This window comes from Curtobacterium sp. PhB136, from assembly GCF_004346855.1.
GTDB lineage: Bacteria > Actinomycetota > Actinomycetes > Actinomycetales > Microbacteriaceae > Curtobacterium.
This window is the reverse complement of the sequence record NZ_SMGH01000004.1, coordinates 168,947-226,267: the sequence shown is the minus strand read 5'-3', so window position 1 is coordinate 226,267 and position 57,321 is coordinate 168,947. Positions and strand designations below refer to the sequence as shown.

Annotated in this window: 51 protein-coding genes and 1 tRNA gene (2 of these 52 only partly in view); 30 read left to right on the top strand and 22 right to left on the bottom strand. The window is 70.7% G+C overall.

The annotated features are described in order from the left end of the window. The 3 genes from EDF27_RS01065 to EDF27_RS01055 form a co-directional block, all read right to left on the bottom strand. Positions 1–339, bottom strand: partial view of a glycerate kinase gene (locus EDF27_RS01065; RefSeq protein ID WP_132046823.1) — the beginning only. Its footprint begins 735 nt before the window's first position; the window shows 339 of its 1,074 coding nt (coding positions 1–339); its start codon is at positions 337–339; the stop codon falls past the left edge of the window. A gap of 20 nt (positions 340–359) precedes the next feature. Then, the gene (locus tag EDF27_RS01060) at positions 360–1,460 is read right to left on the bottom strand and encodes an FAD-dependent oxidoreductase (protein WP_132046821.1); all 1,101 of its coding nucleotides are present in this window, start codon (positions 1,458–1,460) and stop codon (positions 360–362) included. Between the two features lie 37 nt (positions 1,461–1,497). Continuing rightward, positions 1,498–1,568: transfer RNA gene (locus EDF27_RS01055), tRNA-Gly, on the bottom strand. Between the two features lie 197 nt (positions 1,569–1,765). On the opposite strand from EDF27_RS01055, the gene EDF27_RS01050 reads away from it, so the two are divergent. The 3 genes from EDF27_RS01050 to EDF27_RS01040 all read left to right on the top strand — a co-directional run bounded on the left by EDF27_RS01050 (position 1,766) and on the right by EDF27_RS01040 (position 6,583). After that, positions 1,766–2,857, top strand: coding sequence for a DUF6177 family protein (locus EDF27_RS01050; protein WP_123654621.1), 1,092 nt, complete (start codon positions 1,766–1,768; stop codon positions 2,855–2,857). Beyond that, positions 2,847–3,194, top strand: coding sequence for a hypothetical protein (locus EDF27_RS01045; protein WP_123654620.1), 348 nt, complete (start codon positions 2,847–2,849; stop codon positions 3,192–3,194). Before EDF27_RS01050 ends, EDF27_RS01045 begins: the two co-directional genes overlap by 11 nt. Positions 3,195–3,388: 194 nt before the next feature. Beyond that, entirely contained in the window at positions 3,389–6,583 is a 3,195-nt protein-coding gene (locus tag EDF27_RS01040) for an Ig-like domain repeat protein (RefSeq protein WP_132046819.1), read from the top strand. Between the two features lie 69 nt (positions 6,584–6,652). On the opposite strand, the gene EDF27_RS01035 is transcribed toward EDF27_RS01040, so the two are convergent. Together EDF27_RS01035 and EDF27_RS01030 are read right to left on the bottom strand one after the other, a co-directional pair. Beyond that, entirely contained in the window at positions 6,653–8,713 is a 2,061-nt protein-coding gene (locus EDF27_RS01035; protein ID WP_123701283.1) for a cytochrome c oxidase assembly protein, read from the bottom strand. Positions 8,714–8,781: 68 nt separating this feature from the next. Beyond that, a complete protein-coding gene (locus tag EDF27_RS01030) occupies positions 8,782–9,858 on the bottom strand; it encodes a GNAT family N-acetyltransferase (RefSeq protein WP_132046817.1) in 1,077 nt (358 codons plus the stop codon). A 92-nt stretch (positions 9,859–9,950) separates the two neighbouring features. Here EDF27_RS01030 and dcd point away from each other — a divergent pair, with 92 nt between their 5' ends. The 3 genes from dcd to EDF27_RS01015 all read left to right on the top strand — a co-directional run bounded on the left by dcd (position 9,951) and on the right by EDF27_RS01015 (position 11,460). Then, entirely contained in the window at positions 9,951–10,538 is a 588-nt protein-coding gene (gene dcd, locus EDF27_RS01025) for a dCTP deaminase (protein WP_123654616.1), read from the top strand. Positions 10,539–10,618: 80 nt separating this feature from the next. Continuing rightward, the gene (locus tag EDF27_RS01020) at positions 10,619–11,134 is read left to right on the top strand and encodes an XRE family transcriptional regulator (protein WP_123654615.1); all 516 of its coding nucleotides are present in this window, start codon (positions 10,619–10,621) and stop codon (positions 11,132–11,134) included. Beyond that, the gene (locus EDF27_RS01015; RefSeq protein ID WP_123654614.1) at positions 11,131–11,460 is read left to right on the top strand and encodes a HepT-like ribonuclease domain-containing protein; all 330 of its coding nucleotides are present in this window, start codon (positions 11,131–11,133) and stop codon (positions 11,458–11,460) included. Before EDF27_RS01020 ends, EDF27_RS01015 begins: the two co-directional genes overlap by 4 nt. A 154-nt stretch (positions 11,461–11,614) precedes the next feature. Here the strand turns inward: EDF27_RS01015 and EDF27_RS01010 are convergent, their stop codons facing one another. The 5 genes from EDF27_RS01010 to EDF27_RS00990 all read right to left on the bottom strand — a co-directional run bounded on the left by EDF27_RS01010 (position 11,615) and on the right by EDF27_RS00990 (position 18,501). Next, a complete protein-coding gene (locus EDF27_RS01010) occupies positions 11,615–12,721 on the bottom strand; it encodes a sugar-binding protein (protein WP_123654613.1) in 1,107 nt (368 codons plus the stop codon). Positions 12,722–12,782: 61 nt separating this feature from the next. Next, the gene (gene mmsB, locus EDF27_RS01005; protein WP_123654612.1) at positions 12,783–14,075 is read right to left on the bottom strand and encodes a multiple monosaccharide ABC transporter permease; all 1,293 of its coding nucleotides are present in this window, start codon (positions 14,073–14,075) and stop codon (positions 12,783–12,785) included. Then, entirely contained in the window at positions 14,072–15,595 is a 1,524-nt protein-coding gene (gene mmsA, locus EDF27_RS01000) for a multiple monosaccharide ABC transporter ATP-binding protein (protein WP_123654747.1), read from the bottom strand. Before mmsA ends, mmsB begins: the two co-directional genes overlap by 4 nt. Positions 15,596–16,330: 735 nt before the next feature. Then, positions 16,331–17,353 carry a LacI family DNA-binding transcriptional regulator gene (locus tag EDF27_RS00995; RefSeq protein ID WP_123654611.1) on the bottom strand — a complete coding sequence of 341 codons (1,023 nt, stop codon included), beginning with the start codon at positions 17,351–17,353 and terminating at the stop codon, positions 16,331–16,333. 116 nt (positions 17,354–17,469) lie between these two features. Next, positions 17,470–18,501: a magnesium and cobalt transport protein CorA gene (locus tag EDF27_RS00990; RefSeq protein WP_123654610.1), complete on the bottom strand. Its 1,032-nt coding sequence runs from the start codon at positions 18,499–18,501 to the stop codon at positions 17,470–17,472. Positions 18,502–18,827: 326 nt separating this feature from the next. Here EDF27_RS00990 and EDF27_RS00985 point away from each other — a divergent pair, with 326 nt between their 5' ends. Beyond that, positions 18,828–19,280 carry a hypothetical protein gene (locus EDF27_RS00985; protein ID WP_132046815.1) on the top strand — a complete coding sequence of 151 codons (453 nt, stop codon included), beginning with the start codon at positions 18,828–18,830 and terminating at the stop codon, positions 19,278–19,280. An 82-nt stretch (positions 19,281–19,362) separates the two neighbouring features. Here EDF27_RS00985 and idi read toward each other — a convergent pair whose 3' ends face one another. After that, positions 19,363–19,896 (bottom strand): isopentenyl-diphosphate Delta-isomerase, encoded by a 534-nt coding sequence (idi, locus tag EDF27_RS00980; protein ID WP_123654608.1) that lies wholly within the window; start codon positions 19,894–19,896, stop codon positions 19,363–19,365. Between the two features lie 21 nt (positions 19,897–19,917). Here idi and EDF27_RS00975 point away from each other — a divergent pair, with 21 nt between their 5' ends. From EDF27_RS00975 to EDF27_RS00945, 7 genes are all read left to right on the top strand, one after another. Beyond that, positions 19,918–20,976, top strand: a complete 1,059-nt coding sequence (locus tag EDF27_RS00975; protein ID WP_123654607.1) for a polyprenyl synthetase family protein — start codon at positions 19,918–19,920, stop codon at positions 20,974–20,976. Beyond that, on the top strand, positions 20,973–21,908 hold the full coding sequence (locus EDF27_RS00970) for a phytoene/squalene synthase family protein (RefSeq protein WP_132046814.1): 936 nt from the start codon (positions 20,973–20,975) through the stop codon (positions 21,906–21,908). Before EDF27_RS00975 ends, EDF27_RS00970 begins: the two co-directional genes overlap by 4 nt. Further along, on the top strand, positions 21,905–23,581 hold the full coding sequence (gene crtI / locus EDF27_RS00965; RefSeq protein WP_207909545.1) for a phytoene desaturase family protein: 1,677 nt from the start codon (positions 21,905–21,907) through the stop codon (positions 23,579–23,581). The genes EDF27_RS00970 and crtI overlap by 4 nt, the downstream gene beginning before the upstream one ends. After that, complete coding sequence (locus EDF27_RS00960; RefSeq protein ID WP_123701290.1) at positions 23,581–23,925, top strand: lycopene cyclase domain-containing protein; 345 nt, start codon at positions 23,581–23,583, stop codon at positions 23,923–23,925. The genes crtI and EDF27_RS00960 overlap by 1 nt, the downstream gene beginning before the upstream one ends. After that, positions 23,922–24,347: a lycopene cyclase domain-containing protein gene (locus EDF27_RS00955; protein ID WP_243698164.1), complete on the top strand. Its 426-nt coding sequence runs from the start codon at positions 23,922–23,924 to the stop codon at positions 24,345–24,347. Before EDF27_RS00960 ends, EDF27_RS00955 begins: the two co-directional genes overlap by 4 nt. Then, a complete protein-coding gene (locus tag EDF27_RS00950; RefSeq protein WP_123654604.1) occupies positions 24,344–25,255 on the top strand; it encodes a prenyltransferase in 912 nt (303 codons plus the stop codon). Before EDF27_RS00955 ends, EDF27_RS00950 begins: the two co-directional genes overlap by 4 nt. 88 nt (positions 25,256–25,343) lie before the next feature. Next, entirely contained in the window at positions 25,344–26,387 is a 1,044-nt protein-coding gene (locus EDF27_RS00945; protein ID WP_123654603.1) for a Gfo/Idh/MocA family oxidoreductase, read from the top strand. A 171-nt stretch (positions 26,388–26,558) separates the two neighbouring features. On the opposite strand, the gene EDF27_RS00940 is transcribed toward EDF27_RS00945, so the two are convergent. After that, entirely contained in the window at positions 26,559–27,299 is a 741-nt protein-coding gene (locus tag EDF27_RS00940; protein ID WP_123654602.1) for an MBL fold metallo-hydrolase, read from the bottom strand. A gap of 75 nt (positions 27,300–27,374) precedes the next feature. Here EDF27_RS00940 and EDF27_RS00935 point away from each other — a divergent pair, with 75 nt between their 5' ends. From EDF27_RS00935 to EDF27_RS00920, 4 genes are read left to right on the top strand one after another with little or no spacing between them, the layout of a single operon-like run. Continuing rightward, positions 27,375–27,839: a hypothetical protein gene (locus EDF27_RS00935; RefSeq protein ID WP_123654601.1), complete on the top strand. Its 465-nt coding sequence runs from the start codon at positions 27,375–27,377 to the stop codon at positions 27,837–27,839. 2 nt (positions 27,840–27,841) lie between these two features. Next, positions 27,842–28,873 carry a YihY/virulence factor BrkB family protein gene (locus EDF27_RS00930; RefSeq protein WP_123654600.1) on the top strand — a complete coding sequence of 344 codons (1,032 nt, stop codon included), beginning with the start codon at positions 27,842–27,844 and terminating at the stop codon, positions 28,871–28,873. A 39-nt stretch (positions 28,874–28,912) separates the two neighbouring features. After that, complete coding sequence (locus EDF27_RS00925; protein ID WP_132046812.1) at positions 28,913–29,404, top strand: VTT domain-containing protein; 492 nt, start codon at positions 28,913–28,915, stop codon at positions 29,402–29,404. Positions 29,405–29,414: 10 nt separating this feature from the next. Then, entirely contained in the window at positions 29,415–30,110 is a 696-nt protein-coding gene (locus EDF27_RS00920) for an SDR family oxidoreductase (RefSeq protein ID WP_207909544.1), read from the top strand. Here the strand turns inward: EDF27_RS00920 and EDF27_RS00915 are convergent. Continuing rightward, positions 30,107–31,675, bottom strand: coding sequence for an ABC-F family ATP-binding cassette domain-containing protein (locus tag EDF27_RS00915; protein WP_132046810.1), 1,569 nt, complete (start codon positions 31,673–31,675; stop codon positions 30,107–30,109). The two genes, EDF27_RS00920 and EDF27_RS00915, sit on opposite strands and share 4 nt — an antisense overlap. 287 nt (positions 31,676–31,962) lie before the next feature. On the opposite strand from EDF27_RS00915, the gene EDF27_RS00910 reads away from it, so the two are divergent. Then, positions 31,963–32,382, top strand: coding sequence for a DUF3151 domain-containing protein (locus EDF27_RS00910; protein ID WP_123654593.1), 420 nt, complete (start codon positions 31,963–31,965; stop codon positions 32,380–32,382). A 157-nt stretch (positions 32,383–32,539) separates the two neighbouring features. Here the strand turns inward: EDF27_RS00910 and EDF27_RS00905 are convergent, their stop codons facing one another. The 4 genes from EDF27_RS00905 to EDF27_RS00890 are packed head-to-tail and all read right to left on the bottom strand — an operon-like array spanning position 32,540 to position 38,941. Then, positions 32,540–35,575, bottom strand: a complete 3,036-nt coding sequence (locus EDF27_RS00905; protein ID WP_243698163.1) for a glycoside hydrolase family 2 TIM barrel-domain containing protein — start codon at positions 35,573–35,575, stop codon at positions 32,540–32,542. Continuing rightward, complete coding sequence (locus EDF27_RS00900; protein WP_123654592.1) at positions 35,572–36,507, bottom strand: carbohydrate ABC transporter permease; 936 nt, start codon at positions 36,505–36,507, stop codon at positions 35,572–35,574. The genes EDF27_RS00905 and EDF27_RS00900 overlap by 4 nt, the downstream gene beginning before the upstream one ends. Beyond that, the gene (locus EDF27_RS00895; RefSeq protein ID WP_123654591.1) at positions 36,504–37,580 is read right to left on the bottom strand and encodes a sugar ABC transporter permease; all 1,077 of its coding nucleotides are present in this window, start codon (positions 37,578–37,580) and stop codon (positions 36,504–36,506) included. Before EDF27_RS00895 ends, EDF27_RS00900 begins: the two co-directional genes overlap by 4 nt. Beyond that, positions 37,577–38,941 carry a sugar ABC transporter substrate-binding protein gene (locus tag EDF27_RS00890; protein WP_132046808.1) on the bottom strand — a complete coding sequence of 455 codons (1,365 nt, stop codon included), beginning with the start codon at positions 38,939–38,941 and terminating at the stop codon, positions 37,577–37,579. Before EDF27_RS00890 ends, EDF27_RS00895 begins: the two co-directional genes overlap by 4 nt. 197 nt (positions 38,942–39,138) lie before the next feature. Here EDF27_RS00890 and EDF27_RS00885 point away from each other — a divergent pair, with 197 nt between their 5' ends. Beyond that, positions 39,139–40,287 carry a Vms1/Ankzf1 family peptidyl-tRNA hydrolase gene (locus tag EDF27_RS00885; RefSeq protein WP_132046806.1) on the top strand — a complete coding sequence of 383 codons (1,149 nt, stop codon included), beginning with the start codon at positions 39,139–39,141 and terminating at the stop codon, positions 40,285–40,287. Between the two features lie 62 nt (positions 40,288–40,349). On the opposite strand, the gene EDF27_RS00880 is transcribed toward EDF27_RS00885, so the two are convergent. Beyond that, a complete protein-coding gene (locus EDF27_RS00880; protein ID WP_123654588.1) occupies positions 40,350–41,396 on the bottom strand; it encodes an acyltransferase family protein in 1,047 nt (348 codons plus the stop codon). Positions 41,397–41,810: 414 nt separating this feature from the next. On the opposite strand from EDF27_RS00880, the gene EDF27_RS00875 reads away from it, so the two are divergent. Beyond that, entirely contained in the window at positions 41,811–43,136 is a 1,326-nt protein-coding gene (locus EDF27_RS00875) for a hypothetical protein (RefSeq protein WP_132046804.1), read from the top strand. Between the two features lie 75 nt (positions 43,137–43,211). Here the strand turns inward: EDF27_RS00875 and EDF27_RS00870 are convergent, their stop codons facing one another. Continuing rightward, on the bottom strand, positions 43,212–44,357 hold the full coding sequence (locus tag EDF27_RS00870; RefSeq protein WP_132047755.1) for an MFS transporter: 1,146 nt from the start codon (positions 44,355–44,357) through the stop codon (positions 43,212–43,214). 136 nt (positions 44,358–44,493) lie between these two features. Here EDF27_RS00870 and EDF27_RS00865 point away from each other — a divergent pair, with 136 nt between their 5' ends. Next, the gene (locus EDF27_RS00865) at positions 44,494–45,198 is read left to right on the top strand and encodes a GntR family transcriptional regulator (protein ID WP_243698162.1); all 705 of its coding nucleotides are present in this window, start codon (positions 44,494–44,496) and stop codon (positions 45,196–45,198) included. Between the two features lie 142 nt (positions 45,199–45,340). On the opposite strand, the gene EDF27_RS19490 is transcribed toward EDF27_RS00865, so the two are convergent. Next, positions 45,341–45,478: a hypothetical protein gene (locus EDF27_RS19490; protein WP_165931293.1), complete on the bottom strand. Its 138-nt coding sequence runs from the start codon at positions 45,476–45,478 to the stop codon at positions 45,341–45,343. 235 nt (positions 45,479–45,713) lie between these two features. Here EDF27_RS19490 and EDF27_RS00860 point away from each other — a divergent pair, with 235 nt between their 5' ends. The 7 genes from EDF27_RS00860 to EDF27_RS00830 all read left to right on the top strand — a co-directional run bounded on the left by EDF27_RS00860 (position 45,714) and on the right by EDF27_RS00830 (position 54,772). Next, positions 45,714–46,814, top strand: a complete 1,101-nt coding sequence (locus tag EDF27_RS00860; RefSeq protein ID WP_132046802.1) for a LacI family DNA-binding transcriptional regulator — start codon at positions 45,714–45,716, stop codon at positions 46,812–46,814. Between the two features lie 503 nt (positions 46,815–47,317). Continuing rightward, on the top strand, positions 47,318–49,042 hold the full coding sequence (locus EDF27_RS00855) for an ABC transporter substrate-binding protein (RefSeq protein WP_243698161.1): 1,725 nt from the start codon (positions 47,318–47,320) through the stop codon (positions 49,040–49,042). Next, positions 49,039–50,019: an ABC transporter permease gene (locus EDF27_RS00850; protein ID WP_123654584.1), complete on the top strand. Its 981-nt coding sequence runs from the start codon at positions 49,039–49,041 to the stop codon at positions 50,017–50,019. Before EDF27_RS00855 ends, EDF27_RS00850 begins: the two co-directional genes overlap by 4 nt. Continuing rightward, positions 50,016–50,951: an ABC transporter permease gene (locus EDF27_RS00845; RefSeq protein ID WP_123654583.1), complete on the top strand. Its 936-nt coding sequence runs from the start codon at positions 50,016–50,018 to the stop codon at positions 50,949–50,951. Before EDF27_RS00850 ends, EDF27_RS00845 begins: the two co-directional genes overlap by 4 nt. Next, the gene (locus tag EDF27_RS00840) at positions 50,944–52,698 is read left to right on the top strand and encodes an ABC transporter ATP-binding protein (RefSeq protein ID WP_123654582.1); all 1,755 of its coding nucleotides are present in this window, start codon (positions 50,944–50,946) and stop codon (positions 52,696–52,698) included. The genes EDF27_RS00845 and EDF27_RS00840 overlap by 8 nt, the downstream gene beginning before the upstream one ends. Then, complete coding sequence (locus EDF27_RS00835; protein ID WP_123654581.1) at positions 52,695–53,567, top strand: alpha/beta hydrolase; 873 nt, start codon at positions 52,695–52,697, stop codon at positions 53,565–53,567. The genes EDF27_RS00840 and EDF27_RS00835 overlap by 4 nt, the downstream gene beginning before the upstream one ends. Positions 53,568–53,575: 8 nt before the next feature. Next, positions 53,576–54,772 carry a family 1 glycosylhydrolase gene (locus tag EDF27_RS00830; RefSeq protein WP_207909566.1) on the top strand — a complete coding sequence of 399 codons (1,197 nt, stop codon included), beginning with the start codon at positions 53,576–53,578 and terminating at the stop codon, positions 54,770–54,772. Here the strand turns inward: EDF27_RS00830 and EDF27_RS00825 are convergent. Beyond that, a complete protein-coding gene (locus EDF27_RS00825) occupies positions 54,769–55,941 on the bottom strand; it encodes an ankyrin repeat domain-containing protein (protein WP_123654580.1) in 1,173 nt (390 codons plus the stop codon). The two genes, EDF27_RS00830 and EDF27_RS00825, sit on opposite strands and share 4 nt — an antisense overlap. A 20-nt stretch (positions 55,942–55,961) precedes the next feature. Continuing rightward, a complete protein-coding gene (locus EDF27_RS00820) occupies positions 55,962–56,387 on the bottom strand; it encodes a DUF3060 domain-containing protein (protein WP_123654579.1) in 426 nt (141 codons plus the stop codon). A gap of 172 nt (positions 56,388–56,559) precedes the next feature. Between EDF27_RS00820 and EDF27_RS00815 the strand changes: the two genes are divergently transcribed. Next, a protein-coding gene (locus EDF27_RS00815) for a nucleotide sugar dehydrogenase (protein WP_132046800.1) crosses the window boundary here: on the top strand, positions 56,560–57,321 show its 5' portion. Its footprint extends 507 nt past the window's final position; 762 of the gene's 1,269 nt are visible here — the first part of the coding sequence; it begins with the start codon at positions 56,560–56,562; its stop codon lies off the right edge, out of view.

Genomic DNA, 57,321 nt, shown 5'->3' with positions numbered 1-57,321 from the left:
GCCGAACCCGGTCGTCTGCGCGCGGTCCGGCTCCGGTGTCGTGAGGAGCGGGAGTCCGCTCGTCGCCGCGAGCTCGACGACCGCGCGACCGTCCGGCAGCGACAGCCACACGGTGTCCACGGGCGTGCCGGCGGGGCCGGTGACCGTGACCGGGACGCGACGGGCGTCGGGGAACGCGGTGGCGAACGCGTCGAGCGTGCCCTCGCCGCCGTCGGCCATCGGCATCAGCGTCACGGTGTCGTCCGGCCGTTCGGACTGCCAGCCCTCGCGGATCGCCGTGGCGACCTCGGCGGCGGTGGCGGTCCCCTTGAAGGAGTCGGGCGCGATCACGACGTGCACGCGACAACCGTAGTGCGGGCTCAGTCGGGGAGCGCGAACCTCGGGTGCGGTGTCCCGCCCGTGGCGAGGTCGGCGAGCATCTCGCCGAGGAGCGGCGCGAACTTGAAGCCGTGCCCGGAGAAGCCGGTCGCGACGGTGACGGGGCCGCGACGGTCCATCACGAAGTCGTCGTCGGGGGAGTTGTCGTACAGGCAGCTGATCGGCTCGGGGTCCCTCGCGTCGACGCCCGGCACGAAGCGCGCGACGTACGCCTGCAGTCGCTCGAGTTCCTCGGGCACGGCGATGAAGTCCCGGTGGTCCGGGTCGACGACGGGCCCGGTCCCGTGGAACCCGACCTTGACGCCCTCGCCCGGCGTGAGGAGCCCGTAGACGTCGGGTCCGTCGAGCTGCCAGTGCACGAAGCTCGGCCACGCCCCGTCCGGCAGGTGGCTGGGGAAGTGGGCGGGCTGCTCCTGGGTGACGCGGATGGCCGGGAGGCTCGCCCCGCGTCCACGGAGCACGTCGCCGACGAGCGTGGGGGCCCACGAGCCCGCGGCCGCGACCACGCCGGATGCGGTGACCGACGTGGCGCCGTCCGGGCCGTCGAGGGTCAGCGTGACCGAGTCGCCGTGGTCCTCGACGCCGGTGACCCGGGTGCCGAAACGGAGTTCCGCGCCGTCCGACGCGGCCAGGTCGAGGAGCGCCTCGACGGTGTCGGCGGAACGGATCCGCCCGGCGGACGCGTGCGTGAGGACGTGGCCCTCGAACGCCAGCCCCGGCCACCGCTCGGCGGCTTCGTCGGGCGTGAGCAGCTCGTGGTCGATGCCTGCGTCGGTGAGTGCGGCGTGGATGGCCGCGATCTGGTCCGGCCGGCCGTGGTCGACCGCCCCCGTGAGGTCGAGGAGCGTCCGCCCGCTGGCCCGTTCGAGTGCGCGCCAGGCGTCGAGTGCCCGGATGCAGAGCGCGACGTACTCGGCGTCCGCGTAGCCCATGCGGAAGATCCGGCTGGCGCCGTGCGAGGACCCCTTGTCGTGCCCGCGCTGGTGCTGCTCCACGAGCAGGACCCGTTCCCCTCGCGCGGCGAGAGCCCGGGCAGCAGCGGCTCCGACGACACCGCCCCCGACGACGACCTGGTCGACCACGGACCTGGGGGAACGGCCGGATGGCCTGACGATCACGAGCGAGTGACGGGAATCGAACCCGCGCTACCAGCTTGGGAAGCTGGAGTTCTACCATTGAACTACACTCGCGCGCCCGCTCAGCGGGACTCGACAACCATATCGGATTCTCGCCGGGAAGCCAGCCGACCGCGCGCCGCACGCCGACCGGCGGAGTCGCCCCGAACCTCCCGTGTCTCTTCTGTGAGCCGTGCCACCTGACGGACAGGTGTCGGGCGTGTGTGTACCGTCCAGGGAGTTCCAGCGACCCCGACCCGAGGAGGACCCGGATGGTCAGACATCCCCTCATCGACGACGTGAGCGGCCCCGCCATCGTGGTCGACTCCGGCTCGCAGGTGGTGTGGCTGACCGACGCGCTCGGCTCGCTGCTGCGGCGTGCTTCCGCCTCCGACCGCATGGTCGTCCTCCGGACCGGACCGGACGCCGCGATCACCCCCGCGCTCCGGCACGCGCTCGGCGCCCACGGCGCCGCATGGGCCGTGACCGACGCGGACGGCACCCTGCGCGACGGCCGCACCGGTGTCGTCGCCGACGGGATCGACGACTTCGTGCAGCACGGTCCCGAGCTCCTCGGGGAACCGGCACCCGGCGTCCCCACCGCCACCGGCTCGGTCCGCCAGATCAGCATCGACCTGACCCTCAGACACCACGCCGAGCGTGCGGTCGACATCGGCTCCGCGATCGAGGCGCTGTGCCACACCGTCGGCACCTGCCCGAACCGCTGGGGGACCGCCGAGCCCTTGTCGCTCCCGTGGGACCGCTGGGTCGTGACGCAGTACGCGAAGCACGAGTCCCCGGGCATCAGCACCTCCTACGCCGTCGGTGACGGCTTCTCCGCGACGATGACCGCGCACCTCGACGACGGCGTGGTCGTCGAGACGATGTCCGCCGTCCTCACCGTCCCCGACGAGGGCACCGACCCGCAGCTCGCCGAGCGGATGCTCGAGGCCGTGCACCGCGTCGCCGAGGACGTCGTCCCCGTGTTCGGCGTCGTGATGCAGCGCCGCGGCGACGCGGACCACCTCGTCCGGGCGGTGGCCCACGCGGAACCGTCGCCGCTGGCCGTCGTGGTCGGACCGGAAGCGGTGTCGTTCCTCGACCGTGGTGACGTCTGGCCTCCGCCGCACACCTCGACCTCCACCTTCGGCGGTCGCGGGCTCGCCCCGGGCGACTCCGACGACCAGGGGCTGATCGTCCGTCTCGAAGACGGATGGACCGCGCTCGAGTCGTTCCTCGACCGCATCGACGAGGACCGCTTCCTGCAGCTCGTCGGTGGCGCCCCCCTCGACCCCGCGCACGACGAAGGCACCCTCGACGGACACGTCGCGGCCGGGCTCCACGGTGGCCACGGTGCCGCGTGACGTCACCCTGCTCTGCCGGGACGAGGTAGAGGTCCGGGAGATCGCCGAGGCGCTGCTCCTGCACGACGACACCTGGGGGGTCCGCGCACTCGACGACGGCCCGATGATGCAGGTCTGCCGCGACGCGACGCACCCGGTGATCACCGTGCTCGGCGTCCGACGGGTGGACACCCTCGACGAGGTCCAGCGGATCCTGCCCGAGGCCCCCGCGCTCTCGACTCCGCTGTGGTGGGTCGACACGGTCACCCCGGCGGGCGCCGACGGGGAGTCCGGGATCGCCGCCGCGCTCGAGGCCGCGATCGACCTCGACGCGGTCTGCATCGTCCACGGGGACTGAGTCCGCGCCACCCTTCGAGCTTCCTGTGCGGGGCCCTTGTCCGCCCTGCGCCGGGCGTGTCCCCAGTTGTGGTGCAACTCGTCCACACGACACCTGTCGAGCCGATACCGAGAAGTACTGTGTGAGCACCCGAGCCGTGTGAGCAGGGCGCATGCGCCCCTCCACGGCAACACCCCTCACTGAACAGGGCTCCAGTGCGAACACCACTCATCGGGCGCGTTCCCGCGCGCTCTCGCTTCCTCCTGTCCGGCCTCGTCGCCGTGGGCATCGTCGGCATGGCGCTGGCGGGCACCGGTGCGACGGCCGCCGTCGCCGACGCTCCGGCGCAGACGACCTTCGTGCAGGAGGGCTTCACCGGCACCACCGCCGGGACGAGCTACATCCTGCCGTCGACGCAGTCCGGCGACGCGAACTACGCGTGCCTCACCGCGAAGGGCGCGGCGAACACCGGGTCGATCCCCACGTGCGCGGACGCGTCCGATGCTCCTGGCAGCGGTGCGCTCCGGCTCACACCCGCCGAGAAGGACTCCGCCGGAGGCGTCGGAGCGGTGCAGTCCGTGCCGATCACCAAGGGGATCGACGCGGTCTTCAACAGCTACCAGTACAACGGCGATGCCGCTGACGGCATCGTCTTCTACCTCGCGGCGACCGACCCGTACAACCCTTCGGTTCCGGCGAAGATCGGGTACCTCGGTGGCTCGCTCGGCTACAGCGCGAGCACGACGAACAATGCGCAGGGCCTCTCCCACGCCTACCTCGGCATCGGCCTCGACCGCTACGGCAACTTCGCGAACAGGCAGTTCGGCGGGTCCGGCTGCGACACCGACCAGGGGACCAACGGCACCCTCGTCAAGAACGCCGTGACGGTGCGTGGGCCCGGGAACGGCTCGGTCGGGTACTGCGTGCAGTCCACGACGACCGTGAACGGAACGCTCAGCACGACCGGAGTCACCGACCGCGCGGCCGCGAACGTGCCCGTCGAGATCGTGATCAACCCGACCGCCTCGGCACTCCCCGCGCAGCAGAACCCAGCGGTGTCGGTCGCTGCGGGTCACTACGCGGTGATCTTCACCTCGATCGGCGGGAAGCAGCAGGTCGTGGACGGCACGTTGCCGAAGTTGGCGTCGAACAACGCAGCATCGATCGACCCGTCCTGGATCGACCCTGCGACCCAGTACCCCTACAAACTCACCTACGGGTGGGTCGCGGGGACCGGCGGGCAGAAGGACGTGCACGAGGTCAACTACCTCAAGACGACGACGGCCGCCGGTCCGGTCCCGGCGCTGTCGGCGGTGACGGGAGGCTCGTCCAGCGTCGCGCACGCCGGCAACGGCACCTACACGGTCACCCCGACCGTGTCGGCCGACGGCGGCTCGGAGTCGCAGCCGATCCGCACCACGACCACGTTCCCCGCGAACGTGACGCCGCAGGTGCCCGGTGGGACGAACGTCGGCACGAACTGGTCCTGCACCGTCGCCGGGCAGGTCGCGACCTGTGACTACACCCCGACGTCCACGATCGCCGCGGGGACGGTGCTGCCGACCCTGACGATCCCGTACTCGGTGTCCGGTGCCGCCCGCACCGCGACGGTCTCCACCGTCGTCGCCTCCACCGACGCCGAGGCCGTGACGGTCACCGGTGCGGTCGTGGTCGACAAGCAGAAGACCGCGATCGCCACCTCGGACGTCACCGCCACCGTCGGGACGACCGCGAAGCTCACCGCCACGGTCTCCTCGACCGAGAAGACCGGCTCCACCGTCCCGGGCGGCACCGTGGAGTTCCGGAGCGCCGACGCATCGAACACCCTCCTCTGCTCGGTGACGCTCGTGAACGGCGCCGCGTCCTGCAGCGTGCCCGCCAGCGCGGTCGGCACCAGCGGGTTCGTCGTCTCCTACGCCGGCGACACTGACCACGCCGCCGCCGCGAACGCCACCGCAGCCCTGGTCGTGACGAAGATCGCCACGGCGGTCTCGCTCTCGGCGTCGCCGTCGCCGTCCACGTACGGTTCGCCCGCCACGCTCACCGCGTCGGGGCTGCCGTCCGGCGCGACCGGCACCGTCGAGTTCCGTGAGGGCGACACCGTCCTCTGCACTGCGACGCTCCCCGCCACGAGCTGCGACGCGCCGGCCGGACTCGCAGCAGGCACGCACACCCTGAGCGCGGTGTACTCGGGTGACACGACACACGACGGCGCCACGGCCGCCGACGTCTCCCTGACGGTGCAGAAGGCCACGGCCTCGATCGGTGCCGGTGGCGGCACCGGCAGCGGCACGGGCTCGGGCGGTGACGGTTCCGGCTCCGGCGGCTCCGGTTCCGGCGGCTCCGGTTCGGACGAGGGCGGCGCCGGTGGTTCCGACCCCGACACCACCGTCACCGTGACCCACGGCCAGAGCACCACGCTCGACACCCCGAACGTCCCCGAGGACGCCACCGGCACCATCGAGTACCGCACCGGTGACGGCACCGTCCTCTGCACGGCCACGCTGCCCGCGACCACCTGCGTGATCCCGGACGACCTGGCCGGCGGGAAGTACACCGTCCAGGCGTACTACCTCGGTGACGACAACTACGAGCCGTCGCAGGGCGACCCGTTCGACCTCGTCGTCGCGGCGCAGCCGACCGAGCTCGTCGCCGACACGGAGACGACCACCGCGACCGTCGGCTCGAAGGTGCGGCTGAAGGCCTCCGGGATCCCGGAGGGCGCCACCGGCACGATCACCTTCACGAACGCGGACGGTGACACCCTCTGCACGGCCACGCTGCCGGAGACGAGCTGCGAGACGGACGCGCTGCCGGTCGGCTCGAACGAGATCACGGTGACCTACGACGGTGACGACTCGTTCGCCACGTCGAGCACGACGCTCAGCGTCGACGTCACGAAGCGTCCGACGGAGCTCGCCGCCCCGACCGCCCCGACCAGCGCGGTCGTGGGCTCGAAGGTCCGCCTGACGGCGACCGGGCTGCCCGAGGGTGCCACCGGCACGGTGACGTTCACCGACGCCGACGGCAAGGTCCTCTGCACGGCCACGCTGCCGGAGACGAGCTGCGAGACCGACGCGCTGCCGGTCGGTTCGAACACGGTGACCGTGTCCTACAGCGGTGATGCCACGTTCGCGGCGTCGAGCACCACGCTCGAGGTCGTCATCACCGCGGCCCCGGCTGCCGAGGAGGACCCGACGCCCGCTCCGACCGTCGACCCCACGACGGCCCCGACGGCGACGGCGACGGCCACGCCTGCCGCGACCGCGGGCACCGAGCTCGCCTTCACGGGTGCGCCGATCGTGATGAGCACCGGGATCGCCCTCGCCCTGGCGCTGCTCGTCGGTGGCCTGGTGCTGCTGGTGGCGCGTCGCCGCGCGGCCCGCGACACGGAGTCCACCGAGGAGTAGCCCCCACGACGAGAACCGCCCCGCACCACGGCCTTCCGTGGTGCGGGGCGGTTCTCGTCGTACCGTGGGTCAGTCCTGCTCGCGCATGGCGGCCAGGCGCTCGTTGTACGCCTTGAGCTCCGCGTCCCCGTCGCGCTCGGCCTGACGATCGAGGCGCTTCGCGTCGCGGGTGTCCGACTTCACCCAGTTGCGCACCACGAGCAGCGCGACGAACACCATGGGGAGCTCGGATGCTCCCCAGGCGATGCCGCCACCGGTGTGCTGGTCGTCGAGGAGCGCCGCGTCGTTCGTCTGCCCGAGCGCGTGGAACCAGTCGATCGCGTACACGGACTCGGAGGTCATCACCGCGACGCCGAAGAACGCGTGGAACGCCAGGGTCGCGAGCAGGGCGATGATCAGGATCGGGTACTGCGGCCGCTTCGGCCCCGGGTCGATGCCGACGAAGACCCAGAAGAACAGGTAGCCGCTCAGCACGAAGTGGACGACCATCACGACGTGCCACTCGTGGGACTGCATCGCGAACTGGAACGCCGGCGTGAAGTAGAACACCACGAGGGACCCGGCGAAGATCACCCCGGCGACGGCGGGCTTCGCCATGAACTGCATGTAGCGGGAGTGCACGAAGAGCATCAGCCACTCGCGGGCGCCGCGCGAGCCGTCGTTGCGCACCGGCAGGGTCCGCAGCGCGAGGAGCACCGGGCCGCCGAGGACGAGCGGCAGCGGCACGAACATCATCAGCAGCATGTGCTGGATCATGTGCGACGAGAAGTGGATCATGCCGTAGACCGACGGCCCGGCCGAGGTGGTCCAGATGAACACCGCGCAGCCGAGGACCCACGAGATCGTCCGGCCGACGGGCCACTTGTCGCCGCGCTTCCGGAGCTTCCGGACGGCGAACAGGTACCACCCGGCGCCGACCACCGCGAGCGCGAGCCAGACCCAGTCGATGTGCCACTGCGTCAGGAAGGTGTGCAGCGTCTGCGCCGGCGGGTACGGGTAGCCGATCAGACCGGACCGGGTGTCCTCACCGGTCTCGGGGGTCTGCGGGATCGGCGGCTGGCTGCGGGACACGGCGACGGAGACGCCGATCGCCACGGCCATGAAGACCACCTCGGCGAGGGCGAACCGCGTGAACGAGCGGCGGTCGAGCGGGGAGCGGAGCAGCGCCGGCACGAGCTTGCGGCGCTGCACGATCCCGGCGATGCCGAGCAGGATGAGGATCGACGCCTTGACGGTGATGAGCCACCCGTAGGTCGTCGTGAACAGGTCGAGCGGGCCGGTCAGCCGGAGCGAGGCGTTCACGACGCCGGAGAACGCCACCGCGGCGAACGACCAGCCGGCGAGCGTCGAGTACCGGGCGACGACGCGTCCTGTGGCGCCCTTCGTCCGGGTGCGGAGGAGGAGCACGGCGACGAGCCCGCCGGCCCAGACGCACACCCCGAGCAGGTGGATCGCGAGGGAGTTCACCGCGTTGGCGTGTTCGAGCGAGCCGGCGGCGTGGCCGGAGAGCGCGAGGGGCAGCAGGGCGAAGAGCCCGAAGACCGTGGCGACGGCGAGCGTCGTGACCCGGGTCGCGAACGCGGCGAGCACGGTGGCGATGAGGATCGCGGCGGCGGAGACCACGAGGGACTGGCCGATCTCGACCTGGAACGCGAAGAGCAGGAAGTTCCGCGCGAACAGCGGCGACGTGATCGACGAGCCGAGGGTGTTCGCCCCGGTGAACACGATCCCCACGACGGCCGCGAGGAACCAGATCGCGCCGGTCGTCGCGGCCCACCGGACGGCCCGGTGCTGCACGCTCGACATCGCGCCGTGGTCCTTCTTCTGCGCGGGGAGCGCGAACGCGGCGACGATGAGGAGCCCGACGGTCAGCGCGGCCATCCCGTCGTGCACCGCCCGCGCGACCGGCAGGCCGTACTGCACGAGGTCGCCCGCGGAGACGAGCTGCTGGTCCGAGGAGAACGCGCCGGTCACCGTCATCCCGATGATCGAGCACGCCACCGCGAGGGGCAGGGCGACGGCGAGCACGGTCGCGACGGTGGACGTGCGCGCGGTGCGGGGCGCGGACTCCGGCGCCGGGCCTCCAGGCTGGGCCTGCGCTGAATCTGGCTGGGGGGACGTGACGGTCATCAACCTTGTTCCAGGGACGCTTCCGCCCGCGAGCCCGCGGACCCTCCATCGTAGGCGCGCCCGTCTGGTCACACCCTGCGTTCCCAGATGCCCTCACTGCCGACGGCGAGGAAGCCGACCGCCTCGTTGACGTCGAGCATCGGGCGGTTCTCCTCCGCGTTGAAGGTGATGATCGACGGGTGCCCTGGGTGGTCCCGTGCGATCGTGTCGATCCCGACGACCTTGAGGAGCCACCCGAGTCGGTGCCCGCGGTGTTCCCGGAGGACCAGGGTGTCGCCCTGCATCACCGGTTGGGTGACCTCGTTCGGTACCGCCAGCTGCGTGAAACCGGCCAGAGTGGTGCTCGGGATGTGTTCGACGGCCACCGTCACCATCGTGCGCGGGGACTCCGCCAGGTGTGCCTCGTGCTCGGCCAGGCGCTCGAGCGTCCACACGTCCTCCGGCTCCTCCATGTCGCCCTCGGGCGCATCAGTGCTCATCCGCGTCTCGAGCAGGGCGATGCCGGCCTGCCACTGACGTGGGGTGGGGCCGGCCCAGGTGTGCACGCGGTAGTCCGCCCCGGCCGCGGTCGATGCACGCTCGTACAGGGTCTGCACGACGGAGTGGTCGGCGGGCAGGAGCAGTCGGCTGATCCGGTTCACCTGGCCGAAGCGCCACCCGCGGCCGGTCAGGAACCGGACGGCCGCCTCGTCCTCGGGGACGCCCCCGAACCCGGTCGGGGCGTGCAGGCACCCGTGCCCGACGGCCGGGCCGACCTGGCGGGAGACCGCGTACGTCTTCCACTGCGTCCGGCCGTCGGCACGCGCGATGCCCTCGAGGTGGTCGGCGAGGAGGGTCCCGAGGCCGCGCCGCTGGTGGTCCGGGCGGACGGCGATCGAGATCCAGCAGTTCGGGGTGCCCGGGGCCTGCTTGGTGTCGTAGGAGCCGACGGCGACGGTCGCGCCGTCCGGCGAGCGGAGCGCGAAGAGCCGGCTCGGTGCCTCGGTGTCGAGGAGGTAGGGGAGCTGCTCCTCGGGCGTCCAGAGGAGCTCGGGCAGACCGGTGACGGCCACCTCGGCCGCGTTCTGCACCGCGACCCACTCCCGGAACGCCTCGACCACCGCCGGCTCGCCCGCCATCGTCGCGGGCACGTCGAGTTCGATCACGCGGTACACGGTGTTCCCTCCGCGGCCGAGCACGGTGCAGGGCAGCCGAGCAGCATATCGGGACCCCACTCCCTGCCGCTAGGATTCCGGACGTGCTGCTCTCCGACCGCGACATCACCGCCCAGCTCGCCGCAGGCCGGATCGGCCTCGATCCCCACGACGCCTCGCTCGTCCAGCCCTCGAGCATCGACGTGCGCCTCGACAAGTACTTCCGGTTGTTCGACAACCACAAGTACCCGCACATCGACCCCGCCACCGACCAGCCCGACCTGACCCGTCTGGTCGAGACCGACCCGGACGAGGCCTTCGTGCTGCACCCGGGGGAGTTCGTCCTCGGGTCCACGTACGAGGTCGTCACGCTCCCCGACGACATCGCCGCACGGCTCGAGGGCAAGAGCTCGCTCGGCCGGCTCGGGCTCCTCACGCACTCGACCGCCGGCTTCATCGACCCCGGCTTCTCCGGACACGTGACCCTCGAGCTCTCGAACGTCGCGACGCTGCCGATCAAGCTCTGGCCGGGCATGAAGATCGGACAGCTCTGCTTCTTCCAGCTCTCGAGCCCCGCGGAGAAGCCCTACGGTTCGGCCGAGTACCAGTCGCGCTACCAGGGACAGCGCGGACCGACGCCGTCGCGTTCGGCGCAGAACTTCCACCGGGCGGACGTCTCCCAGCGCCCCTGACCGGGGCGGTGCCTCCGCGGCAGTAGAACGCTCGGTGCGCCGGATGCTACGAAATTTCTCATGTTGTGTATCGTGGCGGCATGTCCGGAGTCTCGTCACGGCCTGCGCCGCACCTCTCAGCAGCCGAGCTCATCCGTGACGCCCGCCTCCGAGCCGAGCTGACCCAGGTCCAGCTCGCGCACCGGGCCGGGGTCACGCAGAGCGTCATCAGCACGTACGAGAACGGTCGTCGTGAGCCGTCGCTCGCGGCGCTCCAGCGACTCCTGCTCGCCGCGGGGTTCCTGACCGTGATCGACCTCGAACCGGTCGCCGACCCGCCGCCGCTCCGCGACCGGGTGACGGCGAACCGCGCCGAGCTGCTCGAGGTGATCTCCCGGCTCGGGGGCCGGAACCCGCGGCTGTTCGGCAGCGTCGCGCGCGGTGAGGACGGGCCGGACAGCGACGTCGACCTGATGGTGGACCTGCTCCCGGGCCTCGGGATCTTCGCGCTGATGCGGATCCAGGACGCGGCCGAGCAGGTCCTCGGCGTCCGGGTCGACGTCGTCGCGGCGGACGGGATGAGCCGCGAGGTCGTCCGCGGATCGGTCGCGCTGTGAACCGCAACGTGGGGGAGCGCCTCGACGACGTCATCCGCGCGTGCGGGGTGATCGACCGGTACGTCTCACAGCCGTCGCTGCCCGAGGACCTGGTCTACGACGCGGTCCGGATGCGCCTGGTCGAGATCGGCGAGGCCGTGCGGATGCTGCCCGTCGCGGTGACGGCGGGGGAGCCGGGGATCCCGTGGTCGCGCGTCTCACTGCTCGGGGAGCGGCTCACGCGGCGCTACTTCGACACGACGCCGGCGATCGTGCTCGGGACGGCGCGGGTGGACGTCCCGCACCTCTGCGACGCGGCGCGGCGGCTGCGCGCCCGCATCGCGTGACGGCCCCGGCGCCCGGCTGGCCCACACCGGCCTGGAGGCTCGGTGCGGACCCGACCCGTGCCTCCCGTCCGGCGCCCGTCGCGACCACCGCCCACCAACGGGAGAGGGCCCCGTCCGCAGTGCGGACGGGGCCCTCCAGAGGGTGACGCGAGGGTCAGCTGCCGGCCTTGGCGAGCTTCTCCAGGGTGTCGTTGCCCTTGTAGGCCTCGACCGCGTTGTCCTTCGTGACGAGCACCGGGGTGAGCTCGATCGCGGGGACCGTCTTCACGCCGTTGTAGTTGTTCGTCTTGTCGATCTTCGTGTCGGGCTTGTTGCCCTTCGAGAGGTCGGTCACCAGGTCGACGGCGGCCTGGGCCTCTTCGGTGGTGTTCTTGTAGATCGTCGAGTACTGCGTGCCGGCCATGATCAGCGGGATCGAGGCGGTCTCGGAGTCCTGACCGGTGACGACGGGGTTCTCCTTGCCGGCGGCCTTGGTCGCGGTGAGGATCGCACGGGCGAGGGTGTCGTTCGGCGACAGGACGCCGTCGAGCTTGGTGTCACCCGAGTAGTACTGCGAGATCAGGTCGGTCATGCGCGACTGGGCGTTCTGCGCGAGCCAGCCCTTGGTCTGCACCTTCTGGAAGGTGGTCTGACCCGAGACGACCTTGATGGTGCCGTCGTCGATCTTCGGCTGCAGGACGTTCATCGCACCGTTGAAGAACACGGTGGCGTTCGCGTCGTCAGCCGAACCGGCGAAGAGCTCGACGTTGTACGGTCCGTTGCCCTTCTTCTCCTTGAGGCCCTTGAGGAGCGCCTGGGCCTGGAGCTGGCCGACCTTGTAGTTGTTGAACGCGACGTAGTAGTCGACGTTCTTGGTGTTCAGGATGTTGCGGTCCCAGGCGATGACGACGGCGCCCGAGGACTTCGCCGACTTGACCTGCGAGGTGAGCTGCGAACCGTCGGCGGCACCGATGATGACGGCCTTGGCACCCTTGGTGATCATGCCGGAGATCTGCGACTGCTGGTCCGGGACGGGGCTGCCGGCGTTGGCGTACTGGATGTCGGCCTTGAAGCCGGCGTCCTCGATCGACTTCTTGAACGCGGCACCCGCGAGGACCCAGTTCTGCGAGGTCTTCGCCGGCAGGGCGACACCGATGAGGTCGCCCTTCTTGATGGTCGCGTCCGAACCGCTGCCCGAGTCGGAGCCACGGGACGAGCAGCCGCTGAGGGCGAGGCCCGCGATGAGCGCCAGGCTGAGGCCGGCGACGATCTTCTTGCGCATGTGATTGCTTTCTCTTCGTTGAGGAGGGTTGGGGCCGGAGCCCCGCTGTGGGAGGTGGGGACTAAGGGAGGGTGATCTTCTCGGGCTGGTCCTCGATGGACCGCGGCTGCTGGGCGGCCACCGTGTTCTGCTCGGTGTCCTTCCGCTGGAACTGCCGCATCATGCCGCCGATCAGGGACGGGCGTCCCTGCGACTTCGAGTAGACGTCGAAGGCGACCGCGATGAGCAGCACCAGACCACGGATGATCTGCACCTTGTTGGACTCGAGGCCCATCAGCTGCAGGCCGTTCGAGAGCAGGGCCATCACGAGACCACCGATGATCGACCCGGAGATCGTGCCGACACCACCGGCGACCGCTGCACCACCGACGAACACGGCGGCGATCGCGTCGAGCTCCCAGCCGGTGCCGTCGGCCGGGCCGGAGGCACCGGAGTAGGCGACGAACACCATGCCGGCGATCGCGGCGAGGACGGACATGTTCATCATGACGAAGAAGTTGACCTTCTTCGCGCTGACACCGGAGAGCACCGCGGCGCTGGAGTTGCCACCGACCGCGTAGACCTGGCGGCCGAAGATCGTGTTCTTCGTGACGAAGCCGTAGATGATCGTCAGGACGCCGAGGATGATCGCGACGATCGGGACCGAGGTGCCGACCGGGCCGGCACCGAACAGGTACGTCGCGACGAGCGTCACGGCGACCAGGATGCCGGTGCGGACGATCGAGACCCACAGCGGCGGGACCTCGGCCTGCATCTTGCGACGACGGGCACGGCCGCGGGCCTCGATGATGATGAGCGCGGCGATCGTGACCAGACCGATCAGCAGCGTGCCGTTGCTGTAGCCGAAGTCCGGGCCGAAGTCACCGAGGAAGCCGGCGCCGATCGTCGTGTAGCCGTTCGGCACGGGGACCGAGGTCGAGTTGCCGATGATCTGGTTCACACCGCGGAAGATGAGCTGACCGGCCAGCGTCACGATGAACGCCGGGACGCGGACGAACGCCACCCAGAAGCCCTGCCAGGCACCGATGAGGGCACCGACGGCGAGGCCGAGGATGATCGCGGTCCACACCGGGAAGTGCCAGACCGCCATGGACTGCGCCACGATGATGCCGACGACCGCGGCGACCGAACCGACCGAGAGGTCGATGTGGCCGGCGATGATCACCATGACCATGCCGAGCGCCAGGATCAGGATGTAGGAGTACTGCAGGAACAGGTTGATCACGTTCGTGGGCTGCAGGATGAGCCCGTTCGTGGTGAACGCGAAGAACGCCAGCAGCACGATGAGTGCGATGACCATGCCGTACTGGCCGATGCTGTTGCCCTTGCCGAACAGCAGTTTCAGGTTGTTCATGAGACGGTGGCGCCCTTCCGCGCGGAGGTCATGCTGCGCATGAGCGATTCGGGATCGGCCTGGTCGGCCGGCAGGTCAGCGGTGATCTGACCCTCGAAGATGGTGTAGATCCGGTCGGAGAGACCGAGGAGCTCGGGCAGCTCGGAGGAGATCAGGATGATGCCCTTCCCCTCTGCCGCGAGCTGCTGGATGATGCCGTAGATCTCGAACTTGGCGCCGACGTCGATACCGCGGGTCGGCTCGTCCAGGATGAGGAGGTCGGGGTCGGTGAACATCCACTTCGACAGGACGACCTTCTGCTGGTTCCCGCCGGAGAGCTTCCCGACGTTCTCCTCGACGCTCGGCACCTTGGTGCGGAGCAGCTTCCGGTACTTCTCGGCGACCGAGTACTCCTCGAGCGAGTCGACGACGCCGCCCTTGGAGATCTTCTTGAGGTCGGCCGACACGGTCGAGCGCTTCACGGTGTCGAGCAGGTTCAGCCCGAGCGCCTTGCGGTCCTCGGAGACGTACCCGATGCCGGCGTCGATCGCCTGCTGGACGTTGTTGACCTTGATCTCGTGGCCGTCCTTGAAGACCTGACCGCCGAGGAACGTGCCGTAGGAGTGGCCGAAGAGGCTCATCGCGAGCTCGGTGCGACCGGCGCCCATGAGGCCGGCGAAACCGACGATCTCCCCGCGCTTCACGGTGAAGTTCGAGCCCTTGCAGACCAGGCGGCTCGCGTCGAGCGGGTGCTGCACCGTCCAGTCGCGGACCTCGAAGAAGGTCTCGCCGATCTTCGGGGTGCGGTCCGGGAAGCGCGACTCGAGCGAACGGCCGACCATCCCGCGGATGATCCGGTCCTCGTTGACGCCGTCCGCCTTGACGTTGAGCGTCTCGATGGTCTTGCCGTCACGGATGATCGTGATGCTGTCCGCGATCTGCTCGATCTCGTTGAGCTTGTGGCTGATGATGATGCTGGAGATCCCGCGGGCCTTCAGGCCGACGATCAGGTCGAGCAGGTGCTGCGAGTCGTTTTCGTTGAGGGCCGCGGTGGGCTCGTCGAGGATGAGCAGCTTGACGTCCTTGTGCAGCGCCTTCGCGATCTCCACGAGCTGCTGCTTGCCGACGCCGATGTTCTTGATCTGCGTGTCCGGGTCGTCGCCGAGACCGACGCGGGCGAGCAGGTCCTGGGCGCGCAGCTGGGCCGTGGTCCAGTCGATCGCGCCGAACCGGCTGGGCTCGTTGCCGAGGAACAGGTTCTCGGTGATCGAGAGCTCCGGGATCAGCGCGAGCTCCTGGTGGATGATCACGATGCCGGCCTGCTCGGACTGCTTGATGTTCGCGAAGCGAACCTCTTCGCCCTCGTAGACGATCTCGCCGGTGTAGGTGCCGTACGGGTAGACGCCGGAGAGGACCTTCATCAGGGTCGACTTGCCGGCACCGTTCTCGCCGCAGATCGCGTGGATCTCGCCGGCACGGACGTTGAGCGACACCTCGGACAGTGCCTTGACACCAGGGAACTCCTTGGTGATCGACCGCATCTCGAGGATGGTCTCGGGTGCGGTGATCGACCGGGTCTCGAGTCCGGTGTCGATCGGGGTTGACGCCACGGTGCATCTCCTTCTGCCGCTGCGATGCGGCAGTCCTTCGGGTGGTTCTGCTGCGACAACGAAGGGCACAGGAGGCTGTGCGGACTTCGCTGTCGGTCCGGTGTCCCCGCCGGTGTGACGGTGATGTGAACGGTCACATCGGCTGGAACGGAGGTAATACTACGCACGGCGTCGGCACGGGTGTCAATTCCGTATGGTCGCGTTTCGGTAACGGACCGCATCTCCGCACGGAAGGGGGCGTCCGGTGGCCCCCGGGCTGGGGTCGCGCCGCCCGCGTGTCGGCTGCTGCGGTCGCCGCCGGACCCGCGTGGAACGGGCCGGACCAGAGGCTCGTGGCGGCCCCGGCCAGAGCCTCCCGTCGGCCCTGTGCCCGCGTCCGCGCCGCCGCCCGCCGGTTCGTGTCATGGCGCGCTCGCGAGCTCCGGCTCACCGTGCGCTGCGCGCTGCGCATCGTGCGCGCTCTGCGCTCCGCGCATCGTGCGCGCTCGCGCTCGCGCTCCCCACGCGCGTTCCTTCCCATCGCGCCCGCACCGGGAAGGGGAATCGCGCGTCGGGGGTCGGAAGGAACGACCACCAACGCGCGATTCGACCCCCTTCGCGCGAAACTCCTGGTCAGCCGCGTGGGGCAGCTGTGAGCGGGGCGGGGCGGCGCCAGCCGACGCCGGGTCAGCCGCGGGTGCGCGGAGCGCCCGTGGAGGCGCGGACCACGAGCTGCGGGACGATCTCCACGGGGCGCAGCAGGTCGTCCTCGCGAGGGAGCAGCAGGTCCACACAGCGTCGGCCGAGCTCGGCGAAGTCGACCTGCACGGTGGTGAGCGGCGGCCAGAAGTGCTTCGCCTCCGGGATGTCGTCGTAGCCCACCACGGAGAGGTCCCCGGGGACGTCGAGCCCGTACGACCGGGCAGCGTGCATCACCCCGAGCGCCATCGCGTCGTTCGAGCAGAACACCGCGGTGCAGTCCCGCCACCGCAGCAGCTCACGCCCCGCGTGGTAGCCGAAGTCTGCGGTCCAGTCCCCGAGGATCGGCGGCTGCACCGGCATGTCGCGGTCGGACATCTCGCGGAGGAAGCCCTGCATCCTGGCGTCCGCCTCGATCCAGTCCTGGGGTCCCGCGATGTGCCGGATGTACTCGTGGCCGAGGTCGAGGAGGTGTGCGGTCGCCAGGCGGGCGCCCTCCATCTGGTCGACCCAGAGCGCGGTCGGGTCCTCGTTGATGCTCGAGCGCAGCGTGACGTACGGGGTGCGCACGCCGAGCTCCTCGATGAGGTCGAACACCCGCTGCTGCGGGGCGAGCACGATGATGCCCTCGACGTCCTGGTCGAGCAGGTGGCCGAGGCCGTCGCGCACCGCGGTGTCCGTCGGTTCCGCGATGTTCGCGGTCGTGACGGAGTACCCGCGACCGACGGCGGCGTCCTCGATCGACTGCAGCGTGACCGCCGGGCCGTAGTGGGACCGGCGCGCCGTCAGGACACCGATCGTCCGCGTCCGGCTGGTCACCAGTGCGCGCGCGGCCCGGTTCGGCCGGTACTGCAGCTGCTCCATCGCGGCGACCACGCGGTCGCGCGTCTCGGCGCGGATCGCGTCCGAGTTGTTGAGCACCCGTGACACGGTCTGGTGCGACACACCGGCGACCCGCGCGACATCGCGGATGCTGGGCGATCGCGGTTGCTGTGCCCGCGTCGACGCCATTGCTGCTCTCTCCTGCCCGGGACCGTGGCACGCCCATGTGCACGTTCACATTCCGAGCCAGATCATTATGCACGTCCGCGGCCCCGACGCCAGCTGAGAGCGCCGGAGCCCGGGTCCTACAGCCAGTCGCGCTTCCGGAAGACGACCCAGAGGATCCCCGCGAGCGCGAACATGCCGGCGATCGCGGCCGGGTAGCCGTACCGCCAGTGCAGCTCGGGCATGTGGTCGAAGTTCATCCCGTAGACGCCGGCGATCAGCCCCGGCGCGAAGAGGATCGCCGCCCACGAGGAGATCTTCTTCACCTCCTCGCCCTGCCGGTGCGCGGCGCGGGCGAGTTGCCGGCTCTCCTCGCCCTGGGCCAGGCTCGCGCTGGTCATCCGGCGCATCGCCTCGTTCTGCTCCTGGGAGACCAGGGTCGAGTGCAGCGTGAGTGCGTTCTCGAGCAGCGCGCGGAACGAGTCGACCCGCTCGGTGACCCGCAGCGCGTGGTCGAGGACGTTGCGGAGCCGGTGCTGGACCTCGTCGTCGACGCCGTACTTGTCGGCCCCGCGGAGCAGCCCCTTCACCATCGCCGGCACCGGCTTCGTGGCGCGCTGGAACGCCAGGACCTCGCTGAGCAGCTGGTAGATCCGCTTCGAGACGTCCGCGGCGACGTGACCGGCGAAGAGCTGGTCCTCGATCTCGTCGATCTCGTCCTGCAGCACCTCGACGACGGGCGCGTAGCCGTCCACGACCTCGTCGAGGACCGCGGCGGTGACGGCTTCGGAGCCCTTCGCGAGGAACTCCGGGTCCTGCTCGACGCGGGCGCGCAGGGCGGCGAGGTCGGGCCGGTCGGCGTGCCGGACGCTCACCACGAACCGGTCGCCCACGAACAGGTGCACCTCGCCGAACGCGACGGTTCCCTCGTCGGCGCAGAACCAGGCCGGGCGCAGCACGACGAACAGCGTGTCGCCGTAGCGCTCGAGCTTCGCGCGCTGGTGCCCCTTCATCGCGTCCTCGACCGCGTTCTCGTGCAGGTCGAACTCGGTCGCGACGGCGTCGAGCTCACGCGGGTCCGGGCGCAGCAGTCCGATCCACGCGAGGTCGTGGTCCGATGACGACTCGACGCGGCGTCCGTCGACGTAGACGGCGTTGTCGATCATTGCCATGCTGTGCTCCTCCGATGGGGAGCAGGCAGGCGCGAGTCCGCGCGGCGGTGCCGTTGCGGGGGCGGTTCAGGACACGGGCGCGGCGACGACGTTCAGGGGCAGCCGGCCCGCACGAGGATGGTCACCCGACATCGCGCCTCACCTGCCCTTCTGGTTCGTCCTGCGGCGCGGATCGCGCCGTCGTCCGGCGCTGCACGCGCCCGGCGGCGCCCGTTGCGCAGCCGACCGCCGAGCGTACGCCTGTCACCCGCGATCCCCAAACAGCGGCATCGGGACCAGGATGCTGCCATGTGACATTGCGGTCACTGTTCATCGAAGGAGATGTCATGGCAAGCACACGATTCCGACTGTCCATCGCGGCCACCGCACTCGCGACCGTCCTGCTCGGCGGGCTGGCGGCGGCGCCGGCCTCGGCGACGAGCGGGGCCGACCCGTCGCCGACGACGACGGGGAGCTTCGAGTTCAACTGCAACGGGACCCCGGGCGGCGGCGCGCGGGTGTCGTGGGAGCGCGTCGGCACGAAGTACACGGCGACGATCGACGAGTACCGCCTCTCGCCGGCGCACGGCGACACCAACCAGAACGGCGAGGTCCACCTCGCGCTCACCGGCGGCGGGTCGCTCTCGAAGAAGGGCCTGACCGCGGACGGAGGCTGGCACGCACTGGGCGCCACCGCGACGACCACCGCCGCGAGCGACGCGGCGATCGAGCACGCGTTCACGTTCGTGTACGCGGGGTTCCCGACCTACCCGCGGTGCTCCGCGTCCAGGTGGCTCTGACGGGGCGACCGGGCGCCGGCTGCTGCAGGAGAGCGACAGTGCTCGTGGGCCAGGCCCGCGAGCACTGTCGCTTCGGAGCAGGTCAGTCCAGCGCGCGGACCGGGAGCTCCGTGAGCTGCCACCCCAGCCAGGGGCTGAAGGCGAACGGTGCCGCCGAGACCGCGGCGCGCAGCTTCTCCTCGGAGAGCCACACCCACTCGGAGACCTCGTCGGCGGCGGGTTCCGGGTCGTGGTCGGCCACGGCGCGGAACACCGGGCAGACCTCGTTCTCGACGATGCCGGACGCGTCGACGGCGCGGTACCGGAAGTCGGGCAGGACCTCTTCGATGCTGTGCACGGTGAGGCCGAGCTCGCGTGCGGCACGGCGGGCGATGGCGTCCGCGAACGACTCGTCCGGGCCGGGGTGGCCGCAGAACGAGTTCGTCCAGACACCGGGCCAGGTCTTCTTCGCGAGCGCCCGACGGGTCACGAGGATCTCGCCGGCGGCGTTCGTCACGTGGCAGCTGAACGCCAGGTGCAGGGGCGTGTGGTCTGTGTGCACCGTGAACTTGTCCGCTGTACCGATCGGGGTACGGTCATCGGCCAGAAGCACCACGGTTTCCGGGAATTGGCTCATCTGTCTCGATAGATTAGGCCAATGACGGACGAAGCGGCCACCGTGGCGCACATCGACCTCGCCCTGGTCGACGAGTGCCTCGAGCGGTTCTTCGCCGTGTCCTCGGCCCGGGCGCAGGCGTTCGGACGCCCCTCGGAAGAACTCTGGCGTGTGCTCCGCAAGGCGAGCATGGGCGGCAAGCGGTTCCGTCCGCGCATGGTCATCACGGCGTACGCCGGGCTCGGCGGCACCGACGTCCACGCCGCCGCCAACGTCGCGGCCGCGTACGAACTGCTGCACACCGCACTCGTCGTGCACGACGACGTCATCGACCGCGACTGGTCGCGCCGCGGGATGCCGAACGTGGCCGGGTCGTTCCGCGACACCGGCACGACCGGTGGGCTGCCGCTGCCGACCGCCGAGCACCGGGGGATGAGCGCCGCGGTGATCGCGGGGGACCTCGCGCTGTCCGGGGCACCGCGGTTCATCGAGTCGAGCGGGGTCGACGGCGACCGCCGCACCCGCTTGCTGGACCTGTTCGACGACGCGGTGTTCGCCAGCGCCGCCGGTGAGATGGCGGACGTCGACCTGACCCACGGCGTGATGCCGACCGTGGACGAAGTGCTCGCGATGGAGCGTGCGAAGACCAGCGTCTACTCGTTCGAAGCACCGCTGCAGTCCGGTGCCGTGCTCGCGGGGGCGCCCGAAACCGTGGTCGCGGCACTCGGCGCCTTCGGCCGCGAGATCGGGATCGCCTACCAGGTGGTGGACGACCTGCTCGGGGTGTTCGGGGACGAAGCCGCGACGGGCAAGACCGCGATCGGCGACCTGCGCGAGGGCAAGCGCACCATGCTCATCGCCTACGCGGCGACCACGGCGTGCTGGCCCGAGCTGGCGCCGTACCTCGGCGACCCGCACCTGACCGAGGAGCGCGCCGCGGAGATGCGTCGCCTGCTCGTCGAGTGCGGCGCCCACGATGCGGCACTCGCCCGTGTCCGGGAACACACCGCTCTCGCCCGCGCCGAACTCGCCGCGCTGCCGTACGAACTCGCGGACCGGCTGGAGACGCTCGTGTCCGAGCTGGTGGAGCGCGTCCGGTGAGCTCCAGCAACTCGGGGAGCACGCACACCGCGCGGCTCCCGCTCTACGACGCCACCGCGGAAGCCGCGTCCTCGGTCGTCATCGACCGGTACTCGACGTCGTTCGGGATGGCGAGCCGCCTGCTCACCAAGGACACCCGAGAGCACATCCGGAACGTCTACGCCCTGGTGCGCGTCGCCGACGAGGTCGTGGACGGCCCGGCGACCGAAGCCGGCCTCGACCCCGCGCTCGCACGCACGGTGCTCGACGAGCTCGAGCAGGACACCGAGCGGGCGATGGCGCACGGCTTCTCGGTGAACCCGGTCGTGCACGCCTTCGCCCGGACCGCGCGGACGACGGGCTTCGGGGCCGAACTGACGCGGCCGTTCTTCGCGTCGATGCGGATGGACCTCGAGCAGACCGAGCACGACGACGCCTCGTTCGACACGTACGTCTACGGCTCCGCGGAGGTCGTCGGTCTGATGTGCCTCCGCGCGTTCGTGTACCGCGCGGGCCGCCCGACCTTCGACGACTCCGTGCTGGTCGACGGTGCCCGGGCGCTCGGTGCCGCGTTCCAGAAGGTGAACTTCCTCCGCGACCTGCACGCGGACTTCGAGGTCCTCGGTCGCTCGTACTTCCCGGGCGTCGACGTCCGGAGCTTCGACGAGGCGACGAAGGACCGCCTGGTCGCCGACGTCCAGGCGGACCTCGACACCGCAGCCCGGACGGTCCCGCTGCTGCCGAAGGACGCCCGCCACGCGGTCGGCCTCGCGCACGCGCTCTTCCAGGAACTCAACGACCGCATCGCGGCCACCCCCGCCAGCCGGCTCATCACCACGCGCGTCCGCGTGCCGAACCCGGTGAAGGCGAAGCTGGCCGCACAGGTGCTCGCCGGCCGCGCGCCGCTGCGATCCCGCACCGTCCCCACCAGACAGACAGGAGGCCCGTCATGAGCCCGACCCGTGCCTCCGGTCCGACGACCCAGCCGTCCACTGCCCGCAAGGTGCCCGTCCGTCGCGCCGTCGTGATCGGCGGTGGCATCAGCGGGCTCGCGTCCGCCGCGCTCCTCGCACGGGACGGCTTCGCCGTCACGGTGCTCGAGCAGCGGAACCAGCTCGGCGGCCGCGCCGGTTCGTGGGAGCGGGACGGCTTCCGGTTCGACACCGGCCCGTCGTGGTACCTGATGCCCGAGGTGTTCGACCACTTCTTCCGGCTGCTCGGCACCAGCGCCGACGAGCAGCTCGACCTCGTCAAGCTCGACCCCGGGTACCGCGTCTACAGCGAGGGCTACGACGAGCCGATCGACCTCCGGGCATCGCGGGAGGACAACCTCGCCCTGTTCGAGTCGATCGAGCCGGGCGCCGGCAAGCGGATGGCGAAGTACCTGGACTCCGCGGCGGAGACCTACGACATGGCCGTCCGCCGGTTCCTGTACGGCACGTTCCAGGACTTCCGGAAGCTCGCCGCACCGGACGTGCTGCTCCGGATGGGCAAGCTCGCACGGCTCCTGATCGAGCCGCTGTCGACCTTCGCGGAGAGTGCCGTGCGGGACCGCCGGCTCTGGCAGGTCCTCGGCTACCCCGCCGTCTTCCTCGGCACGAGCCCGTATGCCGCTCCGAGCATGTACCACCTGATGAGCCACCTCGACCTCGCCGACGGCGTGCTCTACCCGAAGGGCGGCATCACCGAGGTGATCAACGCCGTCGAGCGGGTCGCCCGGGCCGAGGGGGCCCAGATCATCGCCGGAGCGAAGGTCGAGCGGATCGTCGTCGAGGGCGACCACGTCACGGGCGTCGTGCACCGGGACCGCCGGGGCGTCCAGCACGTCGCGCCGGCCGACGTCGTCGTCAGCGCGGCCGACCTCCGGCACACCGAGATGCAGCTCCTCGACCGGGAGCACCGGACGCACGGTGAGTCGCACTGGAAGAAGCGCGACCCGGGCCCCTCCGCCGTGCTCGTCTACCTCGGGATCGACGGCCCGGTGCCCGGGCTCCTCCACCACACCCTCGTCTTCACCGCGGACTGGAAGGCGAACTTCGGCGCGGTCTTCGGCGACGACCGGCACGTGCCCGACCCGGCGTCGATCTACGTCTGCGCCCCTTCCGAGACGGACCCGACGGTCGCCCCGCCCGGCTCGAGCAACGTGTTCATCCTCGTGCCGTTGCCCGCCGACGTCGGCATCGGCAAGGGCGGCGTCGACGGCGCCGGTGACTGGGAGGTCGAGCGCATCGCCGACCGGGCGATCGACGTCGTGGCCGAGCGTGCCGGCGTCCCCGACCTCCGCGACCGCATCCGGGTCCGGCGCACGGTCGGTCCCCGGGACTTCGCGGACGACTTCAACGCCTGGAGCGGGTCCATGCTCGGGCCGGCGCACACGCTGAAGCAGAGCGCCTTCTTCCGTGAGGGCAACGCATCCGAGAAGGTCGACGGGCTCTACTACGCCGGGTCCTCGACGATCCCGGGCATCGGTCTGCCGATGTGCCTGATCTCCGCGGAGGTGCTGCTGAAGCGCATCCACGGCGACACGTCGACCGAGCCGCTCCCGACGCCGCTCGAACGCGCCGCGGACGCACCGCCGCGGCCGACGAAGCGTGCGCCACGGCGGATGACCGCGGCCGCAGGCTGATGCCGGGGCTGTACCTGCTCGGGCTGCTCGTCGCCCTGACCGGCATGGTGGTCCTGGACCGCCGGTTCACGCTGTTCTTCTGGCGAGCACCGTGGCGGGCGTGCGCCGTGACGGTGATCGGCGTCGCGTTCTTCCTCGTCTGGGACGCCGTCGGCGTGGGGCTCGGCATCTTCTTCATCGGCGAGACGCACCTGCTCACGGGGGTGCTGCTCGCGCCGGACGTCCCGCTCGAGGAGCTCTTCTTCCTGCTGCTGCTCTGCTACACGACGATGAACCTGTTCGGGTTCGTCCGTCCTCGGGTCGCCCGGTCGGCCGACGCCGCCGCGGAACGAGCCGACCGGTGACGGGCTCAGGCGCGTACGCGCTCCTCGCCCTGCCGTTCTTCGCGATCGTGGCCGTCGTCGGTGTCGTCGCCGCGGTGGTCGGCGCGCGCCGGGCCCGGCGCACCGGCCGCTCGGTGCACCGCACCCGCCGGATCGGGCTCGTCACGGGCCTCGTCACCGGGATCGCGCTCCTGGCGATGACGATCGTGTTCGACAACGTGATCGTCTCGCTGCGGATCGTGGCCTACGACCCGTCGTTGATCAGCGGCGCGAAGATCGGCGCGATCCCGGTCGAGGACCTCGCGTACTCGATCGCCGCGGTCGTCCTGCTCCCCGCGCTCTGGGTCCTGCTCAGCCGCGACCACGCGCGGTCGGGACCCGACCGCGCGACCAGCCCCGTGCCCGAGAACCGGCCACGACCCCGACCGGAGGATCCGCGATGACGGCGACCCCTGCCTCCCGGCAGTCGACACTGGGCGCGCTCTTCGTGTCGTCCCGACCCATCAGCTGGGTGAACACCGCCTACCCGTTCGGCGCCGCGTACCTGCTCGGCAGCGGCGTCGGCGTCGACGGCGGTGGCGGGTTCTCGATCGCCGCGTTCCTCATCGGCGTCGTGTACTTCCTGGTGCCCTACAACCTGGCGATGTACGGCATCAACGACGTCTTCGACTACGAGTCGGACCTGGTGAACCCGCGGAAGGGCGGGGTAGAGGGCGCGCTGCTCGACAAGAGCGTGCACCGCACGACGCTCTGGGCGGTCGTCGTCACGAACGTGCCCTTCCTGATCGCGCTGGTGCTCCTCGGCGGACCGTGGTCGTGGCTCGTCCTCGCGATCAGCGTGTTCGCGGTCATCGCGTACTCGGCACCCGGGCTCCGCTTCAAGGAGAAGCCCTTCCTCGACTCGCTCACCTCGAGCACCCACTTCGTGTCGCCCGCGGTCTACGGCCTCGCGCTCTCCGGGCCGCACTGGACGGGCCAGCTCGTCGCGGTGTGCATCGCGTTCTTCCTCTGGGGCGTCGCATCGCACGCGTTCGGCGCCGTGCAGGACGTCCTCGCCGACCGGGCCGGCGGCATCGGCTCCGTCGCCACCGTCATCGGCGCACGTGCCACGGTCCGGCTGGCCTTCGTCGCGTACGTCGTCGCCGGCGTCGCGCTGCTGTTCTCCGCGTTCCCCGGGCCGATCGCCGCCGTCGTGGTGATCCCGTACGCGCTCAACGTGCTGCCGTGGTGGAACGTGACCGACGCAGGCGCGGAGTCGGCGAACGCCGGGTGGAAGCGCTTCCTCTGGATCAACTACCTGGCGGGCTTCATCGTCACGATGGCGCTGATCGCGTACGCCTTCACACACTGACCCCGCACGTGCCCACGGCGTCACCGGTCCCTGACAGGATGGACGGGACGTCGTCGTCGGCGTCGCTCGAACACGAAGGAGTGCACGCATGACGGTCCGCATCATCCACGTCGGTCTCGGAGGGTGGGGCGGCAGCTGGGCACGCGTCGCGCTCCCCGCGGTGTCGGAGGTCGAGGTGGTCGGCATCGCCGACCCGAGTGCCACGACGCTCGAGGCCGTCCGGACGGACCTCGGGCTCCCCACCAGCGCTGCGTTCCCCTCGCTGACCGATGCGCTCGCCGGCGTCGAGGCCGATGCCGTCGTCATCACCGCACCCGCGGTCACCCACGTGCCACTCGCGCTCGAGGCGCTGGACGCCGGCAAGCACGTCCTCGTCGAGAAGCCGTTCGCGAACTCCGCGGTCGAAGCCGCTGAGGCCGTGCACCGTGCCGAGGAACTCGGTCTCGTGCTGCAGGTCAGCCAGAACTACCGCTTCTACCCGGCGCCCCGGGTGGTGCAGGACCTCCTCGCCGCGGACGCCGTGGGGGAGCTCTCGGCGATCAACATCGACTTCCGCCAGTGGGACAACGACCGTGCGTTCGAGGACCACCCGCACTACCGGTTCCCGCACGCGATGATCAACGACATGGCGATCCACCACTTCGACCTGCTCCGGATGGTCACCGGCAAGGAAGCCGTCCGGGTCTTCGCGAAGGCCACCTACCCGTCCTTCAGCAAGTACCAGGACGAGGCGGTCGCGTCGATGCTGATCGAGATGGAGGACGGCCTGGTCGTCAGCTACCGCGGCAGCTGGCTGAGCCGTGGGGAGCACACGCCGTGGGCCGGGGAGTGGAGCATCCAGGGGGAGGACGGTGAGCTCCAGTTCACCAGCCGCGGCGGCGAGCCCGGGGACGTCAGCTGGGACCTCGTCACGGTCCGCCGTCCGGGCGACACGAGTGCGGCGCCCGTCGAGCTGCCGACCGCGGAGCACCACGACCGGCAGGGCGGGCTGCAGGCCTTCGCCCGGGCGGTGGCGGGCGGTCCGGCACCGGAGACGAGCGGGCGCGACAACCTGCGGAGCCTCGCCCTGATGGAGGCGGCGACCCGCTCCGCGGCGTCCGGCTTCCCCGAGGACGTCGTCGTGCCGTCCTGACGGTCGGCGCGCGGCTGTCGCGTGCCGAGTGGTCACCAACGGTCGCCTCGCGCGCGAGCAGGCGTCCGTTCGTGCGCGCTCGGCGCCCGGGAGGCCCGTGGCGGACCGGCACCGTGCCTCCCGTCCGGCCGTGGTCGCGACCAGGGCCCGGGCCGGACCCGCAGGAGCGCGTCAGGCCGCGCCGGCCGTCCGCCGCGCCTGCGCGACCGCGGCCCGCACGCCCGTGGACCACTGCGGGCCGTGCCCCGGCAGGACGTGGCGCGCCTCGGTGTCCTCCAGCCGGGACAGCGACGCGACCGCGGTGTCCATGTCGGCCGTCGCCGCCGGAGCCACCACCCGCGGCCCGATCCCGCCGGTGTACGGGTCGAAGGTGACCAGCGCGTCCCCGACGATCACCGCGTCCCGGTCCGCGAAGTGCAGCGCGACGTGCCCGTCGGTGTGCCCCGGGGTCTCGATGATCCACGGCGAGCCCGGGACGTCGGCGCGGGACTCGAGCGGCTCGGTGTCCTCGATCCCGTCGACGTTCGCCGCCCCGGCGAGGAGCATCTGCCCGAGCGGCAGCAACCCTCCGGGGTGGCCGAGCACGAACCCGAGCCGGTTCGTCTGCGGCCGGTACGAGTACGGGTGTGCGGCCAGCGCCGTGTCCCCGGGGTGCACGAACACCGGCGTGCCCCACTCCCGGTGTGCCCGCGCCGCGGTGCCGACGTGGTCGAAGTGCCCGTGCGTGAGCAGGATCCCCTCGACCCGGGACGGCGTGTACCCGAGGTCGTGCACGGCCAGCAGCAGGTGCGGCCACGCGGCGGGGAGCCCTGCGTCGACGACGAGCAACCGGTCCCCGGTCTCGACGAGGTACTGGTTCGTGTGTGCGATCTCGAGGCGGTGGATCCCCTCGGCGACGTCTCGGTACAGCATGCGCGGGACGCTAGCCGTCCGTCTCTGGGCGTCCTTCCGGGTGTGTGTCGGGCCGCGAGCGTGTACGAACGATGTATGGCGAACGACAGTCTCCCCGAGCTCGAGCTCGCGAACGTCCGCACCCGCGAGCGCATCACCGACACCGTCGAGCGGATCCGGCAGAAGGTCGACGTGCCCGCGCGCACCCGTCTCGCCGTCGCGAAGACGAAGCAGCGCTGGCACCGCGACCCGACCCCGCTCGTCGCGCTGGCGGCCACCGCTGCCGCCGGCATCGCGGCGATCGTCGTGGGCGTCCGCATCCGGCACTCGCCGGGGGCGCGTCTGGACGCGCTCCGCACCCCGGCACCGGTCCCCGTGTTCAAGCCGGTGAAGGTGGGCAAGGACGGCAAGTCGAAGGGCGTCCCGGCGTTCTCGCGCAAGGACGACAAGCACAACCCCGTGCTGCAGGACCAGCAGGCCGCTGCGAAGCGCCGCAAGAAGGTCCAGAAGCAGGCGAAGAAGGCCGGCAAGCAGGCCGCCAAGCGCGCGAGGAGGATCTGAGCATGGCACGCGACCAGCAGAAGCCCGCGCCGGACGACCCCAGGAAGCCGGACAGCCCGACGGACCTCACGAAGCCGTCGCTGATGTACACGCTCAAGAAGACCCTCCGCGAGTTCTCGAGCGACCAGTGCACCGACCTCGCCGCCAGCCTGACCTACTACTCGGTCCTGGCACTGTTCCCCGGGCTGCTGGCCGTGGTGTCGATCCTCGGCCTCGTCGGCCAGGCGGACACGACGATCAAGACGCTCCTCGACATCGTCGGGAACATCGGCTCGCCGCAGGTCGTCGAGCTGATCCGCGGCCCGATCGAGAACCTCGTCCGGTCGCCTGCCGCCCCGGTCACGTTCATCGTCGGTATCGTCGGCGCGATCTGGTCCGCCTCCGGGTACGTCGGGGCGTTCGGTCGGGCGATGAACCGCGTCTACAACGTGCGTGAGGGCCGTCCGATCTGGAAGCTCCGTCCGACCATGCTCGGCGTCACGCTCTTCACCGTGATCCTGCTGGTGCTCGGTCTCCTGGTCCTCGTGAGCGGCCCGCTGGCCCGCAGCTTCGGCGACGTCATCGGCCTCGGTGACGTCGCGGTGACCGTGCTGTCGATCGTCCAGTGGCCGATCCTGCTGGTCATCGCGATCGTCGTCGTCGCGGTGCTCTACTACTGGTCGCCGAACATCAAGCAGCCGAAGTTCACCTGGGTGAGCGGTGGCTCGATCCTCGCGCTCCTCATCTGGATCATCGCGAGCGTCGGCTTCGGGTTCTACGTCGGGAACTTCTCGAACTACAACGCGACGTACGGGTCCCTCGGTGGTGTGATCGTCTTCCTGCTGTGGATCTGGATCACGAACAACGCGCTGCTGTTCGGTGCGGAGTTCGACGCCGAGCTCGAGCGGAGCCGGCAGCTGCAGGCGGGCATCCGCGCTGAAGAGGACATCCAGCTGCCCGAACGCGACACCCGGCAGATCGCGAAGCAGGACGAGAAGCACGCGCAGGACGTCCTCGAGGGCATCAAGATCCGCGACAGCGCCGGCCGCGAGTAGCCGCCGACGGCTCCCGGGCACGTCCGCTACGGTTCGGACGTGCCCGACTTCCTCGAGGGGCTCCCGTTCTGGTGGCTCGTCCTCGCGCTCTTCGTGATCGTGTTCTGCCGTGCGCAGGCCACGTACTGGATCGCGCGCGGTGCCGTCGCCGGAGCATCGCGTTCGCGGTGGGGGCGCTGGCTCGACTCGGCTGCGGTCCGTCGGGGTTCGGCTCTGCTCGACCGGTTCGGCCTGCCGGTGCTCACGGTGAGCTTCGTGACGGTGGGGCTGCAGACGGTGATGAACGCCGCCGCCGGCCTCGCCCGGGTGCCGTGGTGGCGGTACCTCGTCGCGATGGTCCCGGGCTGCGTCGCGTGGGCGTTCCTCTACGCCACCGTCGGCCTCGCCGTGTTCTGGGCCGTCGTCGCCGCACTCGCCGGCTCGCCGTGGGGGATGGCCGCGGTCGTGGCCCTGGTGGTCCTGCTGGTGGGGACGGTGGCAGTTGTCCACAACCGCCGCAACCGGCCTGGAGGCTCGGCTCGGCTTCCGTAGGCTGGCTCGCGTGACGACTTCCCTCCCTGCAGATCGTCCGGTCGCCCTGGTGACCGGAGCCACCCGCGGCATCGGCCGCGCGATCGCGGCCGACCTCGGCTGCACCCACCACGTGCTCGTCGGCGGCCGCTCGGCCGACGCGGTCGCGGTCGTCGTGGCCGACCTGCCGAGTGCCGGACCCTTCGTGGGCGACCTCGGCGCGGGGGACGTCCCCGACATGCCGGATCGCCTCGACGTGCTCGTGCACTCCGCGGGCGTGGAGCAGGGCAACCGGATCGCGGACACCCCGCGTGCCACGTGGGAAGCCGTGTTCGCGACGAACGTGTTCGCGGTCGCCGAGCTCACCCGCCTGGCGCTGCCGGCGCTCCGGGCGTCGCACGGTCTGGTCGTGACGATCAACTCCGGCTCGGGCTTCCTCTCCGGCCCCGGCGGCGGCGTGTACGGCGCGTCCAAGTTCGCGCTCCGTGCGTTCACCGATGCCCTGCGGGAAGAAGAACGGGGCAACGGCGTCCGGGTGTCGAGCGTGCACCCGGGCCGCACGGACTCCGACATGCAGCGGGCCCTGACCGAGAAGCTCGGGGAGTCCTACGACACGGCGTACTTCCTCGCCCCGCAGGACGTCGCCGACGCCGTCCGCACCGTCGTCGACCTGCCGGAGCGCGGAACGATCGAGACGCTCTCGATCCGTCCCACCCGGAAGCGCTAACCCGCGGTCAGGTCCAAGCGCACGTCCAGCCCCAGACGATCCAGGAACGTCTCGTCGTGACTGACCACGACGACCGCGCCGCGGTAGGCCTGCAGGGCATCGACGAGCTGGTCGACGCTCGTGATGTCGAGGTCGTTCGTCGGCTCGTCCAGCACCAGGAGCTGCGGCGCCGGATCCGCCAGCACCAAGCTCGCGAGCGCGACCCGGAACCGCTCCCCGCCGGAGAGCGATCCCGCGGGCCGGTCCACCGTGCTCCCGCGGACCAGGAACCGGGCGAGCCGGTTGCGGAGTTCCGCCTCCGGCACGTGTGGTGCCCCGCGGCGGACGTTCTCGAGCACCGTGGCGTCGTCGTCGAGTCCGTCCTTCCGCTGCGGCAGGTACGCGATGTGCTCCACGTGCGGGACGGCACCCGTGTCCGGCAGGGGGTGCTCGCGCGCGCCGGGGACCCGGACCAGGTGCTCGAGCAGGGTCGTCTTGCCGACGCCGTTGTCCCCGCCGACGGCGACGCGCTCCGGCCCCTGCACTACCGTCTCGCGCCCCCTGACGGTGATCGTGGCGATGCGCCGGGATGCGGGCACGCGCGGGTCAGGGAGCTCGACGTGGATGGACTCGTCGTCCCGGAGTCGCAACTCGGCCTCGCGCGCGGTCGCGAGCGCGGCCTCCTCCGCGGACCCGTGCGCGACGCGGAGCCGCCCGGCGGTCTCCTGCGCCTTCTTGCGCTGCTCGTTCGCCAGGATCTTCGGTATCGACCGGCCGGCCTTCTCGCCCGCCTTCGCCCGCCGCGCGATCTTCGTCTCCGCCTCGATGCGCTGCCGCTTCTCGGTGCGGTGCCGTTGTTCCGCGACGCGGACCTCACGCTCCACCGCGGCCTGCTGCACGCCGAGGTACTCCTCGTACGCCGAGAACGTGCCACCGAAGACGGTCATCGCACCGGCACGGAGTTCGGCCACCTCGTCCACGTGTTCGAGGAGTTCCCGGTCGTGGCTGACGACCACCAGGGTCCCGCGCCAGGTGTCCACCATGTCGAGGAGCATCGCGCGGGCACGGCGGTCCAGGTTGTTCGTCGGCTCGTCCAGGAACGCGATCGGCAGTCCGCGCAAGCGGATCCCGGCGACCGCGGCGAGGACGGCCTGACCACCCGACAGCGTGCCGACGGGACGGTCGAGCTCGAGTCCGAGGGGGTCGACGGCAGCGGTGGCGCGCTCCTCGACGTCCCAGTCGTCTCCGAGGACGTCGAAGTGCGCCGGGGACGGGTCACCACCAAGGATCGCGCGCAGGGCCGTCAGCGCGTCGCCGACACCGAGCAGGTCGGCGACCGTGTCGTCGGCCCCGGTCTGCAGCCGTTGCGGCAGGTGGTCGACGGGCCCCGACGTCGTGATCGTGCCCGACGTGGGGGAGAGCCGGCCGGTGACCAGCCGGACCAGCGTGGACTTGCCGGCCCCGTTCCTCCCGACCAGGCCGGTCCGGCCGGACCCGAAGGCGGCGGTCAGGTGGTCGAGCGCGACGGTGCCGTCGGGCCAGGTGAAGGTGAGGTCGTGCAGGACGACCGAGGGGTTCGCGGGCATGGTGGTGCCTTCCGGTGTGATCGTGCGGGCGCACGACACCGGACCGCCGCGGGAGCGGCAGGTGCCCACTCGACGGCGGGCGTGATCACGGTGTCAGCGCAGGGGCAGCTGCTGCGAGGACGCAGTACCGGTGATCACGCGCAAGGCGGCTTCTTCCGTCGGTTCACCCCCGTGTCCGTGACCCGAGCCGGCGGTCGGTCTCCCGCCCCGCTGCTCCGCGGTCACGACGGAGTGGGACCACGGTATGCCCGTCGCCACGACGCCGCAAGGGATGACAGGGTGGGGGCATGCCCGAGAACCTGCTGCCGACCCCGTCCGCGAACCCCGAGACCCTGCTCCCCGCCGACCCGGAGGTGGACGCGGCGCTCGCCGCTGACGCTCCCGTCGCGAGTGTCGTCGTCGCCCATCCGGCCTCGAGCCTGGCGTGGGCTCTCCTCGCCGACGAAGCCTGGGACCGCGGCGCGACGCTGGAGTCCTACGCGTACGCCCGTGTCGGGTACCACCGCGGGCTCGACTCGCTCCGGAAGGCCGGCTGGCGGGGTGCTGGGCCGGTGCCGTGGTCGCACGAGCCGAACCGCGGGGTGCTGCGGTCCCTGTTCGCGCTCCGTCGCGCTGCCCAGGCGATCGACGAGCCGGGCGAGCCCGAGCGCCTCACCGAGTTCCTGAACGGCGCGGACCCCGCCGCGATCCCCGCGCTCGAGGCGTAGGGCGGCGCGCGCCGACGCGGCGCCCGCCGACGCGGGCCCCGGCACCGCACAACCGAAACCGGCTCGCACCACGGATTTCCGTGGTGCGAGCCGGTTTCCGTTGTGCGACGCCGATCGGCACCGCCGCCCGGCGACGCCGTCCGGCGCCCGCAACCCGCTACGAGAGCAGCACCGACCACGCGGTCGTCGCCGGCCACAGCTGGTGCTCCGGCAGCACGTCGAGCCCGCAGGCGCGCGAACCGAGGCCGTGCTGCGCCGCGTCGAGGTACAGGTACGTCGCCTCCGGCGTCGGGAGCTCGTACGGGTGCCCGGCACGCCCGACCTGCTGCGCGGTCCACGGCGTCAGGGTGAACCCGGTCCGCCTGGCACCGACGGACGACACCGTGAACGGCCCCACCGTCAGCGTCCGGAGCTCGGGACGGTGCCCGGTCTCCTGTGGCCGCGAGTAGTTCACGTTCAGCAGGGACACCGGGGAGCCGAAGCGTCCGACGTGCGCCGCGTGCGACGAGTCCGCGTAGGACTCCAGCGGCCCGGTCCCGAACCACTCCACGGACTCGGACAGGAGCGAGGCGGGCAGGTCGATCCGCACCCCGATCCGCGGCCAGGTCACGTCCCAGGCGCCGAAGGGGATCGCCGTGGTGTCGAGCTGCAGCCCGGCCTCGGTCAGTGTCCAGCGGTGCGTGACCTCCACGCCGGCGCCGCTGTTGGCCGCCGCGACCCGGACCCGCTGCACGAGTCCGTGCGACGTCCGCTCGAGGTCGATCAGCCGGTGCGTCAGCCGGTCGAGGCCCGCTCGCTCCCACTTCGATGCCGACGCCGGGGCGTCCGGCTCACCGACACCGTGGGTGAGCACCGGGTCGGCCGTCTCGTAGCCGCCCTGCGATGCGAGCCGGTCGTTGTCGGTCGGTGCGCGCCACAGCTCCAGCCGCGGCCCGGCGACGGGCAGTCCCTTCCAGCTGGACAGGTCTCCGCGCTCGGTGAAGGTCGCCTCCCCGAGCCGGTCGCCTTCCCACCCCTGACGGGAGGCTCGGATCGCCTCCGCCGGTCGCGCCGCGACGAGCGTCTGGGTGCGTCCGACGACGTGGCCGGTGTCCGCCCACGCGGTCGGCCCGGCGAGTTCCGCCACGATGTCGAGCCAGAGTTCCTCGCCGGGGGCGATCGGACCGGCCGCGGCTTCGAGGACCTCCTTCGGCACCGGCACGGTCGCGGACTCCCGCGCGGCGATGACCCCGGGGGCGAGTCGCCCGGTGGCCGCGGGGACGCCGTTCCGCGTCAGGGTCCAGGTGAACCGGAGCCCCGCGGTCGAGGCCGAGTGGAACCGGTTCTCGACGAGCACGGTGCCGCCGCCGGAGCCGACGGACGCGGACAGGCGGACCGGCGCGACCACGGCCGCGAACTCCGCGAGCCCGGGGGTGGGGATGTCGTCGGGCAGCACCAGGCCGTCCATCACGAAGTTGCCGTCGTGCACGACCTCGTGGAAGTCCCCGCCGTAGGCGTAGTACGGGGTGCCGTCGGGGGTGTGCGCGAGCAACCCGTGGTCGCGCCACTCCCACACGAACCCACCGTGCAGGCGTGGGAAGCGGTCGACGAGCGCCTCGTACTCGGCGATCTGGCCGGGGCCGTTGCCCATCGCGTGCACGTACTCGCAGTGGATGAACGGCTTCGAACGCTGCCGGGCCGCCTCGGCGGGGCCGCAGCCGAGCAGGGGCGTGGGGGTGCCGCCGCCGATCGACTCGGTCTCCTGCAGGGTCGGGTACATCCGCGAGTACACGTCGGTGTACTCGCCCGTGTAGTCGCCCTCGTAGTGCACCGGGCGCTCCGGGTCGCGAGCGTGGACCCAGGTGGACATCGCGGCGAGGTTCCGACCGGTGCCCGACTCGTTGCCGAGCGACCACATCACGATCGACGGGTGGTTCTTGTCGCGCTCGACGGTCCGCGCGATGCGGTCGAGGTACGCGTCCTCCCACGCCGGGTCGTCGGACGGGTTGCCCTGCCAGTCGAGGAAGAAGAACCCGTGCGTCTCGAGGTCGCACTCCAGGATCACCCAGAAGCCGAGCTCGTCGGCCAGGTCCAGCACGCGGGGGTGCGGCGGGTAGTGCGAGGTCCTGATGGCGTTGACGTTGTGGCGCTTCATGAGCGCCATGTCCGCGCGGGCATGGGCTTCGTCGAAGACCCGTCCCCGGGTGGGGTGCGTCTCGTGCCGGTTCACCCCGTGGAACACGACGCGCTCGCCGTTGACGAGGAACCGGTCACCGTCGATCGCGACCGTTCGGAACCCGATCCGCAGCGACACCGTCTCGCCGCCGGTCGTGCCGCCGGCGTCGGTCCCGGTGGACACCGTCGCGTCGTACAGGCGGGGGAGTTCGGCGCTCCACGGTTCGACGCCCTCGACGTCGATCGGCACGACGTCGGCCGCCGAGGCCCACACCACGTCGACGCCCAGGTCCGGCACGGCGAACCGCACCGGGAACGCCGCCTCGAGCGTGGGGAACGAGATCGTCCCCGTGCCGGTCGACGGACGGCCGGACGCCGCCGTCCCGGCGGTCGCCGCGCTCCCGAGCGAGGGCGCCCACGAGGCGCGGACGAACACGTCGTCGACCGGTGCCGTGGGCCGTGCGAGCAGCGTCACGTCGCGGAAGATGCCGGGCAGCCACCACTGGTCCTGGTCCTCCAGGTACGAGGCGGCGGACCACTGGTGCACCCGCACCCGGATCTCGTTCGGTCCCGGACGGAGCACGCTCGTGACGTCGAACTCCGTCGCGAGCCGGGACCCGGTCGACCACCCGATGAGCGAGTCGTTCACCCACACCCGGAAGTGCGACTCGACGCCGTCGAAGCGCAGCAGCACCCGGGCCGCAGCGTCGAACGAGGACGGCACCGAGAAGCTGCGCCGGTAGTCGCCCGTCGGGTTCTCCTCCGGCGGGTGCGGCGGGTCGATCGGGAACGGGTACTGCAGGTTCGTGTAGCTCGGTGCGCCGTGGCCGTGCAGGACCCAGTGCGCCGGGACGGGCAGCGTGCCCCACCCGTCCTGGTCCTCGAAGGACGCAGCCGCCGCCACCGGCGACCAGCGGAAGTCCCACTCCCCGTTGAGCGACAGCGCGGGTGCATCGGTGTGCAGCCACGCGCGGGGCGCCAGGCGGGACGCCGAACCCGGCGTTTCGGAGTGCAGGTCGTCGATGGCGGTGGTGGTCAACCCTTGACCGATCCTTCCGTGAGGCCCCCGCGCCAGAAGCGCTGCAGGACGATGATGGCGATGACGAGCGGGATGACCGAGACGAGCACCCCGCCGGTGGTGAGCTGGTAGAACTCCGGCAGCCGGTCGACCTGCGCGCGCCAGTTGTTCAGCCCGAGCGTGATCGGGTAGAGCTTCTGGTCGGCCAGCATGATCAGCGGCAGGAAGAAGTTGTTCCAGATGCCGACGACCTGGAACAGGAACACCGTGACGAGCGCCGGCGTCATCTGCCGGAGCGCGATGGTGTGGAAGATCCGCAGTTCGCTGGCGCCGTCGAGTCGTGCGGACTCCATCAGCGCCGTGTCGATCGATGCCGCCGCGTAGACCCGGCAGAGGAACAGACCGAACGGGGAGACGAGGCTCGGGATGAGCACGCTCCAGTACGTGTCGGTCAGCCCGAGCGTCGAGAACAGCAGGAACAGCGGCAGGGCCGTCGCGGTGCCCGGCACCAGCACGCCGCCGAGGATCGTCCCGAACACCAGCTGGCGTCCGCGGAACTCGTACTTCGCGAGCGCGTACCCGCCGGCCGCGGCGAAGTACGTCGCGAGCACCGCGCCGACACCGGAGTACAGCACGCTGTTCGCGATCCAGCGGACGAAGATCCCGCCGTCGTAGGTGAAGACGTCCCCGATGTTGGAGAACAGCGAGAAGTCCCCGCCGAACCAGAACCCGTTCGTGGAGAACAGCGCACCGGTGGTCTTCGTCGCGGCGATCACGACCCAGTACAGCGGGACGAGGAAGTAGACCGCGACGATGACCAGGATCCCGGTCACCACGATCTGCGACTTCGGGGAGCGGTCGAGCTTGCGGCGCTGGTGCGCCGAGATCGACGTGGTGTCCACCGGGACGGCGGACTTCGCCGTGGTCGACGCTTCGATGGCTTCGCTGGTCATCGGTCGGTCCCTTCGGTGGTCGCGACGCGACCGGACGCCAGGCCCGGGTCGGCTTGGGTGGTGACCGCGCGGACGGCGGATGCGCGCGTCTGGAGCGTGCGTCGTGCCTCCAGGCCGTCCTTCTTGGCCCGCTTGCGCTGGTCGCGCTCGTTCTTCGGCGGCCGGTTCGTCAGCGCGAGGAACGCGAACGACAGGATGAACGCGGCCAACGCGATGATGACCGCCTGCGCACTCGCGACGCCGTACTCGTTGAACGCGAACGCGTTCGTGTAGGCGGCGTAGTTCGGCGTGTACTCGGTGTCGATGGCGGGGGCGACCGTCGACAGGATCTGCGGCTCCGCGAACAGCTGCAGTGTGCCGATGATCGAGAAGACCGTCGTGAGCACCAGGGCGGGCGCGATGAGCGGGATCTGGATCCGCCACGCCACCTGGAAGGGTCCGGCGCCGTCCATCTTCGCCGCCTCGTAGATCTCACCGGGGATCGACTTCAGCTGCGCCACGATGATGAGCATGTTGTAGCCCGTGTAGGTCCACGTGACGATGTTCGCGATCGACCAGAGCACGCTGTTCGCGCCGAGGAAGTCCGGCTGCAGCCCCATCGACTGCAGCAGCGACACGATCGGCGAGAGCCCCGGGACGTACAGGAACGACCAGAGGATCGTCGCGATGACGCCGGGGACGCCGTAGGGCATGAAGTAGATCGCCCGGAAGAAGCCCGGCCAGCGGGCGCTCGCCGACTCCAGCAGGAGCGCGAGGATCGTGCAGGCGATGATCATCACCGGCACCTGGACGATGCCGAAGAGCAGCATCCGGCCGATCGAGGCCACGAAGCCGTTGTCGCTCAGGGCCGTGACGTAGTTGTCGAAGCCGGCGAACCGGCCGGTGACGCCGTCCTCGCCGAAGAGCCCGGCACGGTCGACTGTGGTGAAGCTCTGGAACAGCGCGCTGATGATCGGGATGATGAACGTCAGCACGAAGAGCGCGAGGAACGGTGCGAGCAGGATCCACGGTGCGCGCTTCTGCGCCCGGGTGGCCTTCGTGCTCGTGCGGAAGGTCGGTGTCTGCTGGGTCATCGTGCCGTCCTGACGCTGAGGCCCTTGTCCTTGAAGGACTGGACGATCTCCCGCTGCGCGAGCTCGACGGCGTCGCTCAGCTTGAGGTTGCCGGTGATCTTGCGGCGGAACTGGTTCTGCAGCGACGTGAACGCCGACTGCGTGACGGGCGACCAGGACCAGTCGACGTTCTGCTCCTGCGACGCGGGGACGAAGACGTCCTCGTTGTAGTTCTGGCCGGAGAACCACTTCGACGGCTGCTGGCGCTGCTTGCCGATGTAGTCCTTCGCCGGTGACCAGCCGATGCCGCAGTACTTGATCATCGCGTCGATGCCCTCCTCGGAGGTGGTCATCCACGTGATGAAGTCGAGCGCCTCCTTCGGGTGCTTCGCGTTCGCGAGGACCGCGGCCGTCGAGCCGCCGATCGCGCTCGAACCGAAGCCGGTGTCGCCCCAGGTCTGCATCTGGGCGACCTTCCACTTGCCCTCGCCGCCCTGCACGGACTCGATGAGGGCGTCACCCCAGCTCGCACTCGTGACGGCGGCGATCTTGCCGCTCGCCGCCGACGCGTACCAGCCGGGCGTGTAGGCGCCGGCGCTGGTGTCGACGAGCTTGTCGTCGATGCAGCCGTCGAAGAAGTCGGCGACCATCATCGTCTTGTCGTCGGTCATGTCCACGACCCACTCGTCACCGTCGACCTTGAACCAGCGGGCGCCGGCCTGCTGCGCGTACGCGGCGAACGGGGAGGCATCGGCGACGGGGAACACCTCGAGGTAGTTCTGCTTGCCGGTCTTCCGGACCTTCTCGGCGAGCTCCTTCCACTCGTCCCAGGTCTTCGGCGGTTCGCCGCCCGCCTGCTCGAGGAGCGCGGTCTGGTAGTAGAAGCCCATCGGGCCGGTGTCCTGCGGGATCCCGTAGATGCCGTCGACGAACGACACCTGCGCCCACGCGGCCTCGTCGTACTTCGCCTCGAAGTCCTTCGCGCCGTACCGGGCGAGGTCGACCAGGCCGTTCGCGAGCATGAACTCGGGGATCTGCCGGAGCTCGACCTGCCCGATGTCCGGGCCGCCGCCGGCCGCGAGCGCGGAGTACATCTTCTGGTACCCGCCGCTGTTGCCGCCGGGGATCCAGTTCGCCTGCACCTGGACCTTCGGGTTCTTCGCGTTCCAGATGTCGCAGACCTTCTGGAGGTCCTTCAGCCAGGCCCAGTAGGTCAGCGTGATGGTCTCACCGCTCGCAGCGGCGGGGATGACGGCGGCGCGGTTCACGTTCGTGGAACCGGGGACCGCGCAGCCGGCGAGGAGGCCGGTGGCTGCCGCGCCGATCCCGAAGCCGAACAGCTGGCGTCGTGTGATGGGGCGTCGTGGTGATGGGGGCGTCATTGCCTGCACTCCGGTTCGTCGTTGGATCGGGGTTGCGGTTCAGCCAACCACAAAACCGAGCGTCGGTGCACTTTCGCGTTCTGGGCGTTCGCTCCGATCTGCGAACGCGATCCGCGGTGGCGGTGAATGGTGGGGACCACGTGAGAGCGCAGGGGCTCGACCGAGCTCCGGTGATTCGCCTTCCGAGAGGAGCTGCCATGACGTCGACCAACGTCACGAACGAACTGCACCGGGTACTGGGACAGCGGCTGGAAGGTGGTGGGACGTGGGCGTGGGCCTACGTCGACGCCTCCGCCAACGTCGAGGATCCGCGCCGCCAGGCCGCGCTGAAGCTCCGTGCCGTCGAGGAGGCGCTCCGCGCGCAGGGCTCTGATCTCGCCGCGGTCGACGTCATCGCCGGTGAGCTCGAGGACACCCCGGGGATCCCGGCCCCGGTGGCTCGGTACGTGCTCGTGCACGACGGCGAACTCGTGCTGAGCGAGGTGCTCCCCGGTCCGATGCACGCGGCGGAGTCGATCGGCGCCGGAGCCGTCCCCGACCTCGTGCCGCTCGTCGCCCACCGCCCGATCGACCTGCCGTTCCTGGTGGTCCAGATCGGGAAGGACGGCGGCGGGTACCGCGCCTACAAGCTCGGGCACCCCGGGAACTCCGACGACGAGCAACGCATCCAGGGGGAGACCTTCGACCAGCACAAGGTGAAGGGCGGCTTCGGCGACTGGAAGCAGCCCCGATGGCAGGGCCGCACCGAGGAGATCTGGCGGCAGAACACCGCCGAGGTGGCGACCGCGATCGACAAGGCGGTGGAACGGCTGAGCCCCGCGCTCATCGTGGTGTCCGGCGACCTGCAGGCACGTCCGATGCTCATCGAGCGGCTCTCGTCCGATGCGCGCCGTCTCGTCAGCGAGGTGCCGGGCGGCGGCTTCGACGAGACCGTCGTCGGCGACCACGTGCGCGTCGCACTGGCCCGGGTCATCGCCGGGCACCGACACGACCTCGAGGACTCGCTCCGCACCCACGTCGGGCGCGGCGACAACCAGGCGGTGACCGGGCTCGGCCCCGTCGTCGAGGCGCTGCAGCAGGCGCAGGGCTCGACGATCGCGCTCGATGCCGTCGCGATCGGTGACCGGACCCTGCTCGCGCTCGGCACGGCTCCGTGGGTGGCCACGGCACCCGAGCAGGCGGCCGGCGCGCCGGTGATCGGCCCTGTGCCGGCGGTGTGCGCGCTCGTGCGCGCCGCGGTGCTGACGGATGCGGAGCTCGTGCTCGTCAACGCTGCGTCGTTGCCCGGCGGTGCCGCGGCGGCGGCGCTCCTGCGCTGGCCCGTCGGCCCGACCGTCCCGGCCTGAGCCCGCGGGTACGCCCCGCCACGCTGCTCTCCTGCTGAGACGCCACCGAACTCGGTGGCGTCTCAGTCGGAAACGGGCGTTCTGCTCGCCAGGAGGCGCCGGGCGCGAGGGGGCATCTCGAACAGGAAGCGCGCCGGCGTGTGGCGGAACGACCAGAACACGGCAAGGCCGAGGAGGGAGGCGGTGGTCGTCAGCACGAGCACCGTGCAGGTGGGGTTTGCGCAGAGGAGCGGCAGCAAGCCCGCATCCGTGCTGATCGCGAGCAGCACGACGATGACTGGTGTGTGGGTGAGGTAGGGGACGACCGACCACTTCCCGAGCCAGGCGAGAGGAGCAGCCCATCGCGTCACTGCCCGAGCAGCGAGGACGGTCGCAGCGGTGCCGACGAACACCTGGACGACTCCGAGCGGCGACGCGACGCTCGGGTCCGCGGTCGCGTGCAGTTCACCGATCCCGAGCCACAGGAGGACGGCGATGATCACGACGACCGGTGACGCCAGCTGTACGCGAGCGATGATCCATGGTGCGAGGCGAGCTCCTGCCAGGGTGAAGAACGCGTACCCCGGGAGTCCTTGCAAGCCGGGCCCGAGAACGTGCCAAGTCGCCTCTCCGGTCATCTCACGACCCCAACCGATCACGGCGGCGGCAAGCACGAAGGTCGACGCGAGGACCGCGGCGGTGGGGAGCCGGCGTGTGGCCCATGCCAGCGTGAGGTGGATGGCGAGCGCCCACAGGTACCAGATCTCGCCGTTCGGCCGGACGACAGCGACGGCGACCCTGGCGAGTTCGCCGACGAGGTCGACGGCACCGTCGGTGGTCAGGCTGCCGAGGATCCGGTAACCGAGGACGACCGGTTGCCAGAGCAGGTAGAGCCAGAGCAACGGGAGCACCCGATCGGCAAGACGCCGTCGACCGGCCGCAGCGTCGAGCAAAGCCGGCCCGGAGACGATCCCGGAGACGAGGAAGAAGACCGGCAGGGAGACCACGAGGCGGTCGAGGACCCAGGTCGCCGGAGCCGATGCGGCCGGGCTCCACGAGACCGCGTGGATGAGCACGATGCCGATGATGGCGATGCCCTTGGCAGAGTCGAGCCATCCGATTCGTCGCATCCTACAAGAGTATGTGACATACGACATGTTTTAAGGATCCAATGCAGTCGTGCGAACGGTCCACGCGGGACCAGCGGCAGCGCCAGCGCGACGATCCCGAACGACGCTGCGAAGCCGAGTGCCGCCGACCAGGGCGCCGACGCCCGGGCCGGCGGCGATCGCGGCGGCGTCCGCCGCTCGCGAGGATCACCAGCCAGAGGGGCACCGGATTGCTGGCTGCGGCGCACGCGGCGAGGTCCAGCAATGTGGTGAGCACGAGCCCGCCGGCGATCACGCTGCGCTCGATGCCGTCGCGATCGGTGACCGGACCCTGCTCGCACTCGGCACGGCGCCGTGGGTGGCGACGGCACCCGAGCAACCGGCCGGAGGGCGGCTCCTCTGTTCATGAATATCAGATGCTGATATTGTGATTGCATGCGAAATTCAATCACCCATGCGCGCCGGGTCGCCCGCTTGGCCGGTGTCGTCGCTGATCGCGTCCGCGCGCGTCGCGACGACCGGAGGGCTGCCGACGCCGAACGTTCCCGGGCCCCGCGGGCGGCACTCGTCTACGACGGGGTGACCGATCGGAGCCTCGTCCTCGCCGGGATCGAGGTCGGCGAACGCCACCCGGAAGTCGTCCTCGTCATCGACGAGGTCCGACGAGGAGCGGCGTTCGCGGGCGTCCAGACCGCACTTGCAGCAGCGATCGGGTACGCCGACCGGACCGGACGAGACCTGCGTGTCGTCATGACGCGCTCGACGTCTCGTGGGAACAGCGCCGAACGGGCGGCGGCACTCATCGCCGAGCGCTTCCCCGGGCGCTTCGCCGGGCGCGGACCGGTCGAGGTCGTGACGAGGGAGTCGATCCCGGCAGCGGTCTTCGCAGCCGACACCGTGTGGATCGCGACCTACTGGAAGACCGCTCACGCCCTCGACGTCGCCGCTCGTGCCGGGGTCGTCGACCCGCGCCGGGTGGTCTACCTCGTGCAGGACCACGAGCCGGGGTTCCAGCCGTGGTCGACCGCGTTCGCCGTCGCCTCGTCGACCTACCGCGCAGGCTTCACGCTCTGCGTCAACTCGGAGCCGGTCGCCGCCGCGCTCCGGCAGACCGAGGGCGTCGCCGTCGCGTCCGGCCTCGTCTTCGCACCCGAACTCGACCGTGCCGGCATCGACCGTGCGGCGGCCGTCCGCGCAGCATCGACGAGGACCGCCGCCCGGGTGCTGTTCTACGCGCGCCCGTCGAAGCCGAGGAACATGTACGTCCTCGGGGTCGCCGCACTCGCGGCCGCCGCTGCACAGCTCCGGGACGCCGGCGTCATCGCCGAGTTCGTCTCCGCGGGCGAGCAGCACGAGGCCGTGGAGCTCGGCACCGGCGACGTCCTCAGGTCGCTCGGGACGCTCGACTGGAACAGCTACTTCGAGGTCCTCGGTGAAACCGACGTCGTGCTGTCCCTCCAGCAGAGTCCGCACCCGAGCCATCCGCCGCTCGATGCGGCCGAGTCGGGCGCCCGGGTGGTCACCAACGACCTCGGCGGCGCGCGGGCGGGCCTCCACCCCGGCATCGACGCGGTGCCGGCGGATCCGGCGACGCTCGGGACCGCGGTCGCTCGCGCTGTGCTCGCGGGGCTCGGGATGACGAGCGAGAGTGCCCCCGCGGCTGCCGAGCGCGTCGCGAGCCGGAGCGACCTCGGGCGCCCGCTCACCGATGTGCTCGACGAACTCGCCATGAGTGTCGAGCCGGGCGTCCGCCTGCGTTGAGCCGCGTGGCCGCCTGCGTTGAGCCGCGCGGCCGCCTGCGCTGAGCCGCGCGCGCCCGGGGGCGTCCCGCCCGGGTCAGTCGTGCGAGCGGTCCGCGCGCGGGACCAGCGGCAGCGCCAGCAGGGGCAGGACCGCGACGATCCCGAACGACGCCGCGAAGCCGAGTGCCCCGACCAGGGCGCCGATGCCCGGGCCGACGGCGCTCGCCGCGATGAACTGCCCCGTGTTCTGCGCACCGAGTGCCCGGCCGGACCAGAACGGCCCGGCCGCCTCGGCGACCGACGTGTACGCCAGGCCGTTGTCCGCCACCGTGACGCTCGTCGCGATGACCAGGAACACCGCGGCGCCGGCCAGGTGCGACACGTCGACCAGCGCCAGCACGGCCATCACCACGGCGGCACTCACGGCGACGATCCGCAGCGGGCCGACCCGCGAGCCCGCGCGGTCGCTCCAGACGCCGGCGAGGATCCGCCCGATCGCCCCGACGAACTGCGACGCCCCGACGAGGAGCCCGGCCGCCGGCGTCGACCACCCCAGGCCGACGAGCCACACCAAGCCGTAGGTGGAGAGCGTGAACTGCGGCACCACGAGCAGGATCGACACCGCGTGGATCCGCCACAGGAAGCCGTTCGCCCGGTACGGGTTCGCCGTGACGGTCTCCGGCGCGGCCGACCGTGCCGGACGCGGCGGGTTCGCGATCCCGATCGCACACAGCACCGCGAGCACCGCGCACAGCACGATCGGCAGCACGAGTGCTGCCCGGATGCCCGACACCTCGGCGAGCTGCGGCACGGTCACCGCCGCGAGTGTCACCCCGAGCGGCTGCGACATCTGCCGGATCCCCATCGCGAGCCCACGACGCTCCTTCGGGAACCACCCCACGACCACGCGACCGCTCGCCGCGTTCGTCGAGGCGCTCGTCATGCCGCCCGCGAGGAACGCCAGCCCGAGGAGCACCGGGTTGCCGGCCGCGGCCCACGCGGCGAGGACCGCCAGCGTGGTGAGGACGAGCCCGCCGGCGATCACGATGCGCTCGCCGAAGCGGTCGGTGATCGCGCCCCAGGCGATGAGCGTCAGGACCATGCCGAAGGTGGGTGCTGCGGCGAGGACACCCGCGAGGGTGAGCGACGTCCCCTGTGCGTGCAGGTAGGGGATGAGCAGCGCCGGAGCGGAGACGACGAGGGTGCCCGCTGCCTGCGCCGCCACGCCGAGCGCGAGCATCGTCCAGGCGCGGGCGCTGATCGCGGGGACGGGGGCGGGAGCAGTCGTGGTCACGGGGAATCGTTTCGTCTCGGAACTGATTGGTATACCAAAACGGTATACCATCCGAGGCTGCCCGCCGCTAGGGTGGTTGGCCGTGACCGAATCGATCGACGCAGCAGCACCGGTGTCGCAGACGGCGCAGCTCTACGACAACCTCCGAGCCGCGATCCTCACGCTCGACATCGCGCCGGGTGAGCGCATCTCGGAGCGCGGGCTCGAGGCCCGGTTCCACGCGTCACGCACCCCCGTCCGCGCCGCGCTGTCCCGGCTGGAGCGCGAGGGGCTCATCCTGCACGAGGGCCGCTCGTGGACGGTCACCCCGATCGACCTCGACGAGATCGCCTCACTCGCGGAACTGCGTGGCGTCCTGGAGCCCGCCGCCGCCCGGCTGGCGGTCTCGCGTGCTTCCGCGGAGCAGCTCGCCGAGGTCCGGGCGCACCTCCACACCCTCCGTCCGACACCCGACCAGCAGTCCGGCATCCGGATGGGCTCGACGTTCCACCTGGACCTGGCCGCACTCGGCGGCAACCGGTTCATCACGGAGGCCATCGCCGACGCGCTCACCCGGCTCGAGCGCACCCGATGGATCGAGGTCCGCACGCCCGAGGCCCGCGACGCCGCCTGGGCGGAGCACAGCGAGATCATCGATGCGGTGCAGTCCGGCGACGCGGACCGCGCCGCCGAACTGCTCGCCGCGCACGTCGCCGGCACCAACGACCGCCTGCTCGCGTGGATCGCGCAGGAGCGTCGCCGTCTGCGCGGAGCGGGCATGGCGATCGTCGGCGCGACCGACCGCTGAGCAGCACGGCGGCGGCGATCACCGGCCCTGCTGCGCTCGCCGACGTGACCCACCGCTGAGCCGAGCGCGCGTGACGGAGTCGACCCGGGCCTCCTGCCCGAGACCGCGTCAGCGGCTACTCGAGCCGAGACCGCGTCAGCGGCTACTCGAGCCGCGCTCCGTCGTCGGTGTCGTCGAGCGCGATCGCGCCCGTGTGTTCGAGGAGCGCCTCGCGCACCTCTGCTTCATCGCGGCTCACGCGGATCGCGTCGCGGCGTCCTGAATGGGTCGACTGTGACATCTGGATCGTCCTTCCCGAAGGCGGGCCGAGGCCCGCGATGACGCGGACACCGTCCGCTGGTTGCGCTTCCCCACGGGACGTACTGAGGTCGCCCCAGTGTGGTCCGCTGCGTCCGCGGAACGCAAGGGTCCACACCGCGCTGTGGAGAAGTGTGTCGGGGACCGGTGCCTAGGATGGTCCGCTGTCGGGGCGGCTCACTCCCGGCGTCAACGAACGGACGGACGGGAGGCACGGGTTGAGCGAGCAGCGCACCGCACCTCCCACGGTCTACGACGTCGCCTCCGCGGCGGGTGTGTCCATCGCCACCGTCTCGCGTGTGCTCCGCACCCCGGACGCCGTCCGGGAGGGCACCCGTGACCGCGTGCAGGCAGCGATCCGGACGCTCGGATACGTGCCGTCGGGCAACGCCAGGGCGCTCGCGGGCAAGCGCACCGGGGTGATCGGGCTGCTGCTGCCCGGGTTCGACGTGGTCCCGGACGAGCGACCGGGGCTCGTGACCGACGGCGGGGTCCGCGTGGTCGACGACCGCCGTCACGTGACGCAGCCCTTCGCGTCCAACCTGTACTTCGACGAGGTCCTCCGCGGCGCCGAGACCGAGGCCTGGCAGCGTGGCCTCGCCCTCATGGTGGCGGCGGGACGTGGACCCTCGCGCGACGTGATCGTCAACGACGTCGCCGGCCGCGTCGACGGACTCGCGGTCCTGGCGCAGACCGTGCCGGACGAGCTGCTCGAGCACGTCGCCCGCCGGATCCCGGTCGTGGTGCTCGCCGACGACCGCCGCTCGCACGGGTTCGACTCGGTCAGCGTCGACAACGCCGCCGGCATGCGCACCCTGGCCTCGCACGTGATCGGCCGGCTCGGGATCGACTCGATCGCGTACGTCGCCGGTCCCATCGACTCCCCGGACGACATGGAGCGGTGGACCGGGTTCCGGGCGGCGCTCGCCGACCACGGCCTCCCCGTCGAGTCGGTGCGGACCGTCCACGGCGACTTCGGCCGGGCCCGCGCGCGGGAGCTCGCGGCGGCCCTGCTCGCCGATGCGGCCCCGCGGGCGATCGTCTGCTCGAACGACCAGTCGGCGCTCGGCGTGCTCGACGCCATCGCGGCGCGGGGGCTGCGCGTGCCGGAGGACGTCGTCGTGACCGGGTTCGACGGCATCGACGCCGGACGGTTCTCGTCCCCGCGCCTGACGACGGTGCACCAGCCCATGGGCGAGCTCGGGCGGGCTGCCGTGGCGGCGATCGTCGACCGGCTCGAGCGCACCGAGGGGCCGCCGCGGTCGGTGCGCCTCCCCGTCGAGGTGCTCCTCCGCGAGAGCTGCCCCCCGGCGCTCTAGCGCCGCGCGCCGCGCCGCCGCGGCGCTGCCGTGGCGCTGCCGCGCCCCTGGGTCGTTCCGTGCGTGGTGAGTCGTTTCGTGCGTGGGGGGTCGGAACTTCCCACCACCAACGCGCGTTTCCTCTTCCCAGAGCGGCCGAGATGGGACGGATCGCGCGTGTTCCGTGGCGGGGCCGAGCCGAGCCTCCCGGCAGTCCCGCTGAGCGGCAGCACCACCCGCCCGCTGCCCGCCGAGATCGCACGAACTGTCGCATCGGTGCGCCTGACGCGACACAAGGTGCGATCTCGGCGGCGTTCGGCGGCCCTCGGCGCCCCTCGGTGCGATCTCAGCGCCCCTCGGCGGCCGTCGGCGGCACGCCGTGGCCGCTCGAGGACCGCGTGCGCGGAGCCGGCACACGCCGAGCACGCGGCGTTCCGGGGTGCACCACAAACCCCCGGTTGCAAAGCGCGATGTAAGCGCATACATTGTCCCGGTACCCACTCGACACGGAGGTCGACCGAGCAATGACGCTTCCCCCACAGCGCACGCGCTCCCCGCGCGTCCCCGGCGCACGCCGTGGCCGGCGCGGACGCCTGATGGCGGCCCTCGCCGGGCTCGCCATCGTGGCCCTCACGGCCACCGGCTGCAGCATCCAGGTCCGGTCCCAGCCGGACCCGAGCATCGGCAAGGACACGATGCTCATCAACGCGGACCACGGCAACCCGCTGTTCGACCGCAACTTCAACCCGTACATCGCGAACGCCCGCACCGCGTCGAAGTGGATGTACGAGCCCCTCATCGAGGTGAACCCCCTCGACGGCAAGCGCAACCCGTGGCTCGCGAGCTCCTGGACGCAGCCGGACGCCAAGACGATCGACATGACGATCCGCAGCGGCGTCAAGTGGTCCAACGGTGACGCCTTCAGCGCGAAGGACGTGGTCTTCACGTTCGACCTGCTGAAGAAGTTCCCGGCGATGGACCTCAAGGGTGCCTGGCAGCACATCGCGAGCATCGAGCAGCAGGGCCAGCACGTCATCTTCCACCTGAAGTCGGAGGACGTCCCGAGCCTGACGATCATCGGGCAGACGTACATCCTCGGTGAACAGCACTGGAAGGACGTCAAGGACCCGACGACGTTCCGCGACCCGAACCCGGTCGGCACCGGCCCGTTCGTGCTCGGCAACTACACCGACCAGCAGTACTCGATGGACAAGAACAAGTCCTACTGGCAGGCCGACAAGATCGCCATCAAGCACCTGATCCTGCCGGCGACGAACACGCAGCTCGACACCGTCACGCGTGGCTACGACTGGGCGTACGCGTTCATCTCCGACGTCCAGGGCACGTGGGGTGCAGCCTCCAAGACGAACACGTACTGGTTCCCGCCGGGGGGTGTGATCGGCCTGATCCCGAACCTGACGAAGGCGCCGTACAACGACGTCAACGTCCGCCGGGGCATCTCGCTCGCACTGAACCGTGACGACATCGCCGAGACCGCGACCGAGGGCAACCTCAAGGCGGCGGCGCAGACCGGCCTGATCCTGCCGAACCAGGAGCAGTACGTGAACGACAGCATCCCGGACAAGGGTGTCGTCACGCAGGACACGAAGGCCGCGATCGCGAGCTTCGAGAAGTCCGGCTACACGGTCCAGGACGGCAAGATCGTCAAGGACGGCAAGCAGCTCGAGATCAACATCATGACCGCGAACGGCTACTCCGACTGGCTCCGCGCCGCGCAGGAGGTCCGTCGCAACCTGACCGCCATCGGCATCAAGGTCACGATCAGCGCGCCGCAGCCCGCCGGGTACCAGTCGAACATCAACAACGGCACCTTCGACATGGCGATGGGCGGCATGGGCAACGGCGACGTCTACCAGGCGTTCAACTCCCTGCTGAGCTCCGACTTCTACCAGCCCGTCGGCAAGTCGACGGTGAACAACTACGAGCGCTACAAGAACGCCGACACGCAGAAGCTCCTCGACGAGTACAAGGCGACGACCGACACCGCGAAGCAGCAGGAGATCATCGATCAGCTGCAGGAGGTCGTGTACAACGACCTGCCCGTGATCGGGATGTACTACGGCGGCCTCTGGGGCCTGTTCAACACGTCGAAGTTCGTCGGGTGGCCGAGTGCGGACGACCCGTACATGGCGCCGCAGAACTACGACTCGGCTCCGCTGCTCATCTTCTCCAAGCTCCGACTGCGCGACAGCGCCGCGGGACGCAAGATCCTCCAGGAGCAGAAGTGAAGTACATCCTCCAGAAACTCGTCCTCTTCGTCCTGACCCTCTGGGCCGCGGTCACGCTGAACTTCGTGCTCCCGCGACTCATGCCGGGCAGCCCGACCGACGCGGCCCTGGCGAAGCTCAGCCAGAACGGCCCGGTCACCGACGCCACCAAGAAGGCCATCGAGGCCCAGCTCGGCGTCCCGACCGGCAACCTGTGGGACCAGTACGTCAGCTACCTGCACCAGGTCGTGACGCTCGACTTCGGTGTGAGCTACACGTTCTACCCGCAGGACGTGGGGTCGCTGGTGGCCCGCGCGCTGCCGTACACGCTGATCCTCGTCGGCCTGGTCACGATCATCGCGTTCGTGCTCGGCACCCTGATCGGTGTCGGCGCAGCGTGGAAGCGCGGCACCTGGCTCGACTCCCTCCCGACCCTGTCGGGGAGCTTCATGTCGACGTTCCCGTACTTCTGGACCGCGCTCCTGCTGCTGTTCTTCCTCGGCTACGTCCTGCACTGGTTCCCGACCACGGGCGCGTACTCGGCGACGACGACACCGGGCCTCAGCGGCGCCTTCGTCGGTGACGCCCTGCAGCACGCGATCCTGCCGGCCGTGACGATCCTCGTGACGAGCCTCGGCGGCTGGATCATCGGCATGCGCAACGCGATGATCAACACCCTCGGCGACGACTACGTCACCTTCGCCGAGGCGAACGGTCTCCGTGGCCGCACGGTCGCGATCCGGTACGCCGCCCGCAACGCGATCCTGCCGAACCTGACCGGCTTCGGTCTGGCACTCGGTGGTGTCGTCGGCGGCTCGGTGCTGGTCGAGCAGGTGTTCGGCTACCCGGGCATCGGCTACCTGCTCTTCAACGCCGTCATCGGGCAGGACTACCCGCTCATGCAGGCACTGTTCCTGATGATCACCGTGTCGGTGCTCATCGCCAACTTCATCGTGGACGTCCTGTACGGCGTCCTGGACCCGAGGACTCGACGATGAGCACTGTCGCAGTACGCACGCAAGACGCACCGGAGCAGCAGGCTCCGTCCCGATGGAAGAGTGCAGCCCGCCAGTTCGGCGTCGTCTGGGGCAACACGAAGGCCCGGATCGGGATCATCATCCTCGCCGTGTTCGTCGTCGTGGCGCTCGCAGCACCCCTCCTCGCCCCGTACGGCGCGTCCCAGAACGGCTTCGCCCGTTCCGCCGACGCGACGTGGGCGCACTGGATGGGCACGACCGCAGCCGGTGAGGACGTCCTCTCCCAGATCATCTACGGCGCACGCATCTCCGTGATGGTCGGTGCGGTCGCGGGCATCCTGTCCACGCTCGTCGCCGTCGCGATCGGTCTCAGCTGGGGCTACGTCCGCGGCTGGATCGCCGAGGTCATCGGGTTCATCGTGAACCTGTTCCTCGTCATCCCGGGGCTGCCCCTGATGATCGTCATCGCGGCCTACCTGCAGAACGGCGGGATCGCGGTCATCATCGCGGTCATCGTGGTGACCGGCTGGGCGTGGGGTGCTCGCGTGCTCCGCTCGCAGACGCAGTCGCTCCGCGGTCGCGACTTCGTGACGGCGGCGCAGTTCTCCGGTGAGGGTGCGACCCGCATCGTCTTCCGCGAGATCCTGCCGAACATGACCTCGCTCATCGTCGGCTCGTTCTTCGGTGCCGCGACGAGCGCGATCCTCGCGGAGGCCGGCCTGGAGTTCCTCGGCCTCGGCGATTCCTCGATCGTCAGCTGGGGCACGATCCTCTACTGGGCGCAGAACTCCAACGCGCTGCTCACCGGTCAGTGGATCCTGCTGTTCGCCCCGGGTCTCTGCATCGCGCTCCTCGCGATGAGCCTGACCCTGATCAACTTCGGCGTCGACGCCGTGTCCAACCCGCGACTGCGCGAGGGTGCGCGGCCCCGTAAGGAGCGAAAGAATGCCTGAATCCACCCTGGAGGCTCGGCCCGACTCCGCCCCGCGGGCTGCGGACGTCCTGCTCGACGTCCGTGACCTGTCGGTGGTCTACGAATCGGCCGGACAGACCGCGGTCCAAGCGGTCGACCACGTGTCGTTCTCGCTGCGGAAGGGCGAGTTCGTCGGCCTGGTCGGTGAGTCCGGTTCCGGCAAGTCGACGCTCGGCTACGCGCTGACCCGTCTGCAGAAGCCGCCGGCGCGCACGAACGGCGGCAGCATCGTCTTCGCGGGCAAGGACATCCGCGACCTCGACGAGGAGGCGCTCCGGCAGCAGCGCCAGGGCGGGTTCGCCATGGTGCTGCAGTCCGGCATGAACGCGCTGAACCCGGTGCGCACCATCCGGAACCACTTCATCGACATCTTCAAGGCCCACGGCCACGTCCCGCGCGAGCGCTGGGACAGCCGGATGCGGGAGCTCGTCGGCAAGGTGAAGCTGCCGGACTCGATGCTCGCCCGGTTCCCGGGCGAACTCTCCGGCGGCATGCGACAGCGCGTCTCGATCGCGCTGGCGCTGTCCCTCGAGCCGCAGCTGATGGTGTTCGACGAGCCGACCACGGCGCTCGACGTCCTGGTGCAGCACGCGGTGATGGACACGATCATCGAGCTGCAGCGGTCCGAGGGCTTCACCGCCGTGCTGATCTCCCACGACCTCGGCATCGTGCTCGAGGCCACGGAGCGCGTCCTCGTGATGCACGAGGGCCGGATCGTCGAGGACGGCGGCTCCCGCGAGATCCTCCGCGACCCGCAGGACGAGTACACGCAGATGCTGCTCTCGCACTACGCGGACCCGCGCGCCGAGGTCGTCTCGCTGCCCGGTTTCCCGGACCGCTCCCTCCGGGGGGAGTCCGGTGCCAGCCGCCAGGAGACGACGACCTCGCACGCGACCGTCGGTTCCCGCGAGCGCAGTGCCGCGAAGAACCCGATCGTCGTCGAGGGCCTGGTGAAGACCTACGCCCCGCCGCGTCGCGGTGAGGACCCGGTCCGCGCCGTCCGCGACGTCTCGTTCACGCTCGAGCCGGGGCAGTCCCTCGCGCTCGTCGGCCAGTCGGGTTCCGGCAAGTCGACGATCGCGAAGATGCTCACCGGCGTCGAGAAGCCCACCTCGGGCACCGTCCGCTTCGGTGACCTCGACGTCGCGAAGCTCGGACGCCGAGGCCTGCGCGACCTGCGCTCCGAGGTGCAGATGGTGTTCCAGGACCCGTACGCGGCCCTGAACCCGCTGCACACCGTGGAGTACACGCTCACCCGTCCGGTCGTGAACTACACCGGGCTCCGCGGCAAGGACGCCCGTCGTCGGGTGCTCGAGCTCCTCGAGACCGTGGGGCTGTCCCCGGTGGAGCAGTTCGCGCAGAAGCTCCCGCACCAGCTCTCCGGTGGGCAGCGGCAGCGCGTGGTGATCGCCCGGGCGCTCGCGAGCGACCCGCAGGTGATCATCGCGGACGAGCCGGTGTCGATGCTCGACGTCACGCTCCGCGCCGGTGTGCTCGCACTCCTCGAGGACCTGCGCGAGCAGTGGGGCGTCTCGCTCCTCTACATCACGCACGACCTGCTGAGTGCCCGGCTCATCACCGACGACATCATGGTGCTGCACGACGGCGCCGTGGTGGAGCGCGGCCGGACCGCCGACGTGCTGCAGCACCCGCAGGACAGCTACACGATCGACCTGCTCGACGCGGTCCCGAACCCGCGCCGACGGCTCGCGGAGGGACTGATTTGACCACGCTGCACGACTTCGAGGCGGTCCCGTCGTTCGGGCACCTGCCCACCCCGGACGGCGTCGACGTCGTCGGCATCGACCTGCCGATCGGTCGGCTGACCGCGTACCGCGTCGTCCCGGACGGCGCGAGCAAGGGCACCGTGCTGATCGTCCCCGGGTACACCGGCTCGAAGGAGGACTGGCGCACGTTCATGCCGCTCCTCCGCGATGCCGGCTGGACCGCGGTGGCGATCAGCCGTCGCGGGCAGGCCGATTCGGCAGCGCCGGCGGAGCCGCGGGACTACGCGCTCGAGGCGGAGGCCGCCGACGTCGTGCGCGTCGCACGGCTGCTCGACGACGGGGCGCCCGTGCACCTCATCGGGCACTCCCTCGGCGGCGTCATCGTCCGTGCGGCGGCGATCCAGGACCCGAGCGCCTTCCGCGACGTCGTGCAGTTCTGCTCCGGCCCGTACGGCTGGCCGTACCGCAAGGTCACCGAGCTGACGATCATGCACGACACCGGCGGGAACAACCGCACCCTGTTCGACGCGACGAACCCGCTCTGGGCCGGACGCCCGGACGAGGAGCTCCCGGACGACGTCCGCATGGTCCGTGAGCGGTTCGACGCCACGAGCCCGCTCAGCGTCACCGCCGGCGGCCACATCCTCGAGGACCACACCGACGCGTCCGCCGAACTCCGCGCCACCGGCCTCCCGGTGCTCGTCACGCACGGCGAGTGGGACGGCGCCTGGCCGATCCCGTGGCAACGCGCGATGGCCGAGGACACCGGCGCCGAGTACGTCGTGATCCCGGAGAGCTACCACGGCCCCCAGGTCGAGAACCCGCTCGGGACGGTCGCCGTCTTCGATGCGTTCTTGGCGAAGCACTGAAAGGACCCATCATCACCACGCTCAGCTTCCCCGACGGTTTCCTCTGGGGCGCGGCCACCGCTGCCCACCAGATCGAGGGCAACAACGTCAACAGCAACTGGTGGGTGCACGAGCACGAGCCGGACACCACGATCGTCGAGCCCTCCGGCGACGCGGCGGACAGCTACCACCGCTACCGCGACGACATCCGCATCGCGGCGGAGCTCGGGCTGAACTCCTACCGGTTCAGCATCGAGTGGGCGCGCATCGAGCCCGAGCGCGGGTTCGTCAGCCGTGCCGAGGTCGGCCACTACCGCCGCATGGTCGAGACCTGCCACGAGTTCGGCCTCGAGCCGATCGTCACCCTCATGCACTTCACGGTCCCGCGCTGGTTCGAGCGCGACGGCTTCTGGCGTGCACCCGACGCCGCCGACCTGTTCGCCCGTTACACCGAAGCCGCGCTCCCCGTCGTCCAGGACGGCGTCCGCTACGTCTGCACGATCAACGAGCCGAACATCGCGGCGATGCTCGCGGGTGGCGAGGACGCCGCGAACCTGGTCGCCTTCGGCCTGCCGAACCCGGACCTCGGCGTCGCGGACGCGCTCCTCGCGTCGCACAAGCGCTCCCGCGAGGTCCTGTCGCAGGTGGACGGCATCAGGTCGGGCTGGACCATCGCGACCCAGGCGTTCAAGGCGTCGGGGGAGCCCGGCTCCGAGGAGATGCTCCGCGAGTACGGCTACCCGCGTGACGACTGGTACCTGGAGAACGCCGCGGGTGACGACTTCCTCGGTGTCCAGGCGTACACCCGGACGTTCATCGGCCCCAACGGTCCGCTCCCCGTCCGGGACGACGTCGAGACCACCCTCACGGGCTGGGAGTTCTACCCGGAAGCCTCGGCCGACGGTCTCCGCAGCGCGTGGGAACTCTCCGGCCACGTGCCGCTGATGATCACCGAGAACGGCATCGCCACCGCCGACGACACCCGCCGCCAGGCCTACACGCAGGGTGCCCTCGAGGGGATCCACCGCTGCATCGAGGACGGCATCGACGTGCTCGGCTACCAGCACTGGTCCCTCCTCGACAACTACGAGTGGGCGTCCGGCTTCCGGCCGACCTTCGGGCTGGTGTCCTGGGACCCGGTGACGTTCGAGCGCACCCCGAAGCCGTCCGCGCACTGGTACGGCGGCGTCGCGACGGCGAACGCCCTCGAGTCCCAGGCCGACTAGGAACCCGACGCCAGCAGCTCGGCCGTCGCCGGTTCGCGCAGGAGATCTGCGCGGTCCGCGGCGGTCGAGCCCTCGTCGTCCCGGGCGTCCCGGTCCACGTCGAGCTCGAGCGCGGCGCGCACCGTGTCGACGTCCCCGGAGTCCACCGCGGCGATCAGCACCGTCGCGCCACGTGACCCCCGTGTCGTGGTGTCCGCGCCCGCCTCGGCGAGGCTGCGCACGATCGCCGCGTGCCCACCCCAAGCAGCGCGGACGATCGGCGTGTTGCCGTCGCTGTCCCGGGCCTCCAGGCCGGCGCCCGACGCGACCAGGACGTCGACCGCAGCCCGTGCGTCCCGGTCGATCGCCAACGTGAGCGGCGTCCGCCCCTCGGAGTCCGGCAGGTCGATCGATGCGCCGCGGCCGAGCAGCTCGGAGAGCATCTCGGGGCGGTCGAACCACGCGGCGGCGTGCAGCGGGGCGAAGCCCCAGCGCGGGTCGAGGTCGTCGACGTCGCTCGCGTCGTCGGCCAGGTGCAGGCCGCCGAGGTCGCCGTACGCCGCGGCACGGACCACCTCGTCCGCCCACTCCACCCAGCCGTCCGGCACCGGGCCGTGCCACCCGCGTGCCGGTCGTGCTTCGAGGTCGGTGAAGTCCTCCTCGTTGACGCTCCGGACCTCGACGGTGACGTCGGTGAAGCGGATCGCGACCTCGCCGACGGGGGAGACGAGGAGCCGGAGCTCCCAGCCGTCCCGACCGACGTGCTCGATCTCTCCACGGGCGATGTGTGCGTCCCCGGCGAGCAGCGCCTCCGGCTCGAGCACTGTCGGATCGATCACGGCGTCCTCGAACCGCAGCGCGACGCGCGCGTGGTTCCAGCGCCGCCAGAGACCCTCTGCGGTGTCGAGCACCTCGTCGTTCCGGACCATGACCTGCGCGTGCAGGACCACCGGGTCGGGCTCGCCGTGGTCCGGGAGTGCAGCGGTGTCGTCGGTCTCGGCCGCTGCGTGCCGGTGCGCCGGCTCGACGGTCCACTTCGCGATCCGGGAGTCGCTCCACCGGACCGTCGCGAGAGCGGCGATCGGGGGTGGGGCGTCCTCCAGAAGGCGGGCGAGGTGTTCGGCGTGGCCGTCGAAGTCCTCGAGCGACACGTAGCCCACCGCGGGCCAGTTCACTCGGGACCAACGCATGGGGTCGAGACTACCGGGGCCTACCGCTCGGTCGCGGAGTTGCCCGTGCCGTGGTCCTCGACCTCGGCGTGACCGCCGTGCTGGACGACGTTGTCGTTGCCGGCGAACACGATCTTCGCAGCGGAGTCCGCAGTGACCTTCGTGGCGTTGCCCTCGATGACGAGGAGGTCGAGCGCCGGGAGGGTGATCGTCGTGCCCTTCTTGGCCGCACCGACGATGCTCACGGTCTTGCAGTCGCCCTCGAGCGAGAAGTCGCCCGTGAGCTTCGAGGCGAGGACGGTGGCCTGCCCGTCGACGCACTCGTCGTAGACGGTCTTCGCGACGCTCGGCGCGGTCGAGGTGCTCGAGGTCGGCTTCGCGGTGTCGGGCTGGCTCGCGGCGCAGCCGGTCAGGCCGGCGAGGGCGACGGTGGCGGCGAGGGCGGCGATGACGGTACGGGCACGCATGAGGGCTCCTTGGTTCGGGTGTGATCGGCGCGGCTCGATGGGGCACGCGCCTCATCAGTGTCCAACATGTCAATATTCAGTGTCAAGCATTGCAATATCTCGCATGTGAAATTAGATTGGGGATGTGGCCGTGCTTGCGGTGCACCACCCGATGCGCTCAGAAGGAGCCCCCATGTCAGCTCGCAACCAGACCGTCGTGATCGTCGGACAGGGGTACGTCGGACTGCCCGTCGCCATGCGTGCGGTCGAGGTCGGCTACGACGTGATCGGCATCGACGTCGACGTCCGCCGGTCCTCAGCGCTGCAGGAGGGCCGGTCCTACGTCGAGGACGTCCCCGATGCCCAGGTCCGGAGGGCGCTCGCATCCGGGCAGTACGTCGCCACGGACTGCTACGACTCGCTCGTCGAGGGCTTCGACATCGCCGTGATCACGGTCCCCACCCCGCTCCGGGACGCCGCACCCGACCTCAGCTACGTCGAGCAGTCCGCGGCGTCGCTGGCCGAGCACCTCCGGCCGGGCGGCACGATCATCCTCGAGTCCACCACCTACCCCGGCACCACGGACGAGCTCGTGCTGCCGATCCTCGAGCGCGTCTCCGGGCTCACCGCCGGTCGGGACTTCCACCTCGGGTACAGCCCGGAGCGGATCGACCCGGGCAACGCGACGTGGGGGTTCGTCGAGACGCCGAAGGTCGTCTCCGGGATCGACGCCGCCTCGCTCGAGCGAGTGCAGGACTTCTACGGCGCGCTCGTCGACACGACCGTCCCGGTGTCCGGCACGCGTGAGGCGGAGCTCACGAAGCTCCTCGAGAACACCTTCCGCCACGTCAACATCGCCCTCGTGAACGAGCTGGCCGTGTTCGCCGACCTGCTCGGTGTCGACGTCTGGGAGTCCATCGACGCGGCCGCGACGAAGCCGTTCGGGTTCATGAAG

Coding starts and splice junctions, on each gene's coding strand:
- EDF27_RS01050 (WP_123654621.1), top strand. CDS start 1,766: ATGGTCAGACATCCCCTCATCGACGACGTGAGCGGCCCCGCCATCGTG.
- EDF27_RS01035 (WP_123701283.1), bottom strand. CDS start 8,713: ATGACCGTCACGTCCCCCCAGCCAGATTCAGCGCAGGCCCAGCCTGGA.
- EDF27_RS01020 (WP_123654615.1), top strand. CDS start 10,619: ATGTCCGGAGTCTCGTCACGGCCTGCGCCGCACCTCTCAGCAGCCGAG.
- EDF27_RS01010 (WP_123654613.1), bottom strand. CDS start 12,721: ATGCGCAAGAAGATCGTCGCCGGCCTCAGCCTGGCGCTCATCGCGGGC.
- mmsB (WP_123654612.1), bottom strand. CDS start 14,075: ATGAACAACCTGAAACTGCTGTTCGGCAAGGGCAACAGCATCGGCCAG.
- mmsA (WP_123654747.1), bottom strand. CDS start 15,595: ATGCGGTCGATCACCAAGGAGTTCCCTGGTGTCAAGGCACTGTCCGAG.
- EDF27_RS00995 (WP_123654611.1), bottom strand. CDS start 17,353: ATGGCGTCGACGCGGGCACAGCAACCGCGATCGCCCAGCATCCGCGAT.
- EDF27_RS00990 (WP_123654610.1), bottom strand. CDS start 18,501: ATGGCAATGATCGACAACGCCGTCTACGTCGACGGACGCCGCGTCGAG.
- EDF27_RS00985 (WP_132046815.1), top strand. CDS start 18,828: ATGGCAAGCACACGATTCCGACTGTCCATCGCGGCCACCGCACTCGCG.
- idi (WP_123654608.1), bottom strand. CDS start 19,896: ATGAGCCAATTCCCGGAAACCGTGGTGCTTCTGGCCGATGACCGTACC.
- EDF27_RS00975 (WP_123654607.1), top strand. CDS start 19,918: ATGACGGACGAAGCGGCCACCGTGGCGCACATCGACCTCGCCCTGGTC.
- crtI (WP_207909545.1), top strand. CDS start 21,905: ATGAGCCCGACCCGTGCCTCCGGTCCGACGACCCAGCCGTCCACTGCC.
- EDF27_RS00960 (WP_123701290.1), top strand. CDS start 23,581: ATGCCGGGGCTGTACCTGCTCGGGCTGCTCGTCGCCCTGACCGGCATG.
- EDF27_RS00950 (WP_123654604.1), top strand. CDS start 24,344: ATGACGGCGACCCCTGCCTCCCGGCAGTCGACACTGGGCGCGCTCTTC.
- EDF27_RS00945 (WP_123654603.1), top strand. CDS start 25,344: ATGACGGTCCGCATCATCCACGTCGGTCTCGGAGGGTGGGGCGGCAGC.
- EDF27_RS00940 (WP_123654602.1), bottom strand. CDS start 27,299: ATGCTGTACCGAGACGTCGCCGAGGGGATCCACCGCCTCGAGATCGCA.
- EDF27_RS00935 (WP_123654601.1), top strand. CDS start 27,375: ATGGCGAACGACAGTCTCCCCGAGCTCGAGCTCGCGAACGTCCGCACC.
- EDF27_RS00930 (WP_123654600.1), top strand. CDS start 27,842: ATGGCACGCGACCAGCAGAAGCCCGCGCCGGACGACCCCAGGAAGCCG.
- EDF27_RS00915 (WP_132046810.1), bottom strand. CDS start 31,675: ATGCCCGCGAACCCCTCGGTCGTCCTGCACGACCTCACCTTCACCTGG.
- EDF27_RS00910 (WP_123654593.1), top strand. CDS start 31,963: ATGCCCGAGAACCTGCTGCCGACCCCGTCCGCGAACCCCGAGACCCTG.
- EDF27_RS00900 (WP_123654592.1), bottom strand. CDS start 36,507: ATGACCAGCGAAGCCATCGAAGCGTCGACCACGGCGAAGTCCGCCGTC.
- EDF27_RS00895 (WP_123654591.1), bottom strand. CDS start 37,580: ATGACCCAGCAGACACCGACCTTCCGCACGAGCACGAAGGCCACCCGG.
- EDF27_RS00890 (WP_132046808.1), bottom strand. CDS start 38,941: ATGACGCCCCCATCACCACGACGCCCCATCACACGACGCCAGCTGTTC.
- EDF27_RS00885 (WP_132046806.1), top strand. CDS start 39,139: ATGACGTCGACCAACGTCACGAACGAACTGCACCGGGTACTGGGACAG.
- EDF27_RS00880 (WP_123654588.1), bottom strand. CDS start 41,396: ATGCGACGAATCGGATGGCTCGACTCTGCCAAGGGCATCGCCATCATC.
- EDF27_RS00875 (WP_132046804.1), top strand. CDS start 41,811: ATGCGAAATTCAATCACCCATGCGCGCCGGGTCGCCCGCTTGGCCGGT.
- EDF27_RS00870 (WP_132047755.1), bottom strand. CDS start 44,357: ATGCTCGCGCTCGGCGTGGCGGCGCAGGCAGCGGGCACCCTCGTCGTC.
- EDF27_RS19490 (WP_165931293.1), bottom strand. CDS start 45,478: ATGTCACAGTCGACCCATTCAGGACGCCGCGACGCGATCCGCGTGAGC.
- EDF27_RS00855 (WP_243698161.1), top strand. CDS start 47,318: ATGACGCTTCCCCCACAGCGCACGCGCTCCCCGCGCGTCCCCGGCGCA.
- EDF27_RS00845 (WP_123654583.1), top strand. CDS start 50,016: ATGAGCACTGTCGCAGTACGCACGCAAGACGCACCGGAGCAGCAGGCT.
- EDF27_RS00840 (WP_123654582.1), top strand. CDS start 50,944: ATGCCTGAATCCACCCTGGAGGCTCGGCCCGACTCCGCCCCGCGGGCT.
- EDF27_RS00825 (WP_123654580.1), bottom strand. CDS start 55,941: ATGCGTTGGTCCCGAGTGAACTGGCCCGCGGTGGGCTACGTGTCGCTC.
- EDF27_RS00820 (WP_123654579.1), bottom strand. CDS start 56,387: ATGCGTGCCCGTACCGTCATCGCCGCCCTCGCCGCCACCGTCGCCCTC.